The organism is Providencia sp. NPDC089933, assembly GCF_049545585.1.
GTDB lineage: Bacteria > Pseudomonadota > Gammaproteobacteria > Enterobacterales > Enterobacteriaceae > Providencia > Providencia huashanensis.
Map to the genome: position 1 here is coordinate 1 of NZ_JBMWDT010000015.1, position 57,496 is coordinate 57,496.

The following is a 57,496-nucleotide window of genomic DNA, read 5'->3' on the forward strand; positions in this document are numbered from 1 at the left end:
ATGTGTTGAATGGGCATGTCGGATTTAAAGTAGTAAGTAACAACTCACTTATCGGGGTGAGTTTAATATGCTGAAAAATAAAATTAAATCAATTAACTACGGGAGGAGCTAAGCTGGGAGTAGAGAAGTTTGGTACTAGTTCATGCGGAAAGTGTAATGATATTGGTGTGGTGAATAGGTGTGTCGTATTTAAAGTAGTGAGTAACAACTCATTTGTCGGGGTGAGTTTAATATGTTGAAAAACAAAATTAAATCAATTAGTTAGCGTAGGTCTACGCTGGGGTAGAGAAGTTTGGTACTAGTTTATGCGGAAAGTATAATGATATTGGTATGGTGAATGGCAGTGTAGGAATCAAAGTAGTGAGTAACAATTCACATTTCTAATGTAGTAACAGGAATGAGGAAAATTATTTGTCTTTACTGCTGATATGCCGCTAGCTTGCTTTATTGAGAGATAGATTATTTATAATTGATTAAAAATAATAATGACTAAATGAAACTACTTTACTTGTTTTTCCTTCTTTTGCCATAAAATATCTATCGGTTTAATGGTTTTTATGGTGTTAATTAGTTCATTAATAACGTCTATTTTTTCATCAATAAACTCATAAATATCAATAGATAAAAATAAACTAATCAATTTTACTCATATAGAAAATTAATATTTCTTTAGCCAGTTTATGATGAAAAAAAACTCAATTGTTTATTTTTTTATATAAAAATTGTTAAATTGATGTTTCATTTACTTGCATTTATACTATTTTAAAGTAGTTAATATCATTTCAAGTTATCACGTTATAGATGAAGTTTGCTTATAAATGAAATTATCAAAGGAAATAGTTAGCGTTCGGATACGAAAGATAATCGACTAAGCGCGCTGTATTTCTGGTTAACAATGTCTGTGTACCAAAGGTGGATCAGATGAATAAAACAAAAAGTGCGAATCAAAAAATTTTTGATCAGATCCTTTCTGTGAATAAGCAGAAAGAGAATGAATTTAACAATGGCCAAGATGGCGCCACGATCCTTTCCTTACTTGTGATGTTCTTTGTTCCATTTTTACTGCTAAATGTCGTAAGAAATGCTGTTGGGATTGATTATAGTTTTGCTTCTGTTATTGGGATGCTGGCAATTAGTGGGATTATTACTATCGCACTGTTTAAGACATTAAAAATTAGCTCTCAATTTGCAGATAAACATATTGTTTTAGACCGATTGCTTTCTCGTTACACACCGAAAAATAAACAAGAATTCCAACAATTACAAGAGGAAAGAAAAACAAAATCTGCCGATTTTTATTCTCTTGTAGAAGATTGGGTTAATGTAGAAAAACAATACTATGCAAGATAGAACCGAATAACGATAATAAAAATATTCTTAAATATTATTAATATCCTTCTTTTCTCTACGCAGAAAGAAGGATTTTTTTTGTCTGACCTAAACCACCCACCTCCTTATGAGGCTGTCTTTTATACATAAGTCCTTCACATTATCTGAGAAACTTTTTTGAACTAAATGCTTAGCTTACGATCAACTCTTCAACGGATTTAATTGGGGCTCCTGAGATGATGGAAAGTAATAATGAGCGGGCTAAAGAACAACGTGCACATACTAAACTTGGAGAACCAAAAAGACCGGTCAGGTTTGTAATAAATGGCCTCAAACTTGGCTCGGTATCCAAGTAAATCGGTAGTAAAATCGTTTAGCTCACTGGCCAGTATGGAGGGAGATAGGAACGTTAACATATCCGCAGAGAATATTAGTGAAGCCATTTTTAGTGCGACAGTAAAACTGGTCACTGCTATTCCTTTCTTCTCGCGATAGAAGATGCTACCAAGCTACAATCATCGTCCTACTCAAGCAGATTTAGGGTATGTGAACCAAGGTAATCATCATCGAGGTTTGCTTACTCATAGCCTTTTGTTGTTTGCTCCTAAAACACTTAATATTATCGGGTTAATTGAACAATAAAGATGGTCGCAAGACCTGAGGTATCCGTTGTAAGGGTTTAAAATGACCTTACAAAGAAAAAGAAGGTGATAAATGGGAAAGAGCATTATGTAATATCGCTGCTTATCTAGTCACCACGGTAGCTAATGTTATCGTGAAACTGGCGTCTAGAAAAAGAGGTAGATAAGTTTTACTCGAAAGATTGCTGATAGGGTTACACTATTAGCCTGTATCCTTATTGGAGCAATCACTGCGTGGTTTTAGTCTGACAATAACAAACGGCTCGATACACTGAACCGTTTGTTGTGGTAATAAAGTCAGATTTAGTGAGACTTACCTTGTTCAATACCCAAACCAATTTGTGAACGAATAAATTGCTCTTTAAAGCGTTCTCTTTCCATTTTCCCTTGTTCTGAATTGTCAGTAACAGAGAATAACCATGAGGCAACGAATGCAACAATCATGGAGAAGAAAGCAGGATATTCATATGGATAGATTGGTTTTTCATGATGAAGAATGCTGACCCATATAGTTGGACCTAGGATCATTAAGACAACGGCGGTAATCAGCCCTAACCAGCCTCCTGCTAATGCACCGCGAGTCGTGAGTTTGCGCCAGTACATTGATAGTAAAATAATAGGGAAGTTACAGCTTGCAGCGATGGAGAATGCTAAGCCGACCATGAAAGCAATATTTTGTTTTTCAAACAAAATACCAAGGCCAATTGCAACAAAACCTAAGATGACAACCGTAATTTTTGAAACGCGTAATTCATCTTTTTCGTCAGCCTTACCATTTTTCATTGCCATCGCATAAAGGTCATGAGATACCGCAGAAGCGCCTGCGAGTGTCAATCCAGCAACAACCGCAAGGATGGTGGCGAAGGCAACCGCAGAAATAAAGCCAAGGAAGAAATTGCCCCCAACAGCATCAGCAAGGTGAACTGCAGCCATATTAGTTCCGCCAATGAGCGCCCCTGCAGCATCTTTAAATGCAGGATTTGAACTGACAAGCACAATAGCGCCGAAACCAATAATGAAAGTCAGTATATAGAAATAACCGATAAATCCTGTTGCATAGAACACACTCTTACGCGCTTCTTTGGCATCACTTACGGTAAAGAAACGCATAATAATATGAGGAAGACCGGCGGTACCAAACATTAATGCCAAGCCAAGCGATAGGGCGGATATCGGGTCAGATACTAGGCCTCCAGGGCTCATAATAGAAATGCCATTCTTATGGATTTCTACAGCCTCTTTAAATAATGTATTGAAATTAAAGCCTACATGTTTCATGACCATAACCGCCATGAATGTTGCACCAGCAAGTAAGAGAATGGCTTTGATGATTTGTACCCATGTAGTTGCTAGCATCCCACCAAATAATACGTACAACACCATGAGAATACCAACGATAACCACGGCTACATGATAATTTAAGCCAAATAATAATTCGATCAGTTTACCTGCCCCAACCATCTGGGCAATGAGATAGAGTGCTACAACGACAAGTGAGCCAACAGCAGACAAAATACGAATTGGTCTTTGTTTTAATCGGTAAGATGCTACGTCAGCAAAAGTGTAGCGACCTAAATTTCGTAAGCGCTCGGCAATTAAGAATAGAATGATCGGCCAGCCAATTAAAAAGCCAATCGAGTAAATTAAGCCATCATAGCCAGAAGTATAAACAAGAGCGGAGATCCCCAAGAAAGAAGCTGCAGACATAAAGTCCCCTGCAATTGCCATCCCATTTTGGAACCCTGTAATTTTCCCACCGGCAGTATAGTAATCGGAGCGAGAACGTGTTCTTTTTGATGCCCAGTAGGTGATATATAACGTGAAGCCAACAAAAAGTAAGAACATGATAATTGCTTGAATATTGATAGGCTGACGTTCCACATCCCCTGTCAATGCGTCTGCAAACACGATTGATGAGGTAAAAAAGAGAATGAGTGAGAGCAATATTTTCATTTTTCTACCTCTTTTAAGATTTCTGCCGTTAAACGGTCATATTCACCGTTGGCACGAATAACATATAGCCCAGTTAATACAAATGAAATGACGATTAGCCCTACACCGACAGGGATCCCCCTTGTGATGTAAGAGCCTTCAGAGATAGGTGTACCTAACCAGCTTGGATCAAAAGCGATAAGAAAAATAAAACCTACATACAACACGAGCGTTATTATCGATAACAACCATGAAAAGCGACTACGTTTCCTGACCAATTCCTTGAAGCGAGGGTTATCCTCTACCTTTTCGTAAGCAGTAGCATTCATCAGAGTTCTCCTCTGTTATACTCGTCATACTTCAAGTTGCAGTGTCGTTGGCGGTGTTCACTCGTACTAGTCACATATCTATATATGCTCTTAGTGACTCATTCACTTGCCTTCTAGTTGCACCTCAAATTATTTAGAGTAAATCGTCTTATTGGGATGTATGTAAGGCCACCCGGTAAAGGCGGCCCTTTTGGCGTTATGACATACTCATAGACTGTTTTTCTTCGAGTAGTTTTTCGACAACACCTGGATCTGCCAGAGTGGAGGTATCTCCAAAGTTACTGGTATCTCCTGATGCAATTTTTCGTAGGATACGACGCATGATTTTACCGGAACGGGTTTTTGGTAATGAATCCGTCCAGTGAAGAACATCCGGTGTTGCAATTGGACCAATTTCTTTACGAACCCAATTGCGAACTTCTGTGTATAGCTCTGGAGATGGCTCAACCCCTGATATTAATGTGACATAAGCATAAATTGCTTGGCCTTTAATATTGTGAGGAATACCAACTACTGCGGCTTCAGCCACTTTTGGATGTGCAACGAGGGCTGATTCTATCTCTGCGGTACCTAAACGGTGACCTGAGATATTCAATACATCGTCAACACGACCTGTGATCCAATAATAGCCATCTTCATCACGGCGAGCACCATCTCCACTAAAGTACATACCTTTAAAGGTTGAGAAATAAGTTTGCTCGAAACGCTCGTGATCGCCAAATAAAGTACGGGCTTGCCCCGGCCATGAATCAACAATCACTAAATTACCTTCTGTAGCCCCTTCGATAGGCTCACCAAGGTTATCAACTAATGCAGGTCGAACACCAAAGAAAGGTAAAGTTGCAGAACCGGGTTTCAATGTTGTTGCACCGGGAAGTGGTGTGATCATGAAGCCACCAGTTTCTGTCTGCCACCATGTATCAACCACAGGGCAGCGGCTATTACCAATTTTTTTGTAGAACCATTCCCATGCTTCAGGATTAATGGGTTCCCCCACAGAGCCTAAGATGCGCAGAGAACTACGATCAGTGCCTTCAATGGCTTTATCACCTTCAGCCATTAACGCACGGATTGCAGTTGGTGCAGTGTAGAGGATATTGACTTGGTGTTTATCAACAACCTGACTCATTCTGTTTACTGATGGATAGTTAGGCACACCTTCAAACATTAAGGTTTTTGCCCCATTGGATAATGGCCCATATAACAAGTAACTATGGCCGGTAACCCAACCCACATCAGCAGTACACCAATAGACTTCACCTGGGTGATAGTCGAAAGTGTATTTAAACGTGAGCGTTGCATAAACTAAATAGCCCCCAGTGGTATGGAGGACACCTTTAGGTTTACCTGTAGAACCAGAGGTATACAGAATGAATAGGGGGTCTTCAGCACTGATTTCTTCAGGAGGACAGTCTGTACTGACACCTTTAACCACGTCATGCCACCATAAGTCACGTCCTTCAACCCAACTCGGTGGATTACCAGTACGCTGATAGACGATCACATTGGATACGGTGGTTACATGTGGGTTGGTTAGTGCATCATCCACATTTTTTTTCAGGGGGATTGCACGGCCTGCGCGTAGGCCTTCATCAGCAGTGATGATAAGCTTGGCTTTACAGTCAATGACACGACCAGAGACTGCCTCAGGAGAGAAACCCGCAAAAATGACTGTATGGATGGCACCAATACGAGCACAAGCTAGCATGGCTACAGCGGCTTCTACAACCATTGGCATATAGATAGCAACGACATCGCCTTTGCGGATACCTTGTTGCTTTAACACATTTGCAAACTGACAAACATCTTGATGCAATTCACGGTAAGTGACATTTTTTGACGATGATGGGTCATCGCCTTCCCAAATAATAGCTACTTGGTCGCCTTTTTCAGCCAGATGACGATCCAAACAGTTTGCACTTAAATTTAAAGTGCCATCTTCAAACCAACGGATATCGATATGTCCGGGGTCAAAAGACGTGTTCTTGACACGGGTGTACGGTTTAATCCAATCAACGATTTTTCCTTTTTCGCCCCAAAATCCTTCAGGGTCTTGAATCGAGCGTTGGTACTCATCGTTATACTGTTGTTCGTTTATCAGGGCATTTTTTGCAATTTCAGCAGGAACGGGATGTTTAGTTATTTGAGTCATATTATTATCTCCTTGCAGATGTTAATACTATGTCAAAAAATGGTTAACTAAAGCACGAAATATAAATTTGTTTTTCTTTTGCGCGGAAGATCACGTATTAATTGTAATGGGATTTGCAGAATTATCATTTGATGCTAAATATTAAATTAGTGTATTAACCTTAAAATATAGAAAATGTTAGAATTAAAGAAAAATAAAAGGCGGTGATATTGGTATTAGTTACTGTATAAGGGAGTTCTTGTAGCGAATGAGAAAACCCACATTTTTTTTATGGATTTGATAATGATTTTCATTAACAGTAAAATAACTATAATAGATAGTAATTCACAAGGTGCGAAGTTAAGCAAGTGCATACCCTATGAGCCTTGTGGTGAAAAATGAGAAACATAGCGGTATTTACGTCACTGGAGACAATAATATGAGTTATACATTACCTGCTTTACCTTATGCTTATGATGCGTTGGAACCACATTTTGACAAACAGACCATGGAAATCCACCACACTAAGCACCATCAAACCTATGTGACTAACACAAATACAGCGTTAGAAAAACTGCCAGAATTAGCAGGTTTGGACATCGATGTTCTGATTCAAAAATTAGATCAAATTCCAGCTGATCAGCGCACTTTTGTACGCAACAACGCTGGTGGTCACTCAAACCATAGTCTGTTCTGGAAAGGTTTGAAATTAGGTACTGAATTAAAAGGCGAACTGAAAGCGGCTATTGAACGCGATTTCGGTAGCGTTGATGCATTTAAAGAAGTATTTGAAAAAGCTGCTGCAACTCGTTTTGGTTCAGGTTGGGCATGGCTGGTTCTGAAAGATGACGGTAAATTAGCTGTTGTTTCTACAGCTAACCAAGATAGCCCATTGATGGGTGAAGCTATCTCAGGTGCTTCAGGCTACCCTATCATTGGTTTAGATGTGTGGGAACACGCTTATTACTTGAAATTCCAAAACCGCCGTCCTGATTATATTAAAGCGTTCTGGTCCGTTGTTAACTGGGACGAAGCTGCCGCACGTTTTGCAGCAAAAGCTAAATAATTAATTTTTTAATTAAATAGCGAGTGGGCGTAGCATCATAGATGCTACGCCTTTTTATTTTCCGGTGTATTGGATTGTTATCTGTCTTGGCATTCTTTATGATGAAGTCTCTATCGCTATTCAAATGGAGAATATCGTCAATGTCATGTTTACCCCAAGTTTTTATCGGTAAAGTCCAAGAGACTCAATCTTGTGGTCAAAGTGCGATCCATAAACAGGCTGCGGATGGTTTGCTGGCTTTAGGGCAATTAGGGCTAGAAGGGGATGAACAGGCAGAAAAACGTTTCCATGGTGGGCCAGATAGAGCCCTATGCCATTATCCACGTGAGCATTATCATTATTGGTTGAACGCTTACCCTGAGCTTGAGGATTTATTTGTTGCCTCTGCATTTGGGGAAAATATATCAACACAGGGTATGACCGAAGAAAACGTATTTATCGGGGATATTTTTGCATGGGGTAATGCGCGGATACAGGTCACGCAGCCTCGCTCTCCATGTTATAAGCTTAATGGGCTTACGGGGATCGAAAACTTTGCACAGTTGATGCAAGAGCGTGGTTGCTGTGGGTGGCTTTATCGGGTGATAAAAACAGGAAATGTCAGCGAAAACGAACCATTAACGCTATTAAGCCGTAATAGTGACGTTTCAGTACAAGAAGCGATTATGATTGCTTTTCATGCCCCCTATGATGAACAACTCTATCAGCGGTTGCTAAGTGCAGCTGGGTTATCCGCAAGCTGGAGTTTAACCATGCAAAATCGCTTAGAACACCACCAGATTGAAGAATTTAGCCACCGTTTGTTTGGAAAACGGGGCTAGGTTGCCGTATCTCAAAGTTAGACATGCCTAATTTTTAATTAGGCGTTTTTTTTTTGGCGTTCCGTTAATTTTTTACTTTATTATTTACTCAATTCACTACGTTTACTTTGTAGTTCGTTTTGTAATTGCGCTAATTCTGATTCAATTATAGGTATTGCCCTTTTTAAATGAGCTAGCTCTAATTTATAGATTGAAGGCATTTCATTATCGCTCAAGATACGCTGATTATCTGAGGTACTACCACGGATTAGCTTGTCATAATCGTTTTGTAATTTCTCTGTAAGCTGTGTTAATTGCGATTTTAACTGAGTTAATGCTTTAAATTTATTTGGGTTATGTTGATAACTTGAACTGAGTATATTATTTCTCGACTTTTCTATATCACTTTTTAATTTCGATAGGTTAGCCATTAGCCCTGAATATTCTTTATCATTTGGTCTCCAATACGGTTCTTTATATAAGTCATTAATAAATATATCAACTTTAGCTTTTATATTCTGGGTGTTTTCCTTAAATTCAATAACTCTTTTTTGCTTTATCGTTTTATTTTTGGTCATTAGTTCAATGATATTGAGCGTATTGGCTCTTTGTGGCGCATTGCGTCTGATCTCATGAATAGAGGCATCAGATAATTTATTAAATGCCATTGTGTATGCCTTATGGATACAGAGAGACTTGTTTTCAATAACGTTAGAGTGCTGAAGTGTTAAGGTTTTATTTAGTCTACTAACAGACTCTTGGATATTATAGTAATTGTTAACGGTAAGTTTTTCTGATGAATTGGAGATGTTCTTTAGGAGTTTTTTTATATCAGAATGGCTGATTTTTCCTTTTTTATCCGCTTGGTTAACAGCGGTTTCAAAAAAACACTCAAGTGATGAAGTTGATGGAGTCTGTGGTAATTCTGTACGCATGATATTCTCATTTTAACGGTAGAGGATAATTTTCATGTTTACATAAAATTATTAAAAAAGGCTTTCATTAATACCCCAAAATTATCTGTTTTTTATAATAGGGTCTTTGTTGGCTCGTACGATAAAGCTGAATATAGGTGTGAAAGAATAAATATCGAAGAGGACATTTTTTGAATTTTGAGTAAGATAACGATTTCAAACCTCCAAGCACAAAGGTTGGTAAAAACGTATGCTGCAATATGATTTAAATGATCTCTATTACTATGTGAAAGTCGTTGAGCATGGTGGTTTTTCCCAAGCGGGTTTAGCTCTTGGGGTTCCTAAATCTAAGTTAAGCCGACGTATTGCAGATTTAGAGAAAAAGCTAAATGTTTCTTTAATTTATCGTTCAACTCGCCAATTTCATGTCACAGATGTAGGGCAGGTTTTTTATCAGCAATGTAAAAATGTGGTGGATGAAGCCGAAATTGCTCACGAATTGATTTGTTCTGTTCAGTCTCACCCGAAAGGTACGATAAAACTGTCTTGTCCTGTTGCATTGTTGCAAGTGTATCTTAATGAATTACTTGTTGATTTTATGGCGCAATACCCAGATATCGATATTCAGATATTGGCAGTTAATCGCCCTGTTGATGTGATCAGTGAAGGGCTGGATTTGGCAATTAGGGTGCGTTCTTTACCTCTTGATGACTCCGGTCTAATGATGAAAGTGCTGGGGTATTCTCGCAGGATATTGGTTGCAAGTCCGCAGTTATTTGTAGAACGAGGGGCACTTATTGAGCCTGAAAAGCTGGTGGATTACCCGATGTTAGCGAATACAGAGCACTCGCAAAACTATACGTTAACACTGAAAAATAGTGATGACCTGAGTTTTACACAGCATTTCACCCCTAAATTAGCCACAACTGATGTGTTAACGTTATACCGCGCGGCACTTAAAGGGATTGGCATTGCAAGGTTGCCTTATGGCGTGGTGGAAAAGGAAATTGCCTCAGGGGACTTGGTGGAGGTATTACCTGAATGGCGTTTCCCTGAAGATATTATTCATGCGGTTTATCCATCTCGCAAAGGGTTGTTACCATCAGTACAATTATTATTGAATTATTTAGCAGATAACATTTCACCGTCAGTAAAATAACCCCCCAATAGCCTAAGGTTATCGAGGGGTCATACATTATTTATTGTGTTTCAGGAATACGGCCAAATTTGCCGCTGTTGAAGTCATTTACAGCTTTATTAATTTCGTCCATGCTATTCATAACAAATGGGCCGTAACCAACAACCGGTTCGTCAATCGGGTCACCGCTTAGCAGTAATACTAAGGCATCTTCTGTTGCTTCTAGCACAATGTTGCTTTCTGTATTATCAAGGATCATCAGTTCACCTTCATTTAAGGCAGAACGCCCATCAACAAATATTGAACCGCGTAGCATGACTAACCCTACGTTACGACCTGATTTTGTCTGTATGCCAACAGTTTTTCCCTGATTGAGTTGTAAATCCCAAACATCTAACGGGGTATAGGTTTTGGCTGCCCCTTTGTGGCCTAAATAATCCCCTGCAATCACACGCAGTGTGCCTGCTTCGTTCGGCAGTGTGACTTTTGGCATAGTTTGGCTTTCCAATAACTGGTAGCCGGGTGCCGCTGATTTGTCTTTTGCAGGCAAATTGACCCACAGTTGCACCATATCAAGAGTGCCACCTTTTTTCATAAAGGCATCAGACTGATATTCTTGATGCAAAATACCCGATGCCGCAGTCATCCACTGAACATCGCCTGGACCTATCACACCGCCTTCACCAGTAGAATCATGATGAGCTACTTCCCCATCATACACTATCGTAACGGTTTCAAACCCACGATGAGGGTGCTCACCAACTCCTCGATTCTTTGCTTCTGAGCTGGGGAAATTGAAAGGACCTGCTCTATCGAGTAATAAGAATGGGTTGAGGTATTTCCCATGGTTATCGTAAGTAAACATTGAACGGACAGGAAAGCCGTCTCCTACCCAATGGCTACGAGGAGATTGATAGATACCAATAATCTTTTTCATGGTTTTGCTCCTAAACTGTTTTGATGACTGAATAATAAAGGAGCAAATCATTCGGCAGTAGGGGCAAAAATAGGTTTCATTGTTCCAATAAAAGAACAATCAAGGTTGAGGTTATTATCCTATTTATAGAACAGAGTTTATCAAAATCCAGACTACTCAGCTTAAAACTGATGAATTAATCTAAATAACACGAAAACGGAGCGGTTATAGTTCTATTTTTGATTCTAAATAAATTTCTGACTTCATCGATTGAGAGGCTTTATCATGAGTATTCCAGCAAACTTTAATGGCCAGCGCCCTGTTATTAACCCAAACGATGCTGTGATGTTATTAATTGATCACCAAAGTGGGCTTTTCCAAACTGTAGGTGATATGCCAATGACTGAATTGCGTGCTCGCGCATCTGTACTGGCTAAAATGGCTTCACTGGCAAAAATCCCAGTGATCACTACGGCTTCTGTACCTCAAGGCCCCAATGGTCCGTTGATCCCAGAAATTCACCAAAATGCACCACATGCACAATATATTGCACGTCGTGGCGAAATTAATGCATGGGATAACCCTGAGTTTGTGGCAGCGGTAAAAGCGACAGGCAAAAAACAACTGATTATTGCAGGTACCATTACTAGCGTTTGTATGGCTTTCCCTGCGATTAGTGCGGTGATGGATGGTTACCAAGTATTTGTTGTTATCGATGCATCAGGTACTTATAGCAAGATGGCACAAGAAATTACCTTGGCTCGTGTGGTTCAAGCAGGGGTTGTCCCTATGGATACAGCCGCGGTTGCTTCTGAGTTACAAGGCACTTGGAACCGTGAAGACGCTGCTGAATGGGCAATGGCCTACACGCAAATTTTCCCTGCTTATCAATTATTAATTGAAAGCTACAGCAAAGCGCAAGATGTTCTGAAAAATAATGAGCAATTAGATTCTGAACGTTAATTCGCGATAACCCCCACATTTAACTTACGAAATTAATTCAGGCAGCTTAATGACTGATAAAGCTGCCTATTTGTAATTGAATTTTAAGGAAATATGATGAAAAAGCTTACATTACCTTTGCTGGTTTCTTTGTTTGCGCTTGGTACAGCACAGGCCGCAGACTATAAATTAGATGCAACTCATACTAAAGCCGTGTTTTATATTGACCACTTTAATACTTCTACCAATAGTGGCGGTTTTCACAATATCACCGGAGATATGAGTTATTCTCTGGAAAAACAAACTGGTAGCGTCAGTGTAAAAATTCCAGCGGAGACCTTAAATACTGGGTTATCAGCATTTGATAATCATATTAAAAGTGAAGATATGTTAGATGTTGCAAAATATCCGACCATTGAGTTCAAATCGACTAAATGGAATTTTGCAGACAACAAACCTGTTTCTATTGATGGTGTGTTGACTATGAAAGGCCAATCACATCCAGTTCAGTTAAAAACTACCAAATTCGGTTGCTATTTCAGTCCAATTTTTAATGCTGATGTGTGCGGTGGTGATTTCGAAACCACTATTGACCGTACACAATGGGGGGTTGATTTCCTAGTGAAGGATGGTATGGCCAAAAATGTCACTATCCAAATTCAAGCCGAGGCTATTAAACAGTAATTGATGGGGAGTTAAAGATTTATTATGTTGAGTTTTACACGAAAAAATACGTTTGTGACATCGACATTATTTGCTGTTGCACTGACTCTTGGTACCGCACAGGCGGCAGAATATAAAGCTAGCGATAAAGAAGGCCCAATTAAAATTGTGAACTTGGATGAATTAGAAAGCCAAGTTGCCAAAAGTATGGATAAAGGTGCTTTTGGTTATATTCGTGGTGGTGCTGAAGATGAATTGAATCTGAAGAAAAATACGCAACATTTTGATAATAAATATATTATACCAAGAGTGATGCAGGGAATTGAAATTTCAGATATCGACCTTTCAACTGATTTTTTAGGAATTAAACTAAAAACCCCTATTATTCAAGCGCCGATGGCGGCCCAAGGATTAGCACATAAAGACGGGGAAATTGCGACAGCAAAAGGTATGGCTAAAGCAGGTTCTATTTTCTCGTTAAGTACCTACGGTAATAAAACAATTGAAGAAGTGGCTGAAGTTTCAGGGGAAAACCCGTTCTTTTTCCAGCTTTATATGAGTAAAAATAATGCTTTTAACGAATTTACGTTGAAGAGAGCCAAAGAAAGTGGTGCTAAAGCGATTATTTTAACCGTTGACTCTCCAGTTGGTGGGTATCGTGAAGATGATATTCGTAATAACTTCCAGTTCCCGCTAGGCTTTGCCAACTTAGAGCTATTTGCTAAGCAAAATAGTGATGGTTCAAAAACAGGTAAAGGTGCAGGGATCAGTGAAATTTATGCGCAAGCAAAACAAGCTTTTACACCCGCAGATATTCAATACGTGAAAAAGTTATCAGGATTGCCAGTAATAGTTAAAGGTATTCAATCGCCCGAAGATGCTGATGTTGTGATCAAAGCAGGTGCTGATGCGATTTGGGTCTCTAATCATGGTGGTCGCCAGTTAGACAGTGGTCCCGCGTCTTTTGATGTATTGCCGTCAATTGCTAAGGTCGTTAATAAACGTGTTCCAATTGTATTTGATAGTGGTGTGCGTCGCGGTTCACACGTATTTAAAGCCTTAGCAAGTGGGGCAGATGTTGTGGCTGTAGGCCGTCCTATTTTATATGGCTTAAATTTAGGTGGTGCTGAAGGCGTAAACTCGGTGATCCAGCAACTGAATAAAGAACTTTCTATCAATATGATGCTAGGCGGGGCCAAAAATATTGAAGGAGTTAAAGCGACGAAGTTGTATACCGACAAAGATTTTCAATAATTAAAGTCAAACTCATTGGTTAATAAAAAACGGGAAAATTTTCCCGTTTTTTTATTCATTAATAAACCAATATTTAAGCTGTAAACCCGCCATCGATATTTAAATTTGCTCCCGTTATATAAGCAGCAGCTGGGCTAGCTAGGTACAATACAAAATCAGCAATCTCATCAGCGCTAGCATAGCGTTTTAAAGCCATTATTTGTTTTAGACTATCTGCGAACTCGCCTTGTTCTGGATTCATATCAGTGTTTACAGGACCTGGCTGAACATTGTTGACAGTGATCCCTCTAGCAGCTACATCTCGAGCCATACCTTTTGTTAAGCCAATAATAGCTGATTTACTCATTGCGTAGGCAGCTCCACCTTCGAATGGAACCCGTTCTGAGTTAACACTACCAATGTGAATTATTCGTCCATTATTATTCATAACAGTTAGGGCTGATTGGCTAGCAATAAATAAGCTGCGTACATTTAGGGAATAGGAGCGATCAAATGATTCTAGAGGGAGAGTTTCTACTGAGCCAAATTCAAGAATACCAAGACTGTTAATTAAAATATCAATAGAACCAAATTTATCAAATGATTGTTTGATTGCAGCTGTAATTTCATATTCATTTGCACTATTGGCTTTTATTGCCATGACTGTACCGGAATACTGGGCTGTTTCAGTGATCAACAATTTTGCATTTTTATCTGATGAGGCGTAGGTGAAAGCAACATTTGCACCTTCTTTGGCTAGTTTTTTACTATAGCAGCGCCAATACCACGTGATCCGCCTTGGACAATAGCATGTTTATTTTTGAATAACATAGAATGACCTTATTAGTTAAATAATTTAAAAATCACTAAATAAGGTATTTAATAGATAAAAGAGGATAGACTCCAGATAGAAAAGTAGAAGGAGTTTGTGAAAATAGTTGGCTATGTGTTAATGAAAGAAAGCGCTCACCCATTGATGAGTAAGCGCTTTTTATTTGATTAGCGTTATGGGCGTTTTACAAAACCAATAGCTTCATACACTTTATCTAAAGTTTGTTGTGCACGAGCAGACGCTTTAGTCGCTCCTTCATCCATGATTTGATTCAGAAGCGCTTCATTATCGCGGAATTCATGATAACGAGTCTGTAAGTCAGTCAACATGCCAGAGACGGATTCTGCAACAGCACCTTTAAGGTGACCGTACATTTGGCCTTCAAACTCAGCTTCTAGCTCTGCAATTTTTTTACCAGTGACACCTGACATAATATCTAACAGGTTAGAAACGCCAGGTTTGTTTTCTAAATCATAACGAATGCGTGGTGGCTCTTCTGAGTCCGTCATGGCCCGTTTGATTTTCTTCACAACCGATTTTGGGTCTTCGAGTAGAGCAATGACGTTATTGCGGTTGTCATCAGACTTAGACATTTTCTTGGTTGGGTCTTGCAGTGCCATAATTCGTGCACCGCCACCTGTAGGGATGAAAGGGTCAGGAACAGTAAATATATCACCATAAATTGCATTGAAGCGTTGGGCTATGTCACGGCTTAGTTCAAGATGCTGTTTTTGGTCAATCCCAACAGGAACCTGATTAGTTTGATAAAGCAAGATATCAGCAACCATCAAAACGGGGTAGTCAAACAGGCCTGCGTTGATATTTTCTGCGTGACGCGCTGATTTATCTTTAAATTGGGTCATACGGCTTAATTCGCCGAAATAGGTATAGCAGTTTAATGCCCAACTTAATTGTGCATGCTGTGGGACATGAGACTGTACAAAAATGGTGCTTTTTTTCGGGTCAATCCCACAGGCTAAATAGAGCGCAAGTGTATCGAGGGTTCTTTTACGCAGTTCGACAGGGTCTTGGCGAACAGTGATAGCATGTTGGTCAACGATACAGTAAATGCAGTCATAGTCGTCTTGCATTTGTACCCACTGACGTAATGCACCCATATAGTTACCGATGGTTAATTCACCGGAAGGCTGTGCGCCGCTGAATACGATAGGTTTTTGGGGTTGCTGTAAATTTTCAGTGGGAGTGCTCATGTTTGTTATGTCCTTGCTTATTTTATTTCAGATAAACCAATTGTGGGTAACAAGCCTGCAAAGTGTGTCAAGACACAGTCAGGTTCGCTCAAAGCAATAGATTCACCGTAGTTATAGCCGTATGTCAGCCCGACACTCGGGCATCCTGCGCTTTGTGCTGCAATAATATCATTACGGGAATCGCCGACAAAAAGCAATTCTTCTTTACGTAAACCGAATGTGCCCATTGTTAAGTAAAGGGGAGCAGGGTGTGGTTTTAGGGCTTTTACATCGTCACTACCCAATACAAGAGAAAAATAGCTATCAATGCCTAATTTTTTTAGTAGTGGAGAAATAAACGGCGTAGCTTTATTTGTGACGATCCCCATCGGTATGTTGTGTTTTGCTAATTGTTCTAAGGTTTCTTTTACTTCAGGGAATAGCTGACTACCTGTTGTGACAGAAACTGCATAGAATTTATCAAAACTGGCTCGAGCTTTTTTTTGTAATTCAGCTGTGATGTCGGCTCCTGCCCAAGAAAGCGCGCGTTCAACGAGAACATCAACCCCGTTACCTACCCAAATAGAGACGCGCTCTTTACCTGCTGGAGGAAAACCAAACTCTTTGAGCATATTATCGATGGCTTCAGCTAAGCCACCGGCACTGTCAACGAGAGTACCATCTAAATCAAAGGCAATCGCTTTAATATCTTCTAATACAACTTGAGTCATTGAGATACCTTTTGTAGTTCGTTACGCATCGCATCGATGACTGTTTTATAGTCTGGTTGATCGAAGATGGCTGAGCCTGCAACAAAGGTATCCGCTCCAGCCGCCGCGATTTCTGCAATATTGTTCACTTTCACACCGCCATCGACTTCCAAACGAATATCATAGCCACTTTCATCAATAAGTTTGCGGACTTGGCGCAATTTATTGAGGGTTTGTGGGATAAAGGATTGACCACCAAAGCCTGGATTAACTGACATCAGTAAAATCATATCCACTTTATCCATTACATAATCAAGGTAACTCAGTGGTGTTGCTGGGTTAAATACCAACCCCGCGGTACAGCCATGTTCTCTGATGAGTTGTAATGAACGATCAACATGTTCACTGGCTTCAGGATGGAAGCTTATATGAGTTGCACCTGCTTTGGCGAAGTCAGGGATAATCCTATCAACAGGTTTTACCATGAGGTGGACATCAATCGGCGCAGTAATACCGTAGTCACGCAGGGCTTTACAAATTGGAGCACCAAAAGTTAGGTTAGGAACATAATGATTATCCATTACGTCAAAATGCACGATATCAGCACCAGCTGCAAGAACATTGGCGGTATCTTCGCCTAAACGAGCAAAGTCAGCAGATAAAATAGATGGGGCAATGAGAAAGTTTTTCATTATCGTCTCCGATTATTAATCGTTATCTGAGAGCCATTCAGCACTAGTCACAAGGCTTTGCATTTTTTTGTCAGTTTTTCTAGGAGAAAGGCTATTAGGTTCCCCCGTATATAAAGCCAGTAATTCATTGACTTTGCTACGGTTTAATATATTTCTACTAATGGTACGACGTACTTTTACAATATGTAATTGAGCTTGATGATACCACTCTCTGGTTAACGGGGTATCATGATTCGATATCAGCACTGGGATCCTGTTTTCCGTTGATAACTTCTGTGCCAAAATCGCTAAATTTTGTTGCTCGCTCGCATTAAAGGAATTGGTATGATAAGCCGTAAAATTGGCAGTATCAGATAAAGGAGCATAAGGCGGGTCACAGTAAATGACGGCCCCTTCTTTAGCATTGAGCAAGGTCTCGCCATAGTGCTGGGTAATAAATGTTGCTTTTTGCGATTTTTCAGCGAACCACAGTAATTCTTCTTTAGGGAAATAGGGCTTTTTGTAGCGACCAAAAGGCACGTTGAACTCACCGCGTGAATTATAACGGCATAACCCATTATAACAGTGACGATTTAAGTATAAAAAAAGGATACTACGTCTTTCAGTGTCATTGGATTGGTTAAAGGCTTCACGCATTAAATAGTATTGTTCTGAAGTATTATATTCAGGTGTGAAGATTTGCTGGGCCTCTTCGATAAAAGAATCAGCATGGTCTTTAACAGTATTATAGAGGTTGATGAGGTCACTGTTGATATCTGCCAGCATGTAAGAATCATAGCTAGTATTTAAAAACACTGACCCTGCACCAACAAAAGGCTCAATTAAGCAATCACCTTGTGGAAGATGTTTTTTTATTTCTTCCACAAGGGGGTATTTACCCCCAGCCCATTTTAAAAAAGCGCGTTTTTTTTTCATGCCGTCTTATTATTACAATCGTTTAGAGTAAAAACATTCATACTCTGTCAGGACAACACAATGCGCCCGGGGAAAAACGTTGTTATTTTTGATCCTGTTTGACTTGTTTCATATTTCTAACCCACGGCTTTTTCGCTTGAACAGCAGAAGGTAGAGTTGCTATTGCATTTTTTGCGTCAGTGACTGAATTATAATTACCGTGAATGAGAACATACCAAGTTTGCCCATTACGAATAGTTTTGTAGACCTTGTAATTGGCAAGTTTGTTTTCTTTAGCAAATGCTTCCAGCGTATCTGAACGGCTTGCACTACTAAGTTGCAGAGTGTAGGTACCCGCAGGAGCTGACATGACATTGCTGCCATGGTTATTGGCCGCAGCCTTAGTCGGTTGCTTAGGTTGTACCGGATGTTTTGGCTCAACCACTTTCGCAGGGGTTTTTTCAGGTGCTGTTGGCGGTGCCACAGGTTGCTGTTCTGCAGGTTTGATTGCTGGCGGTGTTACATTTTGTGGTTGTGTTGTTCCAGCGGTTGGTGTTTGGCCTTGATTTAAAGCATCTACCACATCACCTGGGATTTCGATCCGCTCACCCAAGCCATTAGGTTGAGTTTTTGGCTCACCTTGAGTTGGTGTCGGTGTGATTTGAGATCCTGAGATTTCTTGTGCCTGACCCGTCTGAGCTTGCTCTTGTGAGTTTGTCAAAGAGGATGAGTTAGACAAATCAATATTTTGTTGGTTGTTAGTGCCGGTTGTTTGCAACTTTTCATGCTCAGTAGGCGCTTTTAACGCAGAACTGATCGCAATAATGAGTAGTAATAAAACTAAAACACCGACACCAATCATAATATGTTGGCGTGAGAGTGCTAATTTAGGCTTTGTAGCAGCGGATTGGCGTGAACGCCCTGTCGGTCTATCTGATGTATCTGGCCTAAGATCATTTTGGCCTTGATTATCTGGTTTAAATTCGTCCATCTTCCTCTCCCGAATAAAATTTGCCTATAGTAGAGATAAAATGTCTCTTATCAGTACAACCTGTTAGCGACCAAGCAGAATATCGATGCTTATTTTTAAAGCATATATGCTTTCGTAATACCGTGCTAGCCATATTGGTATTGTGCATTTCCAGATTATTGTATCTAGGCGTAGGCATACCTTATAATTTAACGACTTTAGCGTACATCTACCAGTAACATTTTAAAACGCTTGTAAAAATTCAGGGTTTTCTCTGTTTTTGGTAACGTATCTGACCATTTTGTCATATTTTTATGGCATGCAGGAAGATATCGCTGCAATGACAGTTTGCGCATCGATGTCCGCGCGCATTTCTGAATGCCCGATAGTGGTAGGTAAAATTAAATGCAGTTTTCCACCCATTACTTTTTTATCGCGCATCATATGCGGTAGATAATCATCTGGCTTCATTTGTGAAGGGCCTTTGACAGGAAGTGATGCACGTTCTAAAAGTGCTATCACCCGTTGGGTTTGCTCCGGTGTAAATTGGCCTATCAATTCAGCAGTTCTTGCTGCCATAACGATACCTGCTGCAACGGCTTCACCATGTAACCAGACACCATAGCCCATATGAGCTTCAATGGCATGCCCAAAGGTGTGACCTAAATTGAGAAGCGCACGTAACCCACTGGTTTCTTTTTCATCAGCAGCAACGACTTGTGCTTTCAATTCGCAACAACGACGTATGCAGTAGGCCATCGCTTGGTTATCTAGCGCGACCAGAGCATCAATATTGTTTTCTAACCATGTAAAAAAGTCACCATCAAGAATTATTCCATACTTAATCACTTCTGCTAAGCCGGAGGCTAATTCCCTTTTGGGTAAGGTTTTTAAACAATCAAGGTCAATAACCACCGAGGCAGGTTGGTAAAATGCCCCAATCATATTTTTCCCTAGAGGATGGTTTACTGCGGTTTTACCGCCAACAGAAGAGTCCACTTGAGATAATAAGGTGGTAGGAATTTGGATAAAACGTACTCCGCGCTGATAGCTAGCAGCAGCGAAACCCGTAAGGTCACCGATAACCCCCCCACCAAGAGCGATGAGGGTAGTATCTCGGTTATGGTGCTTTTCAAGTAGTGCGGTAAAAACATCGTTCATGATGAATAGCGATTTGTATTGTTCGCCATCAGGAAGAATGATGCTGTCAACCTTTACGCCAGAAGATTCAAGAGCGTGTTTTACCTTTTCAAGATAAATTGGTGCAAGCGTTTCATTTGTCACTATCATTGCGCGTTGCCCAGTAGTTAATGGCCAAAATGCCCCAGGTTCGTTATATAAACTTGGCGCGATATTGATTGGATAACTACGTTCGCCCAGAGTAACAGTGACTTTTTCCATCTTGCTTTACCTTGAGTTCATTATTTTATGAAAATAACACCATGATTAATTAGTTTTTCTCTAATAGCTCAATGATTTGGCTTGCGACAACTTTAGCGCTTTGTTCATCAGTATGAATGGTAATATCAGCAATTTCTTCATACATAGGATTGCGCTCGTCAGCCAGTTTTTCCAGTACTTCACGTGCCGGTTCGTCAACTTGTAATAGAGGACGCTTTTTGTCACGTTGTGTACGGGATAATTGTTTCTCAATGGTCGTTTCAAGATAGACAACGACTCCACGAGCGGACAAGCGATTACGGGTTTCTTTGGACTTAACAGAACCGCCACCCGTTGCTAATACGATGCCTTGTTTCTCAGTGAGCTCATTGATGATTTTTTCTTCGCGATCGCGAAAGCCTTCTTCACCCTCAAGGTCGAATACCCAGCCTACATCTGCGCCAGTACGTTTTTCTATCTCGTGATCAGAGTCGAAAAACTCCATATTAAGCTGTTGAGCCAACTGACGGCCAATAGTGCTTTTGCCAGCACCCATCGGTCCAACCAGAAAGATATTGCGTTTCTCTGCCATGTTTTTTGGTATTACTACGATTATTCGTTAATGATCACCCGCCCCGCCAATCGAATTAGCGGCGGGACCTATAAACTGAAACCTCATTAGTGATGATGTGAGATCAGATAAGAAAATTATCTCAATACATCAACCCGAATTGCAACTATATAAATGCGGCACTAAGCGAACAAAGTGCCACATTTAAAATTACAGGTCTCAATGTTTGAGCCGTCTATATTGCCTAATGCATTGTTTAGCATAGTTTTAACAGGTTTTGCCTATAGGTAGTAGCGCATGATTTCTGTTATTTTTAGAGCAAAATTGTTGTGGCTGTTTTATAAGCGACTGACAGCTTGTTCTTTAATCTACGGATAGTTAGAACACTCAATGGATAACCTTGTATGCTAAAACGACGCCAGCGTCAAATTTATCCGGTAGGTTTATAGCATAAAAATATTTTTTTTGACTAATCTTTGGCTTATTGTTTATTCAACTCATTGAAGTATATGTGTTATTTTATTCGCGTTAAATATTGATAAGTTTTGGCGTTATAAAAACAATAAGAACCCTTCTATCTATATGTTCCGCAGTATTTGTAAATAATGACCCTAAGAGAGGAATTTGAGAGATAAATGGTAAACCTGTCTCTGTTTTTTCTTGTTTTTGCTGAAAAATGCCACCTAATATTAGGGTTTCATTATTTTTAATAGTGACGGATGTTGATATTTCTTGCTTATTTATTGCTAAATGGTGACTTTGGCTACTGGTTAGTGCGGTATCTGGCGAGTTATGGCTAATTTTTAGGTTCAACTCTACTTTTTCATTGCGGATAATGGTCGGGGTGACATCCATACCTAGTACAGCATCTTTAAATTGTACGTGAGTTTTCTTTTCATTGCTTGTGACATAGGGTATTTCTGTACCTTGTTGAATACTCGCAGGTTGTTGGTGTGAGGCGATTAACCGAGGGCTAGCAATAATGGAGAGTAAATTTTCTTTTTCTAAAGCGTTTAATTTTAATTCAAGTAACCCATCGCTTAGTTTTAACACATTAAACGAAAATTGCCCCGGTGCGGAATGATAACGGTTATAACGGTTAAGATGACTGTTGGCTGTATTCCCCGCTAATATTCCCCACTCAAGCCCTAATTCTTGTAATGCGGTTCGGCTACTACTAATAATATGCGCTGTTATTTGAACTTGTTTATTGGGTTTATCTTTTTGTTTTATCCACTCTTCTAGTAAGGCTATTCGCTGTTGATTATCTTTGACTATCACACTATTTGTGGTGTGGTCATGATGAATAGATGCATTTTTTGATAACAATAAAGTTTTGGGGTGCTCTAGTTGAGTGCGTATTTCTAGAGCATCGATTGAAATTAATTGAAAAATTTTTTCAATTAAAGGGTCTGTATGTTGAGAAGATAGGCTCGTAGCCATCACTGGACTAGACTGTGTTTGTTCCTCTACGGGATGTAAAGGCGCAAATGGGTCTCGTATTTCTTGAGCTGATAGCCAAAAAGCAGGCAAAAAGAAACACCCTATGATAGCTACGAGTATCGGTGTGTTAATTAACTTTCTATTCATTACTATTATCATCCTTGATAGCGAAAGTGTGGTTAATTGATGAAAAAGTGACTGATGCGAGTATGGCACCTTGCTTTGAAGTTAATTTTATATCTGAGTAACGGTATCGTTGAGTATTAGGCAAAGTGAGAAGTTGCTCTATAAAGCGATAGACACTGATGAAATCCCCTTGAACTTCGAGGAAATAGCCATGGCTACTCGTTGGTTGTAGTTGGTTTAAGATGACAGTTGAATGGTTCAGTAATGTATTAAGTTGTGAAAGTAGTTCTAGTGGTTCACCTTTAGCATCGACAATTTGCTTTAGAACATCTGCTTGCTGTTCTAATAGATGTAAGGGCGGAAAGTGCTGTAATTGTCTGGTTTCTTTTGTTATTTTTTCAATTAAACTATTGTTTTCCGATTCTAATTCAAGACGTAGTATTTCATTTTCTTTCCAGTATGAAAAATAGCCTGCAAATAAAAATAAACTGATAAATAGCCAAATGGGTATGGTTTGCTGCCAAAAAGGGCGATACCAAAAAGCATGAAGTGATTCACTCATTAGCTTCTCCTTGGCGTATAGCGGTTAAATGTAACCGGTGTACTTGGTTTGTACGGCTGAGCTTTTTTAATTGGATGTGGTTTAGCCCTCGCTCTTTAAGCTTAGGGCTTAGTAAGCTAACATTTTGGAAGTCATAACTGCGGGCTTTTATTTCTATTTTATTATCAACTAATTGGACGGTAGTAAGCCAACTTTTTAATGGTGTGATTAATGGCAAGTCTTGTAATAATTTGAGTAAAAACTGGTTATTGTTCATAACCTCATCCAATCTGTTTTTTTGGCTAATCAATTCGAGTAGTTGTTTTTTCTGGAGAGATACTCGTTGTGCTAACTGTTGCGTTTGCTCATATTGTTGTTGATGGTGATATTTTATTTTTTGTTGCTTTTCAATTTCCAATTGGTGAAAAAAGACTAAAAAGCAACAAGTGATAAGCACTGAGCAACCAGCAACCAGAGAAAAAATAATAAATAACCGTTGTTTCTTCGCAATTTGCTGCTGCCGCCAAGGCAGAAAGTTAACTTGATATAGTTTTGATAACCCCATGAGTTAAATATCTCCATGCCGTAATGCTAGCCCTGCTGCTATCACAAAATCCCCTAACTGATGGGGGATTTTAAGATTGTTATGCTGAAAAGCTTGGCGTAACTCCCAGCTATGTATTGCTTCAATGCTATGTTTATCATGAATGTTTTGATGGTCGGTAATGAGGTAAATGGGTAATATCGGTGATGACTCTTCTTGGTTGAGTAAAGACAATAATGCAGATAGCGTCGGGGTTTCGGTGTCGGGTAGATGGTTATAGTTGGCGGGTTGACTAATAGGGCCAGACCACAGCCACTCACCTTGCCTATAGTGAACTAGCCAGCTTTCATCGGGTAAGCCCGCATGGCGAGCAACATAACGCAGCGCAACGGGGGCGACATCAATTGCCAGTAGATTGAATCCGCTTTCTGCTAATAATTTTTGCCAAAAGTTAATTTCTGATTTTCGAGCCCCATTAAAATAAACGTGTTGATTGATTACTCTATAATCCATTGCCAGTTCTTGAGCATGCATAGGAAAACGTTTTTCAGCTTGCAGTTGTAGGTACCAACCTAATTCTGGTTGCTGTAGATTAATTTGGCTAGGTAATGCAAATTGTTGTTTTAGTGTCCTAACTGCAGGTAATGCGATAGATACAGAACAGTTTTTAGGTAATTTCTGACGCCATTGTATTAAAATATTCAGTAGAATCTTGTATTGTTCATGGTCTGATTTGTCAGCAATTTCGAAGGGAAGTTGTTGTTGCCAGCATTCACACAAAGACCAGTGTTTCTTGCGACGTTTAGCGGCAACTAGCTGAATTTTGCTTTGATATAGGTCGATTCCAATGTTCCATTTTGATGTGTACATAGTTAATTTCCTTATCATTAACCAATAAATTACATTTTCTATTGTGCTGTATAAGCTTTATACTATGCGTTAGTGATATCTAAACCCTCTTGTTTGCCAGGCATGGGAATTTTCAGGTGAAGTTCGTAAAATATTTTTTTATTCTTGTTTTCTGTTGCATTTTTTTGGGAACCGCTTCGATATATGGCATGTATAAATATGTTGAAGGTGAGTTGCCTGATGTAGCAACAATGAAAGACATCCGTCTGCAAATTCCAATGCAGGTATACAGCGCTGATAATGAACTGATTGCTCAATACGGTGAAAAACGTCGTATTCCATTACCGCTGACAGAAATTCCACCATTGATGGTAAAAGCATTCATCGCAACCGAAGATAGCCGTTTTTATGACCACCACGGCATCGACCCAATTGGTATTTTTCGGGCTGTTTCGGTGATGGCTTCATCGGGTCATGCATCTCAAGGGGCGAGTACGATTACTCAGCAACTGGCGAGGAATTTTTATTTAAGCCCTGAAAAAACCCTTATGCGTAAAGCTAAAGAGGCTTTCTTGGCGATTCGTATTGAGCAGCTTTTTACTAAAGATGAAATTATGGAGCTATACCTAAATAAAATTTATTTGGGTAACCGCGCTTATGGTGTTGGGGCTGCTGCTTATGTGTATTTTGGTAAAACTGTTGATGAGTTGACGCTCAGTGAGATTGCAATGATTGCAGGTTTGCCTAAAGCACCATCAACGTTTAACCCTCTTTATTCGTATGATCGCGCGGTAAACCGCCGTAATGTCGTACTTTCTCGTATGTTTGAAGAAAAATATATTACGCGAGATCAGTATGAACAAGCGAAAAATGAGAAAATAGTTGCTTCTTATCATGCACCAAAAATAGATTTTTCCGCACCTTATTTAGCCGAGATGGCTCGCCAAACACTGTATGATAAATACGGTGAAGACGCCTACACTGACGGGTATAAAGTATATACCACGGTGATCCGTAAAGATCAGGAAGCGGCAACAACCGCGGTACGTAATAACTTGATCGATTATGATACTCGCCATGGTTATCGTGGCCCTGCTGATGTGTTATGGAAACCAACAGAAACAGCTTGGGCATCAGATAAAATTATTGAAAAATTGAAAAAGATGCCAGTCTATGGCCCTTTGATGCCAGGGGTTGTTGTATCGGCAACAGGGTCTGAAGCTCAGGTCATGTTGGCTGATGGTTCGCAAATTTCAATTACGATGGCTGGTGTACGTTGGGCTCGTAAGTTTATATCGGATACGCAACAAGGCGCCTCACCAAGAGCCGTTAATGCAGTGGTACAAGCTGGCGAACAAATTTGGGTGCGTAAAGTTAAAGACAACTGGTGGTTAGGGCAAGTACCAGATGTTAATGCCGCATTTGTTGCATTGAATCCTAACGATGGGGCTATTATTGCCCTTGTTGGTGGGTTTGATTTTAATATGAGTGAATTTAACCGCGTTACTCAATCTTTACGCCAAGTTGGTTCAAATATTAAGCCGTTTCTTTATACCGCAGCAATGGATAAAGGCTTGACGTTATCATCATTATTAAATGATGTGCCGATTAGCCGTTGGGATGCGGGTGCGGGCTCAGATTGGCGTCCAAAAAATTCCCCTGCTCGTTATGATGGTCCTATCCGTTTGCGTCAAGGGTTAGGGCAATCTAAAAACGTAGTTATGGTGCGAGCAATGAGGGCTATGGGCGTTGATTATGCAGCCGATTATTTGACTCGCTTTGGTTTCCCACCTGAGAATATTAACCGTACAGAAGCGTTGGCATTAGGTGCACCTTCATTTACGCCAATGCAAATGGTACGTGGTTATGCTGTTATGGTGAATGGGGGTTACCTTATTGACCCATATTATATTTTGAAGATCGAAAATCATAATGATGAAGTCATCTTTGAAGCGAAACCAAAATTAGCTTGCCCAGATTGCACTCATATTCCAGTTATTTATGGTGATACAGAACGTACGATTGCGATTAAAGGTATTGATGATGAATCAACAGAGGAAGTGACACAATCCGGTAATAACGCAGTGGTACAAGAGCCTACAATGGAGCTGGCGACTGCTGGGAATACTGACGCAAATTCTGATGACCGGTATGCACCGCATGTGATAAATACGCCTCTCGCTTTCTTAATTAGGGATGCGATGATGACGAATATCTATGGGGAACCTGGCTGGTCTGGAACTGGCTGGCGTGCGGCAAGAGATTTAGGTGGTCGCCGTGATATTGGTGGTAAAACAGGAACAACCAATAGCTCAAAAGATGCTTGGTTCTCTGGTTATGGCCCGGATGTAGTCGCATCGACGTGGATTGGTTTTGATGATAATAAACGAACACTCGGTCGCGGTGAGGCAGGGGCGAAAAGTGCTCAGCCGATGTGGGATGATTTTATGAAATCCATCTTAGAGGGGGTGCCAGTGAAAACAATGAAGCCACCTAAAGGTGTGATTTCGGTATCGATTGATAGTCGTACAGGTAAATTAGGCTCTTCCCGTAGAGAATACTTTATTGAAGGAACCGAACCGAAAGAACATGCAATACAAGAAGTTGGAACAACAATTTCAACAGAAAGTGGCTCTACTCAAGAGTTATTTTAGGGTTATTGCCTTGTTTAACGCACCCCATTGTTGACTAAGAACATGGGGTGTTTTTTTATCATGAAAGTTAAGGTGGGCATGAAAAAAATACAGAATATATGTATTATTACTTACTACTTTTTAAGTAACGCTCAAGGTAGAAAAGTGCGCTAATATTCCTTGCCTCGTTGAAGTCAGGGTGCTCTAGCAACTCCATCATGCGTGATATAGGCCAGATTATTTGTTGTAGTGGTTCCGGCTCGTCACCTTCGAGTTTTTCGTGGTATAAGTTTTCAGCTACGAGGATATTCATTTTACTTGAAAAGTAAGAGGGGGACATGGTGAGCTTGGCTAGCTGAATAATATTATTAGCACCATAACCAATTTCTTCTTTAAGCTCACGCTGTGCAGCTTCTAGAGCGACTTCGCCGGGGTCTATAGCGCCTTTAGGGAACCCTAATTCATAGTTTTCAATCCCGACTGCGTATTCGCGGATTAGGATTAGGTTATCACCCATAATAGGAATAATAAGAACAGCTTCGCGTTTTGCTGGGCGCATTCTTTCATAGACTCGTTTTTCACCGTTGCTAAATTCGAGATCAACTGACTGGATGCTGAATAATTTTGATTGAGCAACATCTTGAATATTCAAGATTTTAGGTTTTTTTAACTCTGTCATAACGATTTCCGAACAGGATGAGTGAAATCTATTGCTAAAAGCGTATTTCATTTATTTATGTGGCACATTTACCTAGTACTCTAACTATGACCTATATCAAAAAAAAATGATAGATATTATCGAGTAGATAAAATGCTGCTAGTATAACCATCGCATAAACATAGCACAGATAAATAAATAAAATATTTTTTTACAACATATTGTAATTTAAAACAAAAACCATAAATAGAATAGGAATTGGCTTATTTTGAGAAAGCAGCAGGGTTGCTATGCTTTTCTTATTCATTTTTCATTGGGGAAACAATGCTAAACCATGTCATTATAACGGCTATAATTGTTATTAGCCTAACTATAATGGCTTCCTTCCTTTATTTCAGGCGGGGGCGGCGTTCTGCTGTCTATCAAATACCCTCAGTAGCAGCTCCTTCCTTCAGAAAAATGATTGATTCAGACTACCAGATAATATCCCAGTACTTAAATTATTGTTTATCTGTATCAATGACTCCCTCTCAACTTCCGTGGCAAATCAAAAAAAACTCGATTATTGCGACCGTTTGCCATTCACTGACGCGTTTTAATTTACGCCAAGAGCAAGGGAATAGTTGGCGCTATTTTATTGATACGATTGAGGTTCAGTTACCTTCACAGCTCGAACCTTTCTTACAACGTCAAAATGTTATGGAAATTGTGGAGACCGATCACTTACCGTTAATTATCTCCATCAATAGTCATTCCTTAAGGGATTTTAGTCACGAGTGGCAGGAAGAACAAAGTTTGGGTTCAGACTGGCCTGAGGCAGCTATTCAAGAACGTGGTCAACAAAATATCGAGCGGCTACGGGTTCGTAAGGAAACAGTTGAAGAGCATCGACTTCATAATTCTACAGGCTGGCTTGGTGCCGCGATTGTTTGTTTAAGCTTTTTGTTTGGCTATTTAACGCTGATTTCTATTCCTTTGTTACAGGAGTGGGGCTTGGTGATTACGATTATTTGTTTTGTTAGCGGGCTGTTGGTCTTATTTCGCTCAAGAATGTTTCCTCGTAAATACCAAGATATTCAGTGTATTCATGGGGAACCAAAGCGTTGGGAACTCTATGGTGAGTTAGATAAAAAATATTCTACGAACACCTCAATTGGCGGTATTGATTTACATTATCCAGCTCATTGGGAAAATTATTTAAAATATGAATCAAATCAACCTGTTAATATTGATTTTTATGCATCGGGTGAGGTTGTCAGACATGGAAAATACCTTTCTTTGCATGAAGAAGAACGTTATTACCCTTACAAACGATTCAAAAAAAATGTGTTGATGCTAATAGGTGCCTTGTTTGCCATAGTATTAGTTTTTTCATATCAATCAATGAGTTTACCTATAAAACTAGGTTTTGCTTGGTTTGGCGGCACAGAAAAAATTACCGTTGAAAACCCAAGTGACCTCGCTTCCCGCCAACTTAAAATTGGGGATACGTTAGTGGCTCAAGGGAAAGGGATGTGTTACCGACCTCCTAATTTGAATAAAGAAAACCAAGCACAGTTTGTGCCGTTTGATTGTTCAGGTCTTTATTGGAGCGATGTCCGTTTACTAACAGAGCCCCAGTCTGAGGTGGTTGAACAGTCAATTTTATTACTCAATACGGTTAAAAGCCAATTACACCCGGATAAAAACGCCGTTGGTGTTAACCCTAGATTACAGCGTGATATCATGAAATCAGGTATGAATATTATCTTTGATTTCTCTGCCATTATTCTGAATACCGAACAGCTGTGTCATACTTCTAATCGCTGCCTAAAGCTAAAAAGTGCCTTAATGAATCTTGGAAGCACTGAGGATTGGCCAACTCTGGTGAGTAAAGCTTCTGCTGGAAAATTGAACGGAGCGCATGTTTTATTACGCGCAGGAAGTGCAGAGGCCTTGGAAAACATCGTAGAAGACACCACATATGAATTTATTAAGGCAGAAATAGACAGAGAAGTACGGAAAATTAATAGTCCGCCACCTGGAGGCGTGTTATTGATTAGCGATGAGAATAAGCCTTTAGTTGATTTGATATCAGGGGCTTCCTTTAATGAACTGTCACCGTTGCAGCGTTGGTATGAACTACAGAGGTTATCGAGCCTTCTGAGTAATACACCTTTTAATATTGAAGGTATAATTACCAATCTGTCTACGGATGCTAATGGCACATTGCACATTACTTTACATGAGGAGCCAAATGCAGCTGTGGTATCCCAGTATGTATGTAGCTCGCTTTTTGTACTGTTTTTGATGGCTTGTGCATTGCTCAATGGCTCACTGATTGTGCTGCGTATTTTGAATAATAAGAAGCGTTTGCGTAATATTACACAATATTATGATAAGTGCTTTGAGGCTAATAATCCTTCCTATCGTCGATAGTGTTATCCCGAAAATAGTGGGAGCCTCAACTTAGTTTGATTCAGACTGATTTTGAGGAGGCACTATGAATCAACCTTCTGTAGAACCTGTACGCCTCGATAAATGGCTGTGGGCTGCGCGATTTTATAAAACCCGTGCAATTGCTCGAGAGATGATTGAAGGCGGCAAAGTACATTACAATGGGCAGAGAACAAAACCTGGCAAAATTGTTGAACTGCGAGCGTTAATTAAGCTTAGGCAAGGTAATGATGAGCGAATAGTTGAAATTATTGAAATTAGCAGTCAGCGCCGAGGAGCTCCGGACGCACAGCGACTTTACTGTGAAACAACAGAAAGTATTGCTCAACGGGAAAAATTAACGCAAGCGCGGAAAATGAATGCGCTGACGATGCCACACCCAGATCGGCGCCCGGATAAAAAAGAACGGCGCACTCTGTTAAAGTTTAAACATACAAATTCTCATGAGCCGTCTTAATGATGGCCAGAGTAATAGAGAGATATTATGGCAAAGCAAGATTTACTCCATCGTTTTCTATTTGAACAACATTCTGTTCGTGGGGAAATGATCAGTGTCGATGACACTTTTGAACGTATTTTAGAAAATCATGACTATCCTGCCGCAGTAAAAGGCTTATTAGGTGAATTACTCGTTGCAACTAGCTTATTAACAGCAACATTAAAGTTTGATGGTGATATTACTGTTCAAATCCAAGGTGATGGGCCAGTTAAGCTAGCGGTTATCAACGGTAATAACTTACAGCAAATGCGTGGCGTTGCCCGTATTGATGGCCCTGTTGTTGCTGGTAGCACACTGAAGCAAATGGTTGGCAACGGGTTTATTGTGATCACCATTACACCGACCCAAGGTGAGCGTTATCAAGGTATTGTTGCGATTGAAGGCGACTCTATTGAGGAAAGTATTGATGCTTATTTCCGCCAATCTGAACAGCTACCGACTCGTTTATTTATTCGTGTAGGTGAGGTAGACGGTAAAGCGACTGCTGGTGGGATGTTGTTGCAAGTTTTACCCGCGGCTGACGAAACCAGCCATGATATTTTTGACCATCTTGTGCAACTCACTGCGACAATTAAAGGTCAAGAGCTCAGCACATTAGATGTGAAAGAGGTTTTACATCGTCTTTATCATGAAGAAGATGTCACCTTGTATGACCCTCAAACTGTGGAGTTTCGTTGTACATGTTCAAGGGAGCGTTGCGAAAGTACATTAGCAACTTTACCAAAGGAAGATGTTAAGGATATTTTGCAAAAAGATGGGAAAATTGATATGGAGTGTGAATTTTGTGGCTCACACTATGTATTTATTGAATCCGATATTCAAGGGTTAAATAATGAGCTAAATCAGCAACTTCACTGATACGATTTAGCAACCTAATTATGTGACAAGGGTGCAATTCTGCACCTTTTTTTTATAATTTTAAAGCATTATTACGTGCTCTAAGTCTCATTATGAATTAAAAAAAATTATACATTTTCAATTCTTTGATAGCAATCGCTGTTAATTAGTCGTAAAGAATTATGATCATCCGCAGATTAATTATGTTTACCAGGAGCAATATAATGAGCGCTAAAAGCATTACCCTGAAGGAACTTGAAAAGTACGGTATTCATGATGTGGCTGAAGTGGTTTATAACCCAAGTTACGAGCTATTATTCACGGAAGAAACTAAGCCCGGGCTAGAAGGTTATGAGCGCGGTACTGTGACCACCTTAGGTGCAGTTGCGGTTGATACAGGTATTTTTACCGGTCGTTCACCAAAAGATAAGTACATTGTTCGTGATGATGTGACTCGCGATACAGTGTGGTGGGCAGACCAAGGTAAAGGTAAAAACGACAATAAGCCAATGTCACAAGAAGTTTGGGCGGATCTCAAGCATATCGTGACAGAACAGCTGTCAGGTAAACGTTTGTTTATCATTGATGCATTCTGTGGCGCTAATGCCGACACTCGTCTAAAAGTCCGTTTCATCACTGAAGTTGCTTGGCAGGCACACTTCGTTAAAAACATGTTCATTCGGCCATCAGATGAAGAGTTAGTGGGTTTTGAGCCTGACTTCATTGTGATGAACGGTGCTAAATGTACTAACCCTAACTGGAAAGAGCAGGGGCTAAACTCTGAAAACTTTGTAGCGTTCAACCTGACTGAGCGTATGCAGTTGATCGGCGGCTCTTGGTACGGCGGCGAAATGAAAAAAGGGATGTTCTCAATGATGAACTACCTTCTGCCGTTGAAAGGTATTGCTTCTATGCACTGCTCTGCTAACGTCGGCGAAAAAGGCGATGTTGCTATTTTCTTCGGTTTATCAGGAACAGGTAAAACCACACTGTCGACTGATCCAAAACGTAAGTTAATCGGTGATGATGAGCACGGCTGGGATGATGACGGCGTATTCAACTTCGAAGGCGGTTGCTACGCGAAAACTATCAATCTGTCTAAAGAAGCAGAGCCAGATATCTATGGTGCTATCAAACGAGATGCATTGCTTGAAAACGTCATGGTGTTAGCAGATGGTACGGTTGATTTCAATGATGGTTCAAAAACAGAAAACACCCGTGTTTCTTACCCGATTTACCACATTGATAACATTGTAAAACCTGTTTCTAAAGCAGGCCATGCGACAAAAGTTATCTTCCTGACGGCGGATGCATTTGGGGTTTTACCACCAGTTTCTCGTTTGACGCCAGAACAAACTCAATACCATTTCCTTTCTGGTTTTACCGCCAAACTCGCGGGTACAGAGCGTGGTGTGACTGAGCCAACGCCTACTTTCTCAGCATGTTTTGGTGCTGCATTCTTATCGTTGCACCCAACACAATATGCAGAAGTATTAGTTAAACGTATGGAAGCAGCAGGTGCGAAAGCATATTTAGTGAATACAGGTTGGAACGGTACGGGTAAACGTATTTCAATTAAAGATACCCGTGCAATCATTGATGCTATTTTAAGCGGTGATATTGAAAAATCTGACATGATTAAATTGCCAGTCTTCGATTTAGAAGTCCCAACAGCATTACCTGGTGTGGATACTAATATCCTTGACCCTCGTAATACTTATGCAGACAGAGCACAGTGGGATGAAAAAGCCAAAGATTTAGCTGAGCGTTTCGTGAAGAATTTCGATAAATATACGGATACCCCAGCGGGTGAAGCATTAGTTAAAGCAGGTCCGAAACTGTAATCGTTGAATGTATATTTTCATGAAAAAGGCTCTACCTAAGGTAGAGCCTTTGTTGTTTTAGGCGTGTTATTCAGCGGCAGGTAAATCAAATAATAAGATTTCGCTGTCTTCATCTGCTTTAATCGTTAGGCTGTTTTCTTGCCAAATTGCTAAGCCGTCGCTAGTTGTGGCTTGTTGCCCATTGACTTCTACAGTCCCTTTTACCACTTGAATCCATACAACTCGTTTATCTGCAATGTTGTGAGTTTGTATTTGATCCGCGGGCAATGCCCAACGCCATAATTGCATATCTTGATAGACTTTTAATGAACCATCTTGCGCATTTGGTGAAAGCACAAGTTGTTTGCCATCTTTTGAATCAAAACGCTTTTGTTCATAACGTGGTTCAATACCTGTTTTTTCAGGGATAATCCAAATTTGGTACAAATGCAGTTCTTTTTCATTGTCCGGGTTATATTCTGAGTGACGAATACCGGTGCCTGCACTCATAATTTGAAATTCACCTGCGGGAATTTGCTCCATATTGCCCATGCTGTCTTTATGTTCCACCGTGCCATTAAGCACATAGGTTAAAATTTCCATATCTTTGTGCGGGTGTGTCCCAAAACCTTGGCCTGCAGCAATAAAGTCTTCGTTAATCACCCTTAGTGCTGAGAACCCCATAAAATTTTCATCATAGTAACTAGAGAATGAGAAAGTGTGCCAACTATCGAGCCAACCATGATTAGCATGACCTCGTTCATTTGCTTTACGTAGATAGATCATAGTGTTATCTCCTTTACGGACTTCAACTTTGGTTGAACTCACTCTTAATGTATTGATGATAGTTTAACCTGTTTTCACTTAGAGAAAAGTAGCTACCATTAACCATAGAGTTCAAATAATTTGAATAAGTATGCCATTGTTGGATGAGATAAATCGTTAGATGAGGAAGATTCGATAGTGAACATATTACAGAACTGCTGTATCAGGTAAAAAAATAGCCAGCGCAAGGCTGGCTAAAGTAAACACTGGAAGCAATGTGAGCAATGTCGTACCCCCAACAAAAGGTGACTAAGTAACCGTATTGAGGAGGTGATGATAATGATAATAGTTATCACTATCGTTTGTAAAGCATTATTTTTGACCAAAATGATATATCTTATAATTAATAACGCAATTATATGATTTATATGAGATTAAAAATTTAACCATTATTTTTCAATGGATTAAGTATATTAGTATTAGTCGTAAAAAATAATTTTCTATTTAAAATATCTTGAATTAGCAAATACCTAATCGATATGCCCATTTGACGAGCCCCACGGAGCTGTGTGTACCTAGTTTTCTCATTAAGTTAAGACGGTGTGTTTCAACTGTTTTTATGGTGATTTTTAAATCTTCTGCAATATCGCGGTTACGGCGTTCTTCTGAGATTAGCTTTAATATTTGCCTTTCCCGAGTTGTTAGTCGTACTGGTTCTTTAGTTTGGGTTAACTCAAATATTTGAGCTTCACTTAAAGAAGGGTCAATAAAAACTCGATTCATAAAGACAACAGATTGCAAGGCTGATAATAAGGTTTGCTGCGAGCTATTCTTTAAAACATACCCCATAGCGCCCGCATTCAGTGCAGAACAGGCCCGATGCTCCTCCCGATCTGCTGTCAGTACAATAATATTGAGGTCATGCCAACGTTGTTTTAGCCGACAAATGACGTCAATACCATCCATGCCAGGTAAGCCTAAGTCTAATATAACAAGATCGGGATTTAATTTCTGACAGGTTTCATAGACCTGTAAGCCATTACAGACAACACCGATAACTTCATACTCAGGAAGATATGAAAGAAAATGCTTAATACCAGCACTTAATAGTTCATGGTCTTCGACTAATAAAACTTTTTTCTTCATATTAAAAGTATAGATTCAATTATTATTGATTACATTTTTATCGATAAATAGCTATGGATGTCAAATAATATTTTTTATTTAAATTAATATATATAAATAAAATATTTAATTTATATTCTATTTTTATTTAATAAATATACTAGCCAATTATCACCATTAATCATCTCCCACTCTGCACCTTGGGATAAAAGTGATTGAGCTAACCGCTCTCTGAGTTCCGTAACTTCAGGGTTCGGGCTAGCTAACAGTAACCCACGAATGGAATTAAAATCAAAACAGCAAGATTCTAATTCGTGAATAAATTTAATAAATGAAATGGTTGCCATTCTTTTATTTTTTGAATGTGCTGTGGAGGAAAAGTCACAAATTATTAGTTCTTTATCATTTAACCTATAAGTTAATTCAAAATGAGTGAACTCAACCTTCCAACCAATAAAAATACTGCTATTATTAAAGAAAGCTTTTTGAGGCTGCTTCCCTTTTCTATATAAATACTCGGTGACTGCATCTAATTGAGCCATATTTTGTATTCTTTCTTAATTTAGTATAGTCATTATTCTATTTGCAATATTTACATTCTTACAGAGGATGTAATTCTTTCTTGTAATGATATAATTTCGCGTGTTATATCTAACATACGTTTTGACGCTTCAGAGGCTTTATCGGCTGTATTTGAGAGCAATTTATGGTACTCAATCGCTGAGTTAGACTGAAAATCGCCTAATAATTGTTTTTTTTGTGCATCACGAGTTGTACTCGCCATACTTACTGATACCGACCCTTCTACCATTTTTCCAATCCCGTTAGTCCCTGCGGAAATAAACTCACCACCTAGACTTGCCCCCTTAGCCATGCCGAAGCCTGCACCACCGATACTGACGACGCCTGAAGTTGTTTTTGCAATAGCGTTGGATAAAGCTGCTTTATAATTAAGTTGTATTGAATCCTGTTTGGTCGATATTGCCGTGAGCTCTTTTTTGAATGCGGTGCTTTGTTGAGATGCAAAGAAGTCACGTTGCATATCGCGAATGTCACTATTCATTTTTTGTAGCATTGAAATGATGGCATCCATCATGGCATAAACATTCGTTGATGAGGATATCGAAGCGTTTTTTATATCAGATTGATTTGGACATATTTGTTCTATATCTATTGTATTTGAGTTGATGTTATTCATTTTTAATCCTTATTTAAGGTAATTAGTTATTTTCTAGAGAAATTTAAATAAGCGTTATCATTATTGCTAATTGCCGATGCAATTAACCCGTCATCTATGTTAATAAAACAGCTTGTGTCATTAATTAATGACTTAATTGTATTAGAGTCAATAGACTCTAACGAGTCTAGTATGGAATGACTGATGTTGGTAATTTGATTACCTAATTCAGTATAGTCATTTAATTGTTGGGCGAATACTTGTTGTATGGAACTCACCCCCTCATTTAAAACTTCACTTTTGCATGAAGTCGTTTTATTTATTTCTGGAATAGTCACTGTTGGATGGTTTTTATTTTCTGGGGAGTAATGATAATTCACTCCTGAGGTTGATATTTGTTTTAGTGCATCAGTAAATACTTGTTTACTGGAATTTATTGTACTCTGGTTAATTAACTCGGCACTCATATGGCCTAATGTATAATTTACCATATATACAGTACATAAAAGAGGTAGCACTTGCTCTCCTCTTTTGCGCATACTTTCACCAACTTTTCCTATTAATTCAATTAATAATGAAGTGATATCTGTAAACCTTGTTTTATTACAATGTGAATTTATTGGTTTAATGGCATCGTTCCAATCTGCATTTTCGGGTATACAGTTGGAAAAACTACCGGGAGCTGCCTCTTCTAATTGAGATAATAATATTTGCTGTTGGGGAAGGTTGTTTCTGACAGTATTTAATGCAATAGCGACTTCACTCAGTGCCACCTCGATAAGTTCTGAACTTAATGGTTTTTCGCTTAAGTTTCTAAGTAAAGGTGCTAATAAGCTCCCGTTAGAAACGAATATTGCGTTTGATTGATTTTCCTCTCTTTTCGTTGAAAAATAATCAATAAATTCACTATTCGGGTGCTCATGAGTTATTGAAGTGGTATGCATAGCATTAAACCATTGAAGAAGCGATATGTGCTTGGGTTGATGCTATCGTACTTAGTAATTTAGTACCATCTTGAACTACAGCGGCTTTGTCTTCTTGCAATGAGCGTACTTTTTTTACGGTTTCTTCTTTTTCTCTTTCAAAGAATTCAAACATATTTTGCAGCCAAGTTTGATCTAGCATTAATTGGTCAATTTGTTTTTGTAATTTTGCCTTTTGGATTTCTAAAGACCCTATCGTTACTTGCTGTGCGCCTGATATCACACCTCGGGATGTTTGCAAAAACATATCAACGCGAGATACTGATGCTTTACTGACGGCTTTTAAAACATCTTTTTGTATTTGTCTGGTAGTATTGCTAATCAATTGCTCTGTGGTTAGTTCTATTCCATCTTTAGCCACTTTTTTAGCTGCTTTCTTTGCCGCTTTTTCAACGGATTTAGTGACAAGTTCTTCTATTGCTTTTTGTGAAAATGAATCAATCATTTTATTAAATATTGTTTTTCCTGCTTTTTCAGCAGCTTGCTTCCCTAGTTGATTGATAATTTGATTACCAATTTGCGTACTGACTTCTTGGCCAACTGATTTAGCTATCCCTTTAATGGCTGTTTGACTGCCTTCTTTTATTGCCACATTTAGTGCTTCTCCTGCTCCTTCTTTTAAGACTTGAGTTGCCACTTTTGGAACAATTTTAGTCGCGATTGCATTACGCACTGCACTGGTAATATCAATAGCCGCCCCCATAAGTTCAAATGACATCTGTGTGATAGCAAACTTGTTGGCCGCAGCATGATATTTTTCAGCGTTATTGGGGTCTATCAGCGCCATGGTATTGGCTACCGCTTTGCCAATACCTGCAAGCCCAGCCATGAAGTCCATGCTTCCACTTGCAGCCATCATGGCATTACCTGATAAGAAGCCACCAACCATTTTGGTCACACCGACGACAACTTCTACTGCGGCAATAACCCAGTCAAAAATAACACCAAAAACACCGGCTTTTCTGGCTTTATCTTGTTGTTCAACGGCTTTTTCCATTTGCTCGCGAATATTTTTGACTTCTTCCATTCGTAGCATGTCTTGTTTTTTAGTCAGAATTTCAAGCATTTCCCCTTTAGTTGAGGCAATGTCCCCTAAAACCTGACCAACGAGTAGTAATGATGCGGCAAACATTGAGTTCATTGGTAACCCTTCAATTTTGGCTAAAGACATATTTAGCATAGGGTTAGATGTATTATTTCTTTCATTATCAGGAGAGAGCTGCTGTAATGTTTGGAATACCTCTTCTAGATCAGAAGCAGCTTGTGTTTGAGAAACCTCTTCTTTACTGGCTCGTGGAGTTGCCAGTTTTATCATTGGTGTATTTTGCGCTGTAGCAACATTATTTAACTCACCAAATTGCAAAGGGGTTGTCTGATGAGTACTTTTAGGTAAAGTGGTCGATATATCATGTAACCTATTTTCTGTAGATATATCTGTTCGATAAAGAGAACGCTCAAGAAGCATTGTCATTGTGATATCTCCGATATTGGATTTAGCATTTTTTGAGCACTTTGTTTGATTTCTTGATACTCTTTTAAGTCATTACACCAGCGAATGGCAGCATGAAATGCTTTATTTGCGTATTCAGTATTACCCAGCAAGTGATAACTGAGGCCTGTAAAAAAGGCGGGGCGAGGGTCATCTATTTTAATCGTCCCTGCACGTACGAAGTTATTTATGGCATTTTCATGTTCACCTAAACGTTGATGGCATAACCCTAGAGCAAGTAAATTTTCGGGGTTCCATTGTTCTAAACAAGTTAATAGATAATAAATATTGCGTGCAGCGGAAAAATCATTGGCATTAAACAATTGGTTGGCATATGCATAGAGTCGTTCTAATTGCTGGCTATCTAAGCCAGCAATTAGTTTTAAAGAACCACCACGCGCTAAAAAATGCTGCAAATTGTCGCTATTTTCATTTTGTGACAGAGTGCTAACTGTTTTTGGCATATAAATCTCATGATGATAAAAGTATCAAAACGTTAATTAGACGAAAGTACGATACTGTTTTTTAACTACACTTTTGTTTTTTTCTGGTGAAAAAAGGTCTCTGTTTTGACCCGTATTTTCAACAGAAAGTTGTTTAAATTGTTTGCTTAATTGATTAAAAATCAGTTTTACTTCTTCTGATTTTTTAATGATTTTTTCTGCTCCAATATCACTTTGCATTACATCATTAAATTTCGCTAACTTACGTAAAGCAATTGGGTCCTTATCTGCTTTTTTATGTAACTCGCTAATTTCATTCTGTAGTACTTTGAATTCATTAATTTGCTTTTTAACATTTATTCTGCAACGTTGCAGTTCGTTAAGCATGCTTTGAAATTGATCTAATTGTTGCATCTTTAATCCTACGATATTTGGTTTTATAGATAGCTATCAATTTATTTTTAGGCTGTTAACGAATAGATTGAGCGATTGATTTAGTTGATTCAGCATTCATGCTTTGGATACTGTTTGCCATTGTGACTGCGGTATTAAAGTTTTGCATGAGTTGCTGTAGTTTAAGTTGGCTTTGTTGAACAAAATCAGAAGCACGACCGGAAGCTGATTCTAAAGCTGATTTAACGGCAGTGAGGTCACCTTTATCTAATTTGCCATTTTTTCCTTGCATAAAGTCATCAATATTTTGGTTGCCATCAATCATGATATTGTTAACGCGCATATAATGAATGACATCAGGTGGAAGCTCTCCAGTAGAGTCTGGTTTATCTAAATCAGCAATAATACGGTCAACTCGATTCGCCATATCTTGTGCATCACGAGAAACTTCTGTTTTCTTTGACATGGCTTCAAATTTAGAATTTGCTAATTCAGTAAATAACAACATAATGTTTTCCATTGTGACCATGGCTGTTCCCATAAGAGAATGATTTGTCATGGCACTTCGATAATTATTATTTTGAATACTGTTATTGTTATTATTTTGAATGCCATTATTACCATTATTTACTATTACATCACCTGTTGAGGGAGTGGTTGGTGTATAATAGCTATTTTGACCTTCATAATACCCGTTTTGATCGAAATCTATATAAACCATGTTATTACCCTTTTTGTTAAAGTTAAAATATAAAAATTTCTTAATTTAGAAGTTAGATAATAAATATTTTAATTTTGAATTTTTTCAAATTTACATGGAAACTATCATTTTTGATTTTACAATTATGATGTTATATGTAATTTATATGCTTAGTTATTGTTTTAATGAGGAACAATGATGTCAGGTTAATACCTTATATTTTCTCATGCGTTTTTACTAGAAAATAAACGAATGTCTTTTTATTAATAAGGGTAATGTATGTCTGCGATAAAGTTTATTATCAGCAAAAACTCAGGTCAGTTATCTTTGAATGGAAAAACCTATACATTCCCAGAAAATTGTTTAGTCATTACCAATGATGAGGCAATTATAGTAGAGTCGATATTAAAGAATCAGCTATTATCTGTAGACTTTGATTCGAGCAGTTTACATAAGGTTTACCCTGAAATAATTAACCTATTGATTCCTCAAGAAAAAATAACTTATTCAATTGAACCCATTAGAATTATTCGAGCAGAAAGGAATGTATTGGATGTTTTTACCTATCTATTGCAGCTTTCAGAGGATAATTTTTTACACTTTGCTTATACTTATTGTTTAGGGTTAGATAACGTATATTTTTCCTCTCTACTTTATAAATATATTTCAGGTAATAAAGACTTTTGTAGTTTTATTGAAAACCATTTTATGCGTCAGTGGTCCGTTGTTCGCTTAGCTCAGGAATTTGATTTACCTGTGCGTAAGTTTAATGAGTTATTTTTATGTACATATGGTCAAACAGCTAAACGCTGGTTGTTGGAGCGACGGATAAAACATGCAAAGAAACTGTTAAGTACAACATCCATGAGAGTCATTGATATTGCCATAGAATGCGGGTTTTCAAGTCATGCCCATTTTACGGATAGATTCCGTCGTTACATAAATTGTAGTCCAAAGCAATTTCGCAATCGTTCGCTTCAAATAAACAGCTATAACACGAGGGAGTAACTATGGACATAGAAGCGATTACTAACCAACTTTCGCAACTCGTTGATAAAGCGGGTAATGAAGTGCAATCAAAGGTGACCGCAGCTGACCTTAATGACCCAGCAAGGATGTTACAGGCACAATTTGCGATACAACAATATTCTGTTTTTGTGAGTTATGAAAGTGCAATTATGCGGGCAGTGAAAGATATGTTGTCAGGGATAATTCAGAAGATATGAATTTATTAGATTTCAGTATGAGGCAACTTATTATTGAAAGTGGATTAGCGGCTGTAAATAATGGGCTTTATATTCAAGCTGAAGCTATTCGTCATGTATTGCCATATCTGACGGAAAATGAAAGTGCCTGTAATATTATTGATGCAACCATACTTATTGGAATGAATAATTTATATCTTGCCGAAGAAAAATTACAGAGTGATAAGTCTCCAGAAGCAGAGCTACTAAAGCAATTTATTGAATATATAACAATAAGCAATAATTGATTGTTATACTCATAATATATTAAAAATAGGATATTAATACGATGGATATTACATCTGTATCTACTGCCGGTGTGCAAACATTAACAGAAAAACTCCCCTCCATTGAACGAGCTGAGGATGTCGATTTATTTACAAATATGCTTTTTGAACAACCCACACTTAACCCAGAAGAGATGATAATCGCTTCATTACAAGATAAATCATTGTCAATTTCAAATACAATTAATAATGCACGAGCAACTGTCGATGTTCTGAATAACCCGGCAACTATGTTAACGGCACAATCTTTTCTTAAAAATGCTATGGTGGAAGTGGATTTAATTGCAAAAGTGACTGGGCAGCTATCTCAAGGAATTAATAAACTGGTAAGTATGCAATAATGAAGTTTTTTATTCGTTTTAGTTCTATCGTGTTAATTTTATTTTTTTTAACGGGTTGTAAAGTTGAGCTTTATAGTGACTTATCTGAAGAAGAAGCAAATCAGATGATTGCTTTATTGATGCTGAGAAATATTGATGCAGAAAAAAGCATTATTAAGGGAAGCGGCGTTACTATTAATGTAGAAAAAGATGATTTTGCCAATGCAGTTGAAGTATTACGCCAGCAAGGTCTACCTAATAAACGAACAGAAAATATTGCTGATTTATTTCCTCCGGGGCAGTTAGTCACTTCTCCAGCACAAGAACAGGCAAAAATAACTTATTTAAAAGAACAAAATATAGAAAAAATGCTACTGAGTATGGATGGGGTTATTATTGCTCAAGTTGCTATATCGGAAAGTACCAATGTAAATCGTCGTGAAATACCGCCGCCTACCGCTTCAATATTTATTAAGCATGCGCCGGGTATCAATATGCAAAGTAGAGAGCCAGAAATTCGTAGAATGGTCCAAAAATCTATCTCAAATTTAACAGTAGAAAATATCAGTATCGTTATGCAAATGGCTGATTATCGACATAAACAGGCGAAGTTTCTGGATAAGACCAAAAATGGCTGGGAATGGCGAAAGTACCTTCCCTGGATAGTTGTGGCAGCCATAATGACCAGTGCTATTGTATTATTAATTGTATTAAGAAATAGACCTAATATATGAATAATATTATTGAGGTTGAACAACAACGATTACATGAGTTGGTATGGCGTCCAGGTAAATGGATGCATGCATCTTGGTGGAGAACATTCGAGTTATCTCAATGGCAACAGGTGTATCAGCAATCTCCATCTTGCCAAGGCGCAATAGATAACATGATTCTTCGCCGCAAAGACTTATCTTTTTCTCCTATATTAAAGCAGCTTGAACCACGTCAGTATCAAATTTTGGCATTAGAAACACGTTTAATGAAGTTGTTTCTTGCGATGGGGATTCTGGTATTAGCTTGCCCTGATTATCTGGTACTTCGTCGATATCGTTGCCGTTTGACGGATATTTTCGGTGAGCAGGGTTGTGAGCAGCTATTGGCAATAGGGACCTTCTATCATTCTCCTTCTCAGGTTATTTATTCTGAAGAGGATTTCATCGAGAAAGCCCAAGGGATAGGACTAAGTTGGTGGTATGCAGAGAAAACCGATTGTGTGGTCTATCACGCGTTGAAAACAACCTTTCCAAATTACCCGCCCCAAGAAGCCCCCCGTCTTGGTAGTATTTTTCCTTGGCTATTACGTATTGGGCGTTTTTTATGAAGGTGATTTCAGTTCCTGTAATTTCATTGCCTGACTTACCTGTATTTGGGCCTATTATTCCGACAGAGGAGTTAATAAACTGTTTTTCTGCAAACAATATTATAGAAATAGCCCAACAAAAAGCTCAAATTATCTATCAAGAGTCTCAAAAATATCTAGATGAAACAAAACAGGAATGTCAGAGCTTACGAGAACTAGCTTATCAAGAAGGCATGGCTTTATTGGAAGAGGAAGCTCCATTGATTAGGCAGAAGATTGCTACTGAGTCTATTGAGTGGTTAGTGTCAGAACATCAACTAGAACAAAACATTTTAATGTGCTTGGAACCACGTTTAAGGGAAGTGCTAGTTAGCGTGCTTGATATGTTTTTTATTGAAAATGATAGTACTGGGTTATTGTTCAATCAGCTTCGCGCTAAACTAGAGGAAATAAAGAATGAAAAGTCAGCAACGCTTTATATTCATCCTAGTCAGTACAATAAATTAATAAAGCTTTTTTCTGGTTACCCGTGGCTACATATTCAAGTTGATGAGACGAAAGACAAAGATGAGGCATTGCTTTCATCATCTTTATTTAATCTCCATATTAATCTGAAAGAACAATTAGAATCAATTTGTGCACATTTGTTATTAGCTGAAGAGGAAACATGTAATGTCTGTTAAAGTAGAATCTATAGACCCGCGACTCTCTTTAGTGAAAAACCAGCAATTGGCCCAACAAAATATTGAGTTGACGCGCCAAAATGAACAAAGAAAATTAGTGACGCAAGTCATCCCTGCACAATCAGCTCTTGAAATAGCGCAAAATCAATTGAATACAGAAGTTCCTGAACTTGATAGTTATCTCTCTGATGGTTATTTGATACAAGAAACCCAAGGAAACATTGGGTTAGCCATTGGCAACTTTGTGCGAATGAGAGGTGGTCATAACCCTAGAGTATCTGAACGTCCAACCCGCAGCATGTTGCAGCGTCTAGCCAAAAACTTAGAGGATTCAGACCCTACAAGTGTGGGAGAGTTGCGCCATCGAATTGGCGGAGTAACTAAGGTTGAAGAGATTGACGACCTTCTGAATAGTTTTCAACGGCATCATTTAGATACTGCCGAATGTATTTTGCTACTTGCTAGTATGTTAAATGAAAAAGAAAATGATCAATCCTCTAGCCATGTACTGAAACAAACACTAGAAAAAGTGATGGCAGGAGATAATGAGTGGGTTTTAAAACTATTTACGCATTTAGAGTGCGGTGCTGTTACCCCACAAGCATTAGGTGAATTACGTTTTTTATATCAGCAAGCAACAAGTAACCAACCTGAATTGCTTTATTGGTTTAAACAATTTAGTCAATTTGAAGGTAGTCAACAACAGCTAAGAACACTTATTCGTACTTTATCTTTTGAGCTCTCAGCAGGTTATAAGGCAACGGATATTCGCCTAGCGGCAGTGATTACTGATTTAAAATGGTTATTGCAGTTTTTAACTATCGAAGTACAAAGCAAACATTTAGCAAACTCCCTAGATTTACCAAATATAACAGATAAGCATGTGACCTGCTTATTATTGGAAATAGTACAACAATCTTGGTTATATTCTGATTGGCTAGAAAGTAAAATTAGTTTACAGACATCAGAAAAACAGTATAAATATGCTAGAGGATTAATGGAGTTAATCAAATTATTACCGGATGACTGCTTTTCGGATTACGACCAACGAGAAATGGTTATTAGTGTATTTATTGAATACTTACAACAATTAAATGAATTAGAATAGTGACTTTTTTCGTTTTTATCAGGTAAATACCTGATTATATCTATCTAAGTTTTATTAGAATATGTTAATCATAATGAAAAATACCTTTATTTTAAATTTCTTTTTAAGAATGTAGATGGAATTACAAACAAAACGGTGGTTAGAAAGGTTTTTGCAGCTGGTTGAATTACCTAGTGATGGTATTTCTGCAAAAATGGAGTTTTTACATCCATGTTATCGTTTTTATATTGAATATATCAACAATAATATCATTCTTACCGTAGGTAAAAAGGTAGAGCTTGTTTATCAAGAAAATATATTAGAGAAATTATTAACACAATGCATCCCTGCGAGGACTAAGGGGACATTATTACGTCCTTGGGTAGGGGGAGGTTATCAAATGCTAAGTTGTAAATTAAATACAACGAGCTCTATTTCTCATTGGGTTTATTGTTTTAAAACAATGCAACGCTTACTTGATGAGGCTATCGGATTAAAATAATGGAATTTATTAGGCAATTTTTAATCGTTATTTCTCGCCGACAAGATATTTTTCTCGTTATTTTGTTGTTAGTCGCTATATTTATGATGATTATCCCGTTACCAACAGGGCTAATTGATTTCCTTATTGCACTGAACCTAATGATATCCATTCTCTTAATGATGATGGCCATTTATATTAAAAGCCCATTAGAATTCTCGACTTTTCCTGCGGTGTTATTAATTACCACTTTGTATCGCTTATCTTTAACAATTAGCACGACTAGGCTGATCCTCTTACAAGCAGACGCCGGCGATATTATTGATACATTTGGCAAATTTGCTGTTGGTGGTAATTTAGGCGTAGGGCTTATTGTTTTTATGATCATTACTATCGTGCAGTTTATCGTGATAACTAAAGGCTCTGAGCGTGTTGCCGAAGTTAGTGCTCGTTTTTCATTGGATGCAATGCCAGGTAAACAAATGAGTATTGATGGTGATTTACGTGCAGGCACTATTGATGCCGATGAGGCACGAAGGTTACGCGGTTTAGTCCAAAAAGAAAGTCAGCTTTTTGGTGCTATGGATGGTGCTATGAAATTTGTTAAGGGCGATGCTATCGCGGGTATTATCATTATATTGGTGAATATATTAGGAGGAACAGCTGTTGGTGTGATGGTGCATGATATGAGTGCTAGTACTGCATTTTCTACTTATGCAATTCTTTCTATTGGTGACGGTTTGATCAGCCAAATACCTGCTTTATTAATATCGATTACTGCTGGGATTATTGTGACCCGTATATCTGGAGAAGAAAAAAATAACCTTGCGGGTGATTTGGTTATGCAAATAAGTAAGCAATCGCAAGCAGTCGTATTAACTTGTGCTATTTTACTGGTATTTGGTTTTTTACCTGGTTTCCCAACGGTTTATTTCTTTATTCTATCAGCTATTGTCTTTGCAATTTCATTTTTTACTAAAAAAAGAACGGCGACAGAACAGGATGAATATATCAATTCAGATTTAAGTGGTAGTTCAGCTAACCAAACTATCAGCCCCGGTTCAACCCCATTAATTATCCGGATGGCTAAAGATTGCTGCAATAAGAATATATTGGCTTCTCAAATTGATATCTTCCGTTTCCAAAAGTTTGAGCAAATTGGTATCCCTTTGCCGGAGATTAATTTACAAGTAGATAATAATTTACCCTCTGGTTCTTTAAAGATTTTATTATATCAGGAGGTTGTCCTCGATATCATTTTACCTAAAGGCCTGATGTTAGCCGATATTAGTTCACCAGATATTACCCAAGCTAAACAGAGAGATAAACTATCGTTCGGTGGTAATCAATCATTACAGTGGGTTTCACCTGATAATAAAGACGTATTATCTGCCATGAATATTACGCTTTATCAAGATGAAGCGACAATTATTCATTGTTTATCAATTGTAGTCGACCGCAATGCAAAAGAATTTATAGGCGTGCAGGAAACACGTTTTCTGATGGATGCAATGGAAGGGAAATATGCTGATTTAGTTAAGGAAATACAGAGGCAATTACCTATTGGGCGTATTGCAGATATACTTCAGCGTTTAGTTTTAGAAAATATATCTATTCGTGATCTACGCACAATCTTTGAGTCATTGATTGAGTGGAGCCCTCGAGAAAAAGACCCTGTCATGATAACTGAGTATGTGCGAATTGGCTTACGTAGGCATATTATCGCTAGACATAGTATAGGGCAGCCGTGGATCAGTGGTTGGGTTATTGGTGATAATATTGAGAATCATATTCGTGAAGCTATTCGGCAAACTGCTTCAGGTTCTTATTCTTCATTAGAGCCTAACTTTAGTGAAAGGCTAATAGAAAAGATTAAAGAGGTGACTCAGAATAATTATCAAACTCAAAATGTGCTAATAACGACAATTGATGTGAGGCGTTTCCTCCGTAAAGTTATTGAACGGGAGTTTTATGGGTTAAAGGTACTCTCATTCCAAGAGATTGGTGAAGATGCTGAACTACGTATTATTGGTAATATTGATCTTATTGGGGAACATGAGTAATGCGTCAGCCCGATTATAATATTATTTATAATACATTGTTTGAACGTTTAAAGTTCCCTGTAAATAGCGAAAGCTTAAGTGTTCGACTAACGGGGAAAATCGTTAAAATTGGCCCAACATTGTTACGTGCATCATTACCAGGTGTCAGCCTTGCTGAGTTTTGCCACTTAAAACCTAGCGGTATTGATGCTGAGGTCGTTTCTATTGATGGTGATTATGCATTGTTATCCCCTTTTTCTGAGCCTCTGGGAGTTACCGTTGGGTCGGATGTTATTCCTACAGGGCATTGTTACCAAATTTGTGTTGGTGACTTTTTGCTTGGCCGTGTACTTGATGGTTTAGGTCGACCGCTTGATCACTCCAATCTACCTCAATATGGAGAGTATCGAACTCTGAACGCTGATGTACCCAATCCTCTCCTTCGGCAAATTATTGACACGCACTTGCCATTAGGTGTGCGTGCGATTGACGGGTTATTGACTTGTGGGATAGGGCCGCGAATAGGTATTTTTGCGGCGGCAGGGTGTGGCAAAAGTACCTTGTTAGGCATGATTAGTGAAGGGTGTGAGTCTGACATTATTGTATTGGCTTTGATTGGTGAAAGGGGACGAGAAGTTCGTGAGTTTTTAGAGCACACTTTAACCCCGCAAGCATTGAAGCGTTGTGTGATAGTTATTGCGACCTCTGATAGATCTGCGCTAGAGCGTTTGAAAGCTGCATATACGGCAACAACAATCGCTGAATATTTTCGCGACCAAGGGAAAAATGTGTTGTTAATGATGGATTCATTAACACGTTTTGCCCGCGCATCAAGGGAAATAGGGCTTGCTGCGGGGGAGTGTGCTACATCGGGTGGATATCCCCCCAGTTTTTATGCTCAATTACCCCGTCTATTAGAGCGAGCTGGGCGAGCTGAATCAGGAAGTATTACCGCTATTTATACTGTCCTTGTTGAGGGCGATAACATGAATGAGCCCGTTTCAGATGAGGTTCGTTCAATTCTAGATGGACATATAGTTCTTTCACGAAAACTAGCGCAGGAAAATCATTACCCTGCGATTGACATCAATGCGAGTATTAGCCGAGTTATGGGGCAGGTTACCAGTGAGCAGCACCGTAAAAATGCAGGGAAATTGAGAAAATTACAAGCTGCTTGGAAAGACATTGAACTGTTAGTCCGTGTTGGTGAGTATCAAACAGGGCAAGACCCTGAATCCGATGAAGCATTAATGAAAAGGCCAATAATCAGGGAGTTTCTTTGCCAACCAACCGATGAGCGGGTTAAGTTCCAAGATACACTGGATATGTTATGCAAAATTATCAAACAACCTTAACGGCTTTATTTGCTTTAAAAAAGCGCCGTGAAACGCGACTTCGTTCTATTTTAACGCAATTAAATCAACAGATAAGTGAGCAAATTCAGGTTAATGAAAGTTTGATGAAACTCAGGGAGGAACTCTGTGAGCAATGGAAACATTATGGTTCACATGAACAATTACTGACACCCAGTGCTATTAGAGAGTATCGCACTACGTTGACAAATTATTACCTGCAAGATCAGGCAATTCTACAAAAAAGTAGTATGGCTAAAAGAATATACAGTGAATTACAGATAGAAAAAGAACAACAATTAAGTTTATTACAAGAAAATATAATCGAGCAAGAAAAACTAAAACTCCTAATGGAATAAACTATGTGTACTAAAGTAATGTCATCACGCCGCAATGTTATTATATTAAATAATGGTATGGACGATACGGCATCTCACCAAGATGCTCAACATCAGTTTGAAGAATTATTGACTATTCCAATAAAAGGAGGGGTCAATAATAATGATATAACACAAGAACGAAAGTGTTTAAGTTATATTGATGTGTCAAATAGCGCTGAATTATGTGAGCAGTTACTGAAAAAATTATCGTTGAATTGTTCTAACAATCAAAATAATCAATTAAAGTGGTGTTTAACAAATGGCCCATTAGCAGGGATGATTATTGAGGCTGATTATAATGAGGTAGGTATATCTATTTGTCTTTATTTGAATACTTCTTTATATAATCAAGAGTTGAATAAAATTATTGAGCAAATAAAAAGGGGGCTTTCGATAAAATTTAATTGCTCGATTTTTTTAAAGGTTAATCATGCCGATACCTGAAATTAATAATAGAACAGCAAAACTTATTCGTGCAGTAGGTACAGGTTGTCAATTAATCGGCGATGAAGGAACTCTATCTTTAACATTTGAGCATCGGAATTTGGCAATCGGTTTGTTACTGACAACTTGTATAAATGGTAATTCTATTGATTTTTGGGTAGATGAAAATGAATGGTGTCAATGGGTTAGTCCAGTACTTGCTATTCCATCATTTTCTATGGTTTCTGATGAGTTTAAGGACGTACTCGCGATATGGACAATAGATACTCTCAAGGCATGCATTGATATTGATGATTTTCAGTGGCCAACAGTTAAACAGATAAGCACGGGCTCTTTACCGCAAGGCGTGGGGTGGCAGTTGTGTGCGAAACATCATAATAGAATACTTAATTTTCACGTTATTGAAGCCCCTGATAGCTGGTTAGAGGTACTCATAGAGAACGGTTCGATAACTGATGAACAAGAAATAAGCTCGCCAATTATGATTGGGGCAAAGTTAGTGGCGGGTTGGTGTTTATTAAATAGTCAGCAAATATATTCTATACAAGAAGGTAATGCGCTGGTGCTTCAACAGCAAGCAGAGATTACCCGTGGAGAGTTTTTTCTTTTTACTCATCGTCCACTTGCCATTGTTTGTCAAGATGGCGAGTCAGGCATATTTAGCGTGGAGACATTAATGGATACTTTTGATGACTGGATTGATATACCTACAGATAGCTTAGCCAATACAGATAATCAAATTTCAAATACATTGATTCCTGTTTCAGTGGAAGTTGCTAATTTGAATATTTCAATTAATGAGCTAAGCCAGATCCGGCCGGGGTACTTATTTGAAAGTGAAAAACATTATAATACACCTGTTTCATTAAAAGTTGGTCATCGTATTTTTGCTTTTGGTACACTATTACGCATAGGGGAACGATTAGCGGTTAGAATAGATACATTATGCTAATTGATTTTATAGTGGCAGGTTAAGCTTGACTGCTTGTTGAGGCAATAGGCTAACAAGCAGTCAATAAATTAAATTTCATCATCAGGTGATAAATGATGATTGTCTGTGGGCGGTGATGATAAAAATAATGAAATTAATTTATTTGCTATATTAGTGTTATTTTCTGATATTGGTTCAATATCAAGTAATTCATTTGCTTCGTCATCTTCATTAAATTTATATATATCATTCCTCTCCTCTGAAACCTTATTTAGATTTATATTGTCGATGTTATTTTCTTTATTAATCAATGTGTTGTTTATTTTATTTTCAAGGCTATTATTATATTCATCTAAATTTGACTCCATAATTTTCAATTCGGAGTTGGAAGAGATTTCGTCAAAAAACTCACTCCAGGTTAAAGTATTTTCCGTATTTTTGTTGTTTAAATTCAATGTGTTATTATTGATTAATGGACGCTCATTATTAGGCTCTTTTTTTACGGTAGTACAAGCGATTAGCGCCATACACGGTATTATTAAAAGAATGAGTTTAATCTTCATTTTTGGGGTTTTCTTTTTCATAGCTTAAATTCATAACCATACGCAAAATATTAGCGACAGGTTCAAATAAGCTTGGGTGAATATAATGACCTACTGAGGTTTTCTTTGCTAATGCACGGGCTAAATCGATACTCTCTACAATAGGTACTCCTGATTTCTCTGCAAACCTAATAATATTTAAGGCTCGGCTATTAAAGCCGACTTCAATGACTTTCGGTAATGGTGTTTCATTAATTTTATAATACAGACATACTGCAACATGTGTTGGGTTCTTAATCACGACTGTTGATTTAGCGACATTTTTAGATAAGCTCCCACTTTGAATTTCTCGGTGTATTGCTTTCCGTTTGCTTTTTAATTCAGGGTTACCTTCACTATTTTTATATTCTTTTTTTATTTCATCAATAGACATCATCAATTTCTTGGTGTTGTTATATCTCTGAAATGCGAAGTCAGCAATACCAAATATAATATAGAATCCAATTAGAGTTAAAATCATCCAGTAAAGTAAATGAATACATAAAATAACGCCATTAATAACAGGGTTCAAAGGTAAAAACTGTATTGAATTAGCGTTTTGAGCTAGTAACAAGTAAAAAATAAGTGCTAGTGTTACTGTTTTAAATATAGATTTAACAAATTCAAATAGATTCTGCATTGAGAACATCTGTTTTGAATTAGATAATATATTGAGTTTTTTAAATGATGGTGTTAACGCTTCTGTTGCCAATAATGGCCCAACTTGAGCCATTATGGTAAAAACAGACGTCAATATGATAACGCCGGCTAAACCACCAGTAAAACGGATCACGATAGAAGAGAAAGTATTTAGCCACTGGCCAATCGCTAAATGACTATCATTGTTAATAAAATTAATATTAGTATTAATCATCAATTTTAAGGCATTCCAAAGTTCAGGGCCTTCAAAACTAAAATAAGTCAGTAAAATGACTAGCTGCATACCGCTGGTTATTTCATTACTTTTCGCTACTTGGCCTTTTTTTCGCGCATCTTTGATTTTCTTCGATGTGGGCTTTTCTGTTTTCTCACTCATTGAAAAAGTCCCATAAATTTAGGCTGATATTCAAATAGTCTAGGCTATAGGCCAATAAATGTTGGAACGCAAAACTGAAGCAGATAATCAGCATTAATAAGGAGAATGCACTTTTGATTGGCATCGCTAAGAAGAAAACATTAAGTTGTTGCGCTGAGCGGTTAATTAACCCTAAAGCCATATCAACTAAGACGATGACGACTATGGCTGGCATTGCAAAGCGAATACCTAGTTCATACATGAGTTGCCATAAACTGGAGATAAAAGAAAAAGCATCAATATGATAATTTAAGGTACTGGCTGGTGGGATAGAAATATAGGAATTATAGATAGCCGCTATTAGTTGGTTAAAACCTCCACTAATAAGAAAAATAACATTAAATACTTGGCTAAATAACACTCCAAATAGCGAGGATTGTTGCCCTAATAATGGGTTAATGATACTTGCCATTGAAGAACCGCGCATGGTATCTATTATTGTTCCTGCTGCATCCATTGCCCAAAAGGGAATTGCAGCACAAAAACCGAGTATTAACCCAATGCTCACCTCACTAATAATTAACCATAAGTATCCACTAATATTAAGGTTAGATTGGGTCCAATTGGGGTACATATAAGCAATAGGTAATATAATCACTAAAAGTAGTGAGTTCCTAACTAAAGTACCGCCTAGGTTAGAGCTATTCAGCAAAGGAACAAGAAGAAAAACACCTAAGCAGCGTAACATGCTTAGTCCAAGGATGGGTAGGTATTCAATCCAGATGGTCAAGAGCTTACTCCCTCATATGAAGTATCATGTCAAAAACTTGATCTGCATAAGTAAGAATTACGTCACCCATCCAGCGATAGCTGATTGCAAGTGTAATAGAAACAGCAATTAACTTGACAAGAAATTGAATTGTCTGTTCTTGTATTTGGGTTAATGCTTGTAACAAACTAATTAAAATTCCCACACATGATGCGACGACGACGACAGGTAAAGATAAAAGTAAAACAAGCCACATCATTTGTTTTGCTAATTGGATTACCATAGTTTCACTCATTATTTATGGCCTTAGTGTTACGAAAATGAAAGAATCAGTTGCCTAAGTAATTTTTCCCAGCCCCCCATCAATACAAAAATTAATAGTTTTAAGGGCATAGATATTGTCATCGGCGAAACCATCATCATTCCCATTGCGAGTAATACATTGGAAACAATTAAGTCGATTGCAATGAACGGTAGGAATAACAATAAACCTATTTTAAAGGCTTCAATAAGTTGGCTAACGGTAAAAGCGGGGAGTAGGATAAGTAAAGATTCATCTGGAATTTTATCATGATACTTTTCAGGCCAAATTTGATGACCGATATTGGCAAAAAAAAATTGTTGTTCAGGGTCTGTATTTTTTTTAAGAAACTCTCTATAAGGTAATAATATATTTCTTTCAACTTTCTGAATAAATAGCGGTGATTCTATTTCTATAGGCTCATTAATTAAATTACTTTGGATAGCAAGAATAATAGGGGCCATTGTAAATAAGGTTAAGACGAGTGCTAAGCCATAGATTGCGATATTTGGTGGTGTTTGCTGGATACCTAATGCATTACGCAGTAAAGAAAATACAATCGCTATTTTTAGGAATGACGAACCTAATACGAGAGCTAAAGGAAAAATAGATAGCATAAATAATATAAGAATCAATTGTAATGGCTGGTCTAATAAAGGCATCTAAAAATTCCAGAAATATCATGTGAATGATATTATGAGGTTGGATGCTGTTTTTGAGTATAAGGTAAAAGCCTGAGTTTATAAGGCTTTTAGTTCCCTCACCATTGTTTAATGTTTATTTTTTATGGATAAGTTGTTAATTTATATGGTTGGTTACGCTAAAGTGTAACTGTATATTAATATAAATATCGTATTTTTATTTATGCTAGAAATAATTCCATGTTTTATTTGTGATATTATCCTGATTAAAATGTTTATGAGGTGAATGTAATTATAGTTAACAGTTAAATATAGTAATTGTTTTGTGTGTTTCAATAAAGTAATTACAAAATTAATTTTATCATTTCTATATTGATAAGTTATATTAGTGATATTTCAAGTATATTCAAATATTACTTTTTTTGTTACTTTTTTAAATTTAATCATAATTAAAATTCATGTTGTATACTTATTGATAATTTCATTTTTTTACAAGGAATGATATTTATCAAGAAAATTATCTGGCTGGTGACATATTATTTAATTTTGTTTTGTTACTATTTGTATTTGTGAATGATTTATTGTTTTGTATTATACCAAAAATATATGGGAGAAAAATTAATTCTGACTGAATATCTCAGGGCTATAGATTATTAGATGATATTTTTATAATCTCTGTCTGTAAAATTATAGGTAAACCAATGAAAAAAGATCATATGGCTGAAATAAGCGAAAGTATTATTCATGAAATAAGAACCCCGATGAATGGTATTATTGGTGCTTTAGAGTTATTGCAACAGACATCACCAACACATCAGCAACAAAATTTATTAGCAATCATGCGTACATCTGCTGATTATATGCTAGATGTTATTAATAATTCATTCAATTTTAAAGAGATAAACTATAACTTAGGTTATGAATTGGTTGATTTATTTGAGCTTATTGATAAGGTCATGGTCATTGTTAGTTTTGAGGCAAAAAGAAAAGGATTAGCGTTATCAACGTATATTTATCCAGATACTCCTAAAAAGGTAAGGGTAAGCCAAATAAGTTTAATGCAAATACTTATTAATCTAATTGGAAATGCGATTAAATTTACAACTGAAGGTTCTATAAAGATTAAAGTAGGTATAGATAAATCTAATTTAGTTTTCGATATTATTGATACTGGAATAGGTATTGATATCAGCCAACAAAATAAAATATTTAAACCATTCTTTAAGGTGAATTTAAATGAAAATGGCAGTGGGTTAGGGTTAAGCATATCAGCAAATCTTATTAAGCTAATGAATGGTAAAATAAAAATACAAAGTCAGTTAGGGAAAGGAACTCATTTTAAATTATATATTCCAATGAAAAGCGATGAGTGTTTAAGAAAAGTGTTTAATTCATCAGCTATAAAATATATTGGCTTTGGTCAACAATTACGTTTATGGGAAATTAATCTGAACTTAGGAAAGAGCAAGTTATTAGACTATTCAGATTTTAATGTCCCATCTGGCTTTTTTTGTAATAATTCATCTGGATTTAATAGGAAACATAAAGGGAAGCAACATAACTTAGCGTCTTCTACTTTATGGTCATTAAAAATTTTGGTTGTTGATGATGTTTCCCTGAATCAAAATATAATAAAAATAATATTGGAAAATATGGGGCATCAAGTAGATTTAGCAAGTTCTGGTTCTATAGCTATTGATTTAGGCAAAAAAAACATTTATGACATGGTTCTAATGGATTTGAATATGCCAATGCAAAATGGGTTTGAAACGCTTTTACGTTGGAGAACATTAGAAAATGAAATATTAGACAATGACACTCCTATTATTGCCACAACAGCGGGGGATAGAGGTATACAGTATAATGATAATACAAATGTGAAGTTTAATGATTGTTTATTGAAGCCATTTAATATTGATAGATTGTCTGATCTTATTGAAAAAGTTATTATGATTCAGTTGGGAAGGGGGATTGAATTAGCTCAAAATAAAAGAAAAAATGATGCCATAATTAATATCAATGAATGTGATGATTTGAGGTCTAGGTTTAAATCAACATTTGAACAGTTTTCAACGCAAATTGAAATTGCATGGCATGAAAAACAGGGAAATAAATTTTTAGCAGTATTGCATTCAATAAAAGGCTGCGCAGCGTTGACAGGTATAAATGGTATTTATGATGCTTGCCAGTACTTAGAGAGCAAAGTTAAAATTGGTGAATGGTCTGAGAAAGATAAGCATATTTTATTAGAGCAAATATCTCTTTATTGCTAATTATTATTTATTTAAATTAATATGTAAATGATAAATGATTTATCGACTAATCATTTATCATTTTAAATGTATTTTTATATTTTAAATATAAAAAAACGGGCGAAGTTATAATGAAATTTCTATTTTGTTTTACTGTTTACATAAATTAATAATTTTACTCATGAAAGAGACGAAAGTATTTATTGCATCTGCTGTGGATTCTCCATTTTTTAAAGCAAAAGGTGAAAAAACAGCTCTCAATTCTATATAGTCATTAATATTTAATAAGGCAGGCTGCCCAAAGTAAAAATATTGGTTAGTATTATCCATTAATTTTGACAATATTATTTCACTATGTAAAGCAGTATTCAGCTCATCTTTGGGGCTTAATACTGACCATATCATGGGCATCTCATCTACCGTGAATATATTAATGTCAGGCATCTCATGTAAACTAATAGTGATTGCAGAGTGGTTATCAATTTTATTATTTTGAAGTATATCTTCACGCCCTATATGGCTAATTGCACTAGTAACTAATTCAGCTAAATCAATATACATTCAGTACCTCCGGATGATAGCGTTTCCATATTATGACAATGATTTCTTCTACTTGGTAATGAGAGTTTAAGATATGGTATATTTTCTC

General features: G+C 37.8%; 59 protein-coding genes and 2 pseudogenes. 28 read left to right on the plus strand and 33 right to left on the minus strand.

Annotation, left to right across the window (positions count from 1 at the left end; translation table 11 throughout):
- Positions 1-921 precede the first annotated feature (921 nt).
- A complete protein-coding gene (locus ACPEH5_RS18305; protein ID WP_129467221.1) occupies positions 922-1,350 on the plus strand; it encodes a hypothetical protein in 429 nt (142 codons plus the stop codon).
- A 215-nt stretch (positions 1,351-1,565) separates the two neighbouring features.
- Positions 1,566-2,104: pseudogene (locus ACPEH5_RS18310) on the plus strand (IS4 family transposase); the annotation flags it as partial.
- Positions 2,105-2,273: 169 nt separating this feature from the next.
- Here ACPEH5_RS18310 and actP read toward each other — a convergent pair.
- The 3 genes from actP to acs form a co-directional block, all read right to left on the minus strand.
- Positions 2,274-3,923 carry a cation/acetate symporter ActP gene (gene actP, locus ACPEH5_RS18315; protein ID WP_048605606.1) on the minus strand — a complete coding sequence of 550 codons (1,650 nt, stop codon included), beginning with the start codon at positions 3,921-3,923 and terminating at the stop codon, positions 2,274-2,276.
- The gene (locus ACPEH5_RS18320; RefSeq protein ID WP_004906633.1) at positions 3,920-4,231 is read right to left on the minus strand and encodes a DUF485 domain-containing protein; all 312 of its coding nucleotides are present in this window, start codon (positions 4,229-4,231) and stop codon (positions 3,920-3,922) included. Before ACPEH5_RS18320 ends, actP begins: the two co-directional genes overlap by 4 nt.
- A gap of 196 nt (positions 4,232-4,427) precedes the next feature.
- A complete protein-coding gene (acs, locus tag ACPEH5_RS18325) occupies positions 4,428-6,383 on the minus strand; it encodes an acetate--CoA ligase (protein WP_226693539.1) in 1,956 nt (651 codons plus the stop codon).
- Between the two features lie 418 nt (positions 6,384-6,801).
- On the opposite strand from acs, the gene sodA reads away from it, so the two are divergent.
- Positions 6,802-7,428, plus strand: a complete 627-nt coding sequence (gene sodA / locus ACPEH5_RS18330; RefSeq protein ID WP_042848668.1) for a superoxide dismutase [Mn] — start codon at positions 6,802-6,804, stop codon at positions 7,426-7,428.
- Between the two features lie 140 nt (positions 7,429-7,568).
- Positions 7,569-8,249, plus strand: coding sequence for a 6-hydroxyaminopurine reductase (gene yiiM, locus ACPEH5_RS18335; RefSeq protein ID WP_042848643.1), 681 nt, complete (start codon positions 7,569-7,571; stop codon positions 8,247-8,249).
- 80 nt (positions 8,250-8,329) lie between these two features.
- Here yiiM and ACPEH5_RS18340 read toward each other — a convergent pair whose 3' ends face one another.
- Positions 8,330-9,163 carry a hypothetical protein gene (locus ACPEH5_RS18340; RefSeq protein ID WP_226693540.1) on the minus strand — a complete coding sequence of 278 codons (834 nt, stop codon included), beginning with the start codon at positions 9,161-9,163 and terminating at the stop codon, positions 8,330-8,332.
- Between the two features lie 232 nt (positions 9,164-9,395).
- Here ACPEH5_RS18340 and ACPEH5_RS18345 point away from each other — a divergent pair, with 232 nt between their 5' ends.
- Complete coding sequence (locus ACPEH5_RS18345) at positions 9,396-10,301, plus strand: LysR substrate-binding domain-containing protein (RefSeq protein ID WP_042848667.1); 906 nt, start codon at positions 9,396-9,398, stop codon at positions 10,299-10,301.
- A 40-nt stretch (positions 10,302-10,341) separates the two neighbouring features.
- Here ACPEH5_RS18345 and ACPEH5_RS18350 read toward each other — a convergent pair whose 3' ends face one another.
- Positions 10,342-11,217 (minus strand): pirin family protein, encoded by an 876-nt coding sequence (locus tag ACPEH5_RS18350; protein WP_042848640.1) that lies wholly within the window; start codon positions 11,215-11,217, stop codon positions 10,342-10,344.
- 264 nt (positions 11,218-11,481) lie between these two features.
- On the opposite strand from ACPEH5_RS18350, the gene ACPEH5_RS18355 reads away from it, so the two are divergent.
- The 3 genes from ACPEH5_RS18355 to ACPEH5_RS18365 all read left to right on the plus strand — a co-directional run bounded on the left by ACPEH5_RS18355 (position 11,482) and on the right by ACPEH5_RS18365 (position 14,055).
- Positions 11,482-12,159, plus strand: coding sequence for a hydrolase (locus ACPEH5_RS18355; RefSeq protein WP_042848639.1), 678 nt, complete (start codon positions 11,482-11,484; stop codon positions 12,157-12,159).
- 96 nt (positions 12,160-12,255) lie between these two features.
- Positions 12,256-12,822: a YceI family protein gene (locus tag ACPEH5_RS18360; protein WP_281111203.1), complete on the plus strand. Its 567-nt coding sequence runs from the start codon at positions 12,256-12,258 to the stop codon at positions 12,820-12,822.
- Positions 12,823-12,846: 24 nt separating this feature from the next.
- A complete protein-coding gene (locus ACPEH5_RS18365; protein ID WP_042848637.1) occupies positions 12,847-14,055 on the plus strand; it encodes a lactate oxidase in 1,209 nt (402 codons plus the stop codon).
- 73 nt (positions 14,056-14,128) lie between these two features.
- On the opposite strand, the pseudogene ACPEH5_RS18370 reads toward ACPEH5_RS18365, so the two are convergent.
- From ACPEH5_RS18370 to pilM, 12 genes and pseudogenes are all read right to left on the minus strand, one after another.
- Positions 14,129-14,865: pseudogene (locus tag ACPEH5_RS18370) on the minus strand (3-oxoacyl-ACP reductase family protein).
- A 174-nt stretch (positions 14,866-15,039) separates the two neighbouring features.
- The gene (gene trpS, locus ACPEH5_RS18375; protein ID WP_042848635.1) at positions 15,040-16,077 is read right to left on the minus strand and encodes a tryptophan--tRNA ligase; all 1,038 of its coding nucleotides are present in this window, start codon (positions 16,075-16,077) and stop codon (positions 15,040-15,042) included.
- Between the two features lie 17 nt (positions 16,078-16,094).
- Positions 16,095-16,787, minus strand: coding sequence for a phosphoglycolate phosphatase (locus ACPEH5_RS18380; protein ID WP_226693541.1), 693 nt, complete (start codon positions 16,785-16,787; stop codon positions 16,095-16,097).
- Positions 16,784-17,458: a ribulose-phosphate 3-epimerase gene (gene rpe / locus ACPEH5_RS18385; protein WP_004263207.1), complete on the minus strand. Its 675-nt coding sequence runs from the start codon at positions 17,456-17,458 to the stop codon at positions 16,784-16,786. Before rpe ends, ACPEH5_RS18380 begins: the two co-directional genes overlap by 4 nt.
- A 15-nt stretch (positions 17,459-17,473) precedes the next feature.
- On the minus strand, positions 17,474-18,373 hold the full coding sequence (dam, locus tag ACPEH5_RS18390) for an adenine-specific DNA-methyltransferase (protein WP_048605600.1): 900 nt from the start codon (positions 18,371-18,373) through the stop codon (positions 17,474-17,476).
- Between the two features lie 82 nt (positions 18,374-18,455).
- On the minus strand, positions 18,456-19,343 hold the full coding sequence (locus ACPEH5_RS18395; RefSeq protein ID WP_042848632.1) for an SPOR domain-containing protein: 888 nt from the start codon (positions 19,341-19,343) through the stop codon (positions 18,456-18,458).
- 291 nt (positions 19,344-19,634) lie between these two features.
- On the minus strand, positions 19,635-20,723 hold the full coding sequence (gene aroB / locus ACPEH5_RS18400; RefSeq protein ID WP_048605596.1) for a 3-dehydroquinate synthase: 1,089 nt from the start codon (positions 20,721-20,723) through the stop codon (positions 19,635-19,637).
- 49 nt (positions 20,724-20,772) lie between these two features.
- On the minus strand, positions 20,773-21,294 hold the full coding sequence (aroK, locus tag ACPEH5_RS18405; protein WP_004906592.1) for a shikimate kinase AroK: 522 nt from the start codon (positions 21,292-21,294) through the stop codon (positions 20,773-20,775).
- A gap of 507 nt (positions 21,295-21,801) precedes the next feature.
- The gene (locus tag ACPEH5_RS18410; protein ID WP_072065726.1) at positions 21,802-22,863 is read right to left on the minus strand and encodes a secretin N-terminal domain-containing protein; all 1,062 of its coding nucleotides are present in this window, start codon (positions 22,861-22,863) and stop codon (positions 21,802-21,804) included.
- The gene (locus ACPEH5_RS18415) at positions 22,856-23,404 is read right to left on the minus strand and encodes a hypothetical protein (protein ID WP_166686987.1); all 549 of its coding nucleotides are present in this window, start codon (positions 23,402-23,404) and stop codon (positions 22,856-22,858) included. The genes ACPEH5_RS18410 and ACPEH5_RS18415 overlap by 8 nt, the downstream gene beginning before the upstream one ends.
- Positions 23,397-23,948: a PilN domain-containing protein gene (locus ACPEH5_RS18420; protein ID WP_129467226.1), complete on the minus strand. Its 552-nt coding sequence runs from the start codon at positions 23,946-23,948 to the stop codon at positions 23,397-23,399. Before ACPEH5_RS18420 ends, ACPEH5_RS18415 begins: the two co-directional genes overlap by 8 nt.
- 3 nt (positions 23,949-23,951) lie before the next feature.
- Complete coding sequence (gene pilM, locus ACPEH5_RS18425) at positions 23,952-24,797, minus strand: pilus assembly protein PilM (protein ID WP_048605594.1); 846 nt, start codon at positions 24,795-24,797, stop codon at positions 23,952-23,954.
- Between the two features lie 116 nt (positions 24,798-24,913).
- On the opposite strand from pilM, the gene mrcA reads away from it, so the two are divergent.
- Positions 24,914-27,430: a peptidoglycan glycosyltransferase/peptidoglycan DD-transpeptidase MrcA gene (gene mrcA, locus ACPEH5_RS18430; protein ID WP_071547564.1), complete on the plus strand. Its 2,517-nt coding sequence runs from the start codon at positions 24,914-24,916 to the stop codon at positions 27,428-27,430.
- 106 nt (positions 27,431-27,536) lie between these two features.
- Here mrcA and nudE read toward each other — a convergent pair whose 3' ends face one another.
- Positions 27,537-28,088, minus strand: coding sequence for an ADP compounds hydrolase NudE (gene nudE, locus ACPEH5_RS18435; protein WP_071547565.1), 552 nt, complete (start codon positions 28,086-28,088; stop codon positions 27,537-27,539).
- A gap of 303 nt (positions 28,089-28,391) precedes the next feature.
- Here nudE and ACPEH5_RS18440 point away from each other — a divergent pair, with 303 nt between their 5' ends.
- The 4 genes from ACPEH5_RS18440 to pckA all read left to right on the plus strand — a co-directional run bounded on the left by ACPEH5_RS18440 (position 28,392) and on the right by pckA (position 33,683).
- The gene (locus ACPEH5_RS18440) at positions 28,392-30,485 is read left to right on the plus strand and encodes an IgaA/UmoB family intracellular growth attenuator (RefSeq protein ID WP_129467227.1); all 2,094 of its coding nucleotides are present in this window, start codon (positions 28,392-28,394) and stop codon (positions 30,483-30,485) included.
- 64 nt (positions 30,486-30,549) lie between these two features.
- Complete coding sequence (gene hslR / locus ACPEH5_RS18445) at positions 30,550-30,960, plus strand: ribosome-associated heat shock protein Hsp15 (RefSeq protein ID WP_042848623.1); 411 nt, start codon at positions 30,550-30,552, stop codon at positions 30,958-30,960.
- Between the two features lie 27 nt (positions 30,961-30,987).
- On the plus strand, positions 30,988-31,860 hold the full coding sequence (gene hslO, locus ACPEH5_RS18450) for an Hsp33 family molecular chaperone HslO (RefSeq protein ID WP_042848622.1): 873 nt from the start codon (positions 30,988-30,990) through the stop codon (positions 31,858-31,860).
- 203 nt (positions 31,861-32,063) lie between these two features.
- Positions 32,064-33,683, plus strand: coding sequence for a phosphoenolpyruvate carboxykinase (ATP) (gene pckA, locus ACPEH5_RS18455; protein WP_129467229.1), 1,620 nt, complete (start codon positions 32,064-32,066; stop codon positions 33,681-33,683).
- A 66-nt stretch (positions 33,684-33,749) separates the two neighbouring features.
- On the opposite strand, the gene ACPEH5_RS18460 is transcribed toward pckA, so the two are convergent.
- The 9 genes from ACPEH5_RS18460 to ACPEH5_RS18500 all read right to left on the minus strand — a co-directional run bounded on the left by ACPEH5_RS18460 (position 33,750) and on the right by ACPEH5_RS18500 (position 40,758).
- Positions 33,750-34,448, minus strand: coding sequence for a pirin family protein (locus ACPEH5_RS18460; RefSeq protein ID WP_048605591.1), 699 nt, complete (start codon positions 34,446-34,448; stop codon positions 33,750-33,752).
- A 498-nt stretch (positions 34,449-34,946) separates the two neighbouring features.
- On the minus strand, positions 34,947-35,573 hold the full coding sequence (locus tag ACPEH5_RS18465; RefSeq protein WP_166686988.1) for a two component system response regulator: 627 nt from the start codon (positions 35,571-35,573) through the stop codon (positions 34,947-34,949).
- A 110-nt stretch (positions 35,574-35,683) separates the two neighbouring features.
- Positions 35,684-36,094: a secretion protein gene (locus ACPEH5_RS18470; protein WP_187550838.1), complete on the minus strand. Its 411-nt coding sequence runs from the start codon at positions 36,092-36,094 to the stop codon at positions 35,684-35,686.
- Positions 36,095-36,144: 50 nt separating this feature from the next.
- The gene (locus ACPEH5_RS18475) at positions 36,145-36,750 is read right to left on the minus strand and encodes a hypothetical protein (RefSeq protein ID WP_042848618.1); all 606 of its coding nucleotides are present in this window, start codon (positions 36,748-36,750) and stop codon (positions 36,145-36,147) included.
- A gap of 26 nt (positions 36,751-36,776) precedes the next feature.
- Positions 36,777-37,673 (minus strand): hypothetical protein, encoded by an 897-nt coding sequence (locus ACPEH5_RS18480; RefSeq protein ID WP_071547568.1) that lies wholly within the window; start codon positions 37,671-37,673, stop codon positions 36,777-36,779.
- A gap of 4 nt (positions 37,674-37,677) precedes the next feature.
- Complete coding sequence (gene sctE / locus ACPEH5_RS18485; RefSeq protein WP_129467230.1) at positions 37,678-39,183, minus strand: type III secretion system translocon subunit SctE; 1,506 nt, start codon at positions 39,181-39,183, stop codon at positions 37,678-37,680.
- A complete protein-coding gene (locus ACPEH5_RS18490) occupies positions 39,180-39,665 on the minus strand; it encodes a SycD/LcrH family type III secretion system chaperone (protein ID WP_042848616.1) in 486 nt (161 codons plus the stop codon). Before ACPEH5_RS18490 ends, sctE begins: the two co-directional genes overlap by 4 nt.
- A 36-nt stretch (positions 39,666-39,701) precedes the next feature.
- Positions 39,702-40,058 carry a hypothetical protein gene (locus tag ACPEH5_RS18495; protein WP_048605587.1) on the minus strand — a complete coding sequence of 119 codons (357 nt, stop codon included), beginning with the start codon at positions 40,056-40,058 and terminating at the stop codon, positions 39,702-39,704.
- A gap of 55 nt (positions 40,059-40,113) precedes the next feature.
- Positions 40,114-40,758 carry a secretion protein EspA gene (locus ACPEH5_RS18500; RefSeq protein WP_129467231.1) on the minus strand — a complete coding sequence of 215 codons (645 nt, stop codon included), beginning with the start codon at positions 40,756-40,758 and terminating at the stop codon, positions 40,114-40,116.
- A gap of 258 nt (positions 40,759-41,016) precedes the next feature.
- Here ACPEH5_RS18500 and ACPEH5_RS18505 point away from each other — a divergent pair, with 258 nt between their 5' ends.
- From ACPEH5_RS18505 to ACPEH5_RS18570, 14 genes are all read left to right on the plus strand, one after another.
- Entirely contained in the window at positions 41,017-41,745 is a 729-nt protein-coding gene (locus ACPEH5_RS18505; RefSeq protein WP_129467232.1) for a helix-turn-helix transcriptional regulator, read from the plus strand.
- Between the two features lie 2 nt (positions 41,746-41,747).
- On the plus strand, positions 41,748-41,963 hold the full coding sequence (sctF, locus tag ACPEH5_RS18510) for a type III secretion system needle filament subunit SctF (RefSeq protein ID WP_042848614.1): 216 nt from the start codon (positions 41,748-41,750) through the stop codon (positions 41,961-41,963).
- A complete protein-coding gene (locus tag ACPEH5_RS18515) occupies positions 41,960-42,229 on the plus strand; it encodes an EscG/YscG/SsaH family type III secretion system needle protein co-chaperone (protein WP_042848613.1) in 270 nt (89 codons plus the stop codon). Before sctF ends, ACPEH5_RS18515 begins: the two co-directional genes overlap by 4 nt.
- Before the next feature lie 41 nt (positions 42,230-42,270).
- A complete protein-coding gene (gene sctI / locus ACPEH5_RS18520) occupies positions 42,271-42,609 on the plus strand; it encodes a type III secretion system inner rod subunit SctI (protein WP_129467233.1) in 339 nt (112 codons plus the stop codon).
- Entirely contained in the window at positions 42,609-43,322 is a 714-nt protein-coding gene (sctJ, locus tag ACPEH5_RS18525) for a type III secretion system inner membrane ring lipoprotein SctJ (protein ID WP_042848612.1), read from the plus strand. The genes sctI and sctJ overlap by 1 nt, the downstream gene beginning before the upstream one ends.
- A complete protein-coding gene (locus ACPEH5_RS18530) occupies positions 43,319-43,909 on the plus strand; it encodes a type III secretion system domain-containing protein (RefSeq protein WP_131680857.1) in 591 nt (196 codons plus the stop codon). The genes sctJ and ACPEH5_RS18530 overlap by 4 nt, the downstream gene beginning before the upstream one ends.
- Positions 43,906-44,571, plus strand: a complete 666-nt coding sequence (locus ACPEH5_RS18535; RefSeq protein ID WP_042848610.1) for an HrpE/YscL family type III secretion apparatus protein — start codon at positions 43,906-43,908, stop codon at positions 44,569-44,571. The genes ACPEH5_RS18530 and ACPEH5_RS18535 overlap by 4 nt, the downstream gene beginning before the upstream one ends.
- Positions 44,561-45,679, plus strand: a complete 1,119-nt coding sequence (locus tag ACPEH5_RS18540) for a TyeA family type III secretion system gatekeeper subunit (RefSeq protein ID WP_071547571.1) — start codon at positions 44,561-44,563, stop codon at positions 45,677-45,679. The genes ACPEH5_RS18535 and ACPEH5_RS18540 overlap by 11 nt, the downstream gene beginning before the upstream one ends.
- A gap of 115 nt (positions 45,680-45,794) precedes the next feature.
- Positions 45,795-46,160, plus strand: a complete 366-nt coding sequence (locus ACPEH5_RS18545; RefSeq protein WP_042848609.1) for a hypothetical protein — start codon at positions 45,795-45,797, stop codon at positions 46,158-46,160.
- Entirely contained in the window at positions 46,160-48,202 is a 2,043-nt protein-coding gene (locus tag ACPEH5_RS18550; RefSeq protein ID WP_048605578.1) for an EscV/YscV/HrcV family type III secretion system export apparatus protein, read from the plus strand. Before ACPEH5_RS18545 ends, ACPEH5_RS18550 begins: the two co-directional genes overlap by 1 nt.
- Complete coding sequence (gene sctN / locus ACPEH5_RS18555; RefSeq protein WP_281111202.1) at positions 48,202-49,536, plus strand: type III secretion system ATPase SctN; 1,335 nt, start codon at positions 48,202-48,204, stop codon at positions 49,534-49,536. Before ACPEH5_RS18550 ends, sctN begins: the two co-directional genes overlap by 1 nt.
- Positions 49,512-49,892 (plus strand): hypothetical protein, encoded by a 381-nt coding sequence (locus tag ACPEH5_RS18560; protein WP_048605576.1) that lies wholly within the window; start codon positions 49,512-49,514, stop codon positions 49,890-49,892. The genes sctN and ACPEH5_RS18560 overlap by 25 nt, the downstream gene beginning before the upstream one ends.
- A gap of 3 nt (positions 49,893-49,895) precedes the next feature.
- Positions 49,896-50,357, plus strand: coding sequence for a hypothetical protein (locus tag ACPEH5_RS18565; protein WP_048605574.1), 462 nt, complete (start codon positions 49,896-49,898; stop codon positions 50,355-50,357).
- Positions 50,344-51,309 carry a FliM/FliN family flagellar motor switch protein gene (locus ACPEH5_RS18570; protein WP_131680860.1) on the plus strand — a complete coding sequence of 322 codons (966 nt, stop codon included), beginning with the start codon at positions 50,344-50,346 and terminating at the stop codon, positions 51,307-51,309. The genes ACPEH5_RS18565 and ACPEH5_RS18570 overlap by 14 nt, the downstream gene beginning before the upstream one ends.
- A 68-nt stretch (positions 51,310-51,377) precedes the next feature.
- Here ACPEH5_RS18570 and ACPEH5_RS18575 read toward each other — a convergent pair whose 3' ends face one another.
- The 5 genes from ACPEH5_RS18575 to sctR are packed head-to-tail and all read right to left on the minus strand — an operon-like array spanning position 51,378 to position 54,616.
- Positions 51,378-51,872 carry a hypothetical protein gene (locus ACPEH5_RS18575; protein ID WP_281111201.1) on the minus strand — a complete coding sequence of 165 codons (495 nt, stop codon included), beginning with the start codon at positions 51,870-51,872 and terminating at the stop codon, positions 51,378-51,380.
- Complete coding sequence (locus ACPEH5_RS18580; protein ID WP_166686993.1) at positions 51,841-52,905, minus strand: EscU/YscU/HrcU family type III secretion system export apparatus switch protein; 1,065 nt, start codon at positions 52,903-52,905, stop codon at positions 51,841-51,843. The genes ACPEH5_RS18575 and ACPEH5_RS18580 overlap by 32 nt, the downstream gene beginning before the upstream one ends.
- The gene (gene sctT / locus ACPEH5_RS18585) at positions 52,898-53,674 is read right to left on the minus strand and encodes a type III secretion system export apparatus subunit SctT (protein WP_042848601.1); all 777 of its coding nucleotides are present in this window, start codon (positions 53,672-53,674) and stop codon (positions 52,898-52,900) included. Before sctT ends, ACPEH5_RS18580 begins: the two co-directional genes overlap by 8 nt.
- Positions 53,675-53,678: 4 nt before the next feature.
- The gene (gene sctS / locus ACPEH5_RS18590) at positions 53,679-53,948 is read right to left on the minus strand and encodes a type III secretion system export apparatus subunit SctS (protein ID WP_042848600.1); all 270 of its coding nucleotides are present in this window, start codon (positions 53,946-53,948) and stop codon (positions 53,679-53,681) included.
- Between the two features lie 17 nt (positions 53,949-53,965).
- Complete coding sequence (sctR, locus tag ACPEH5_RS18595; RefSeq protein ID WP_042848599.1) at positions 53,966-54,616, minus strand: type III secretion system export apparatus subunit SctR; 651 nt, start codon at positions 54,614-54,616, stop codon at positions 53,966-53,968.
- Between the two features lie 680 nt (positions 54,617-55,296).
- On the opposite strand from sctR, the gene ACPEH5_RS18600 reads away from it, so the two are divergent.
- Complete coding sequence (locus ACPEH5_RS18600) at positions 55,297-56,868, plus strand: ATP-binding protein (RefSeq protein ID WP_042848598.1); 1,572 nt, start codon at positions 55,297-55,299, stop codon at positions 56,866-56,868.
- 129 nt (positions 56,869-56,997) lie between these two features.
- On the opposite strand, the gene ACPEH5_RS18605 is transcribed toward ACPEH5_RS18600, so the two are convergent.
- Positions 56,998-57,408, minus strand: a complete 411-nt coding sequence (locus ACPEH5_RS18605; RefSeq protein WP_129467238.1) for a type III secretion protein — start codon at positions 57,406-57,408, stop codon at positions 56,998-57,000.
- Between the last annotated feature and the right edge of the window lie 88 nt (positions 57,409-57,496).

Excerpts from the sequence above, each read along its gene's own strand:
- ACPEH5_RS18305 (WP_129467221.1), top strand. The coding sequence starts at position 922 with ATGAATAAAACAAAAAGTGCGAATCAAAAAATTTTTGATCAGATCCTT.
- actP (WP_048605606.1), bottom strand. The coding sequence starts at position 3,923 with ATGAAAATATTGCTCTCACTCATTCTCTTTTTTACCTCATCAATCGTG.
- ACPEH5_RS18320 (WP_004906633.1), bottom strand. The coding sequence starts at position 4,231 with ATGAATGCTACTGCTTACGAAAAGGTAGAGGATAACCCTCGCTTCAAG.
- acs (WP_226693539.1), bottom strand. The coding sequence starts at position 6,383 with ATGACTCAAATAACTAAACATCCCGTTCCTGCTGAAATTGCAAAAAAT.
- sodA (WP_042848668.1), top strand. The coding sequence starts at position 6,802 with ATGAGTTATACATTACCTGCTTTACCTTATGCTTATGATGCGTTGGAA.
- yiiM (WP_042848643.1), top strand. The coding sequence starts at position 7,569 with ATGTCATGTTTACCCCAAGTTTTTATCGGTAAAGTCCAAGAGACTCAA.
- ACPEH5_RS18340 (WP_226693540.1), bottom strand. The coding sequence starts at position 9,163 with ATGCGTACAGAATTACCACAGACTCCATCAACTTCATCACTTGAGTGT.
- ACPEH5_RS18350 (WP_042848640.1), bottom strand. The coding sequence starts at position 11,217 with ATGAAAAAGATTATTGGTATCTATCAATCTCCTCGTAGCCATTGGGTA.
- ACPEH5_RS18355 (WP_042848639.1), top strand. The coding sequence starts at position 11,482 with ATGAGTATTCCAGCAAACTTTAATGGCCAGCGCCCTGTTATTAACCCA.
- ACPEH5_RS18360 (WP_281111203.1), top strand. The coding sequence starts at position 12,256 with ATGAAAAAGCTTACATTACCTTTGCTGGTTTCTTTGTTTGCGCTTGGT.
- ACPEH5_RS18365 (WP_042848637.1), top strand. The coding sequence starts at position 12,847 with ATGTTGAGTTTTACACGAAAAAATACGTTTGTGACATCGACATTATTT.
- trpS (WP_042848635.1), bottom strand. The coding sequence starts at position 16,077 with ATGAGCACTCCCACTGAAAATTTACAGCAACCCCAAAAACCTATCGTA.
- ACPEH5_RS18380 (WP_226693541.1), bottom strand. The coding sequence starts at position 16,787 with ATGACTCAAGTTGTATTAGAAGATATTAAAGCGATTGCCTTTGATTTA.
- rpe (WP_004263207.1), bottom strand. The coding sequence starts at position 17,458 with ATGAAAAACTTTCTCATTGCCCCATCTATTTTATCTGCTGACTTTGCT.
- dam (WP_048605600.1), bottom strand. The coding sequence starts at position 18,373 with ATGAAAAAAAAACGCGCTTTTTTAAAATGGGCTGGGGGTAAATACCCC.
- ACPEH5_RS18395 (WP_042848632.1), bottom strand. The coding sequence starts at position 19,343 with ATGGACGAATTTAAACCAGATAATCAAGGCCAAAATGATCTTAGGCCA.
- aroB (WP_048605596.1), bottom strand. The coding sequence starts at position 20,723 with ATGGAAAAAGTCACTGTTACTCTGGGCGAACGTAGTTATCCAATCAAT.
- aroK (WP_004906592.1), bottom strand. The coding sequence starts at position 21,294 with ATGGCAGAGAAACGCAATATCTTTCTGGTTGGACCGATGGGTGCTGGC.
- ACPEH5_RS18410 (WP_072065726.1), bottom strand. The coding sequence starts at position 22,863 with ATGAATAGAAAGTTAATTAACACACCGATACTCGTAGCTATCATAGGG.
- ACPEH5_RS18415 (WP_166686987.1), bottom strand. The coding sequence starts at position 23,404 with ATGAGTGAATCACTTCATGCTTTTTGGTATCGCCCTTTTTGGCAGCAA.
- ACPEH5_RS18420 (WP_129467226.1), bottom strand. The coding sequence starts at position 23,948 with ATGGGGTTATCAAAACTATATCAAGTTAACTTTCTGCCTTGGCGGCAG.
- pilM (WP_048605594.1), bottom strand. The coding sequence starts at position 24,797 with ATGTACACATCAAAATGGAACATTGGAATCGACCTATATCAAAGCAAA.
- nudE (WP_071547565.1), bottom strand. The coding sequence starts at position 28,088 with ATGACAGAGTTAAAAAAACCTAAAATCTTGAATATTCAAGATGTTGCT.
- ACPEH5_RS18440 (WP_129467227.1), top strand. The coding sequence starts at position 28,392 with ATGCTAAACCATGTCATTATAACGGCTATAATTGTTATTAGCCTAACT.
- hslR (WP_042848623.1), top strand. The coding sequence starts at position 30,550 with ATGAATCAACCTTCTGTAGAACCTGTACGCCTCGATAAATGGCTGTGG.
- hslO (WP_042848622.1), top strand. The coding sequence starts at position 30,988 with ATGGCAAAGCAAGATTTACTCCATCGTTTTCTATTTGAACAACATTCT.
- pckA (WP_129467229.1), top strand. The coding sequence starts at position 32,064 with ATGAGCGCTAAAAGCATTACCCTGAAGGAACTTGAAAAGTACGGTATT.
- ACPEH5_RS18460 (WP_048605591.1), bottom strand. The coding sequence starts at position 34,448 with ATGATCTATCTACGTAAAGCAAATGAACGAGGTCATGCTAATCATGGT.
- ACPEH5_RS18465 (WP_166686988.1), bottom strand. The coding sequence starts at position 35,573 with ATGAAGAAAAAAGTTTTATTAGTCGAAGACCATGAACTATTAAGTGCT.
- ACPEH5_RS18470 (WP_187550838.1), bottom strand. The coding sequence starts at position 36,094 with ATGGCTCAATTAGATGCAGTCACCGAGTATTTATATAGAAAAGGGAAG.
- ACPEH5_RS18475 (WP_042848618.1), bottom strand. The coding sequence starts at position 36,750 with ATGAATAACATCAACTCAAATACAATAGATATAGAACAAATATGTCCA.
- ACPEH5_RS18480 (WP_071547568.1), bottom strand. The coding sequence starts at position 37,673 with ATGCATACCACTTCAATAACTCATGAGCACCCGAATAGTGAATTTATT.
- sctE (WP_129467230.1), bottom strand. The coding sequence starts at position 39,183 with ATGACAATGCTTCTTGAGCGTTCTCTTTATCGAACAGATATATCTACA.
- ACPEH5_RS18490 (WP_042848616.1), bottom strand. The coding sequence starts at position 39,665 with ATGCCAAAAACAGTTAGCACTCTGTCACAAAATGAAAATAGCGACAAT.
- ACPEH5_RS18495 (WP_048605587.1), bottom strand. The coding sequence starts at position 40,058 with ATGCAACAATTAGATCAATTTCAAAGCATGCTTAACGAACTGCAACGT.
- ACPEH5_RS18500 (WP_129467231.1), bottom strand. The coding sequence starts at position 40,758 with ATGGTTTATATAGATTTCGATCAAAACGGGTATTATGAAGGTCAAAAT.
- ACPEH5_RS18505 (WP_129467232.1), top strand. The coding sequence starts at position 41,017 with ATGTCTGCGATAAAGTTTATTATCAGCAAAAACTCAGGTCAGTTATCT.
- sctF (WP_042848614.1), top strand. The coding sequence starts at position 41,748 with ATGGACATAGAAGCGATTACTAACCAACTTTCGCAACTCGTTGATAAA.
- ACPEH5_RS18515 (WP_042848613.1), top strand. The coding sequence starts at position 41,960 with ATGAATTTATTAGATTTCAGTATGAGGCAACTTATTATTGAAAGTGGA.
- sctI (WP_129467233.1), top strand. The coding sequence starts at position 42,271 with ATGGATATTACATCTGTATCTACTGCCGGTGTGCAAACATTAACAGAA.
- sctJ (WP_042848612.1), top strand. The coding sequence starts at position 42,609 with ATGAAGTTTTTTATTCGTTTTAGTTCTATCGTGTTAATTTTATTTTTT.
- ACPEH5_RS18530 (WP_131680857.1), top strand. The coding sequence starts at position 43,319 with ATGAATAATATTATTGAGGTTGAACAACAACGATTACATGAGTTGGTA.
- ACPEH5_RS18535 (WP_042848610.1), top strand. The coding sequence starts at position 43,906 with ATGAAGGTGATTTCAGTTCCTGTAATTTCATTGCCTGACTTACCTGTA.
- ACPEH5_RS18540 (WP_071547571.1), top strand. The coding sequence starts at position 44,561 with ATGTCTGTTAAAGTAGAATCTATAGACCCGCGACTCTCTTTAGTGAAA.
- ACPEH5_RS18545 (WP_042848609.1), top strand. The coding sequence starts at position 45,795 with ATGGAATTACAAACAAAACGGTGGTTAGAAAGGTTTTTGCAGCTGGTT.
- ACPEH5_RS18550 (WP_048605578.1), top strand. The coding sequence starts at position 46,160 with ATGGAATTTATTAGGCAATTTTTAATCGTTATTTCTCGCCGACAAGAT.
- sctN (WP_281111202.1), top strand. The coding sequence starts at position 48,202 with ATGCGTCAGCCCGATTATAATATTATTTATAATACATTGTTTGAACGT.
- ACPEH5_RS18560 (WP_048605576.1), top strand. The coding sequence starts at position 49,512 with ATGCAAAATTATCAAACAACCTTAACGGCTTTATTTGCTTTAAAAAAG.
- ACPEH5_RS18565 (WP_048605574.1), top strand. The coding sequence starts at position 49,896 with ATGTGTACTAAAGTAATGTCATCACGCCGCAATGTTATTATATTAAAT.
- ACPEH5_RS18570 (WP_131680860.1), top strand. The coding sequence starts at position 50,344 with ATGCCGATACCTGAAATTAATAATAGAACAGCAAAACTTATTCGTGCA.
- ACPEH5_RS18575 (WP_281111201.1), bottom strand. The coding sequence starts at position 51,872 with ATGAAAAAGAAAACCCCAAAAATGAAGATTAAACTCATTCTTTTAATA.
- ACPEH5_RS18580 (WP_166686993.1), bottom strand. The coding sequence starts at position 52,905 with ATGAGTGAGAAAACAGAAAAGCCCACATCGAAGAAAATCAAAGATGCG.
- sctS (WP_042848600.1), bottom strand. The coding sequence starts at position 53,948 with ATGAGTGAAACTATGGTAATCCAATTAGCAAAACAAATGATGTGGCTT.
- sctR (WP_042848599.1), bottom strand. The coding sequence starts at position 54,616 with ATGCCTTTATTAGACCAGCCATTACAATTGATTCTTATATTATTTATG.
- ACPEH5_RS18600 (WP_042848598.1), top strand. The coding sequence starts at position 55,297 with ATGAAAAAAGATCATATGGCTGAAATAAGCGAAAGTATTATTCATGAA.
- ACPEH5_RS18605 (WP_129467238.1), bottom strand. The coding sequence starts at position 57,408 with ATGTATATTGATTTAGCTGAATTAGTTACTAGTGCAATTAGCCATATA.